At 45.7% G+C, this 57,289-nt stretch carries 53 protein-coding genes and 1 tRNA gene (1 of these 54 cut by a window edge); 36 read left to right on the top strand and 18 right to left on the bottom strand.

Annotation, left to right across the window (positions count from 1 at the left end; all coding sequences use genetic code 11):
- From tig to Q1A18_RS15690, 7 genes are all read left to right on the top strand, one after another.
- On the top strand, positions 1–706 hold the 3' portion of the coding sequence (gene tig, locus Q1A18_RS15720) for a trigger factor (RefSeq protein WP_299582692.1). Its footprint begins 650 nt before the window's first position; 706 of the gene's 1,356 nt are visible here — the last part of the coding sequence; its start codon lies beyond the left edge, outside the window; it ends in the stop codon at positions 704–706.
- Between the two features lie 135 nt (positions 707–841).
- Positions 842–1,516 (top strand): ATP-dependent Clp endopeptidase proteolytic subunit ClpP, encoded by a 675-nt coding sequence (clpP, locus tag Q1A18_RS15715; protein WP_299582689.1) that lies wholly within the window; start codon positions 842–844, stop codon positions 1,514–1,516.
- A 23-nt stretch (positions 1,517–1,539) separates the two neighbouring features.
- Positions 1,540–2,754 carry an ATP-dependent Clp protease ATP-binding subunit ClpX gene (gene clpX / locus Q1A18_RS15710; protein ID WP_299582686.1) on the top strand — a complete coding sequence of 405 codons (1,215 nt, stop codon included), beginning with the start codon at positions 1,540–1,542 and terminating at the stop codon, positions 2,752–2,754.
- Positions 2,755–2,905: 151 nt separating this feature from the next.
- Positions 2,906–3,526, top strand: coding sequence for an ATP-binding cassette domain-containing protein (locus Q1A18_RS15705; protein ID WP_299582683.1), 621 nt, complete (start codon positions 2,906–2,908; stop codon positions 3,524–3,526).
- Positions 3,523–4,314: an ABC transporter permease gene (locus Q1A18_RS15700; RefSeq protein WP_299582680.1), complete on the top strand. Its 792-nt coding sequence runs from the start codon at positions 3,523–3,525 to the stop codon at positions 4,312–4,314. The genes Q1A18_RS15705 and Q1A18_RS15700 overlap by 4 nt, the downstream gene beginning before the upstream one ends.
- 92 nt (positions 4,315–4,406) lie before the next feature.
- Positions 4,407–5,414, top strand: coding sequence for an alpha/beta hydrolase (locus Q1A18_RS15695; RefSeq protein ID WP_299582677.1), 1,008 nt, complete (start codon positions 4,407–4,409; stop codon positions 5,412–5,414).
- A gap of 185 nt (positions 5,415–5,599) precedes the next feature.
- Positions 5,600–5,998 (top strand): HU family DNA-binding protein, encoded by a 399-nt coding sequence (locus tag Q1A18_RS15690; protein ID WP_299582674.1) that lies wholly within the window; start codon positions 5,600–5,602, stop codon positions 5,996–5,998.
- Positions 5,999–6,093: 95 nt separating this feature from the next.
- Here the strand turns inward: Q1A18_RS15690 and Q1A18_RS15685 are convergent, their stop codons facing one another.
- The gene (locus tag Q1A18_RS15685; RefSeq protein ID WP_299582671.1) at positions 6,094–7,923 is read right to left on the bottom strand and encodes a fasciclin domain-containing protein; all 1,830 of its coding nucleotides are present in this window, start codon (positions 7,921–7,923) and stop codon (positions 6,094–6,096) included.
- A 490-nt stretch (positions 7,924–8,413) separates the two neighbouring features.
- Here Q1A18_RS15685 and Q1A18_RS15680 point away from each other — a divergent pair, with 490 nt between their 5' ends.
- The 3 genes from Q1A18_RS15680 (at position 8,414) to Q1A18_RS15670 (ending at position 12,313) form a co-directional block, all read left to right on the top strand.
- Positions 8,414–9,943, top strand: coding sequence for a bifunctional GNAT family N-acetyltransferase/carbon-nitrogen hydrolase family protein (locus tag Q1A18_RS15680; RefSeq protein ID WP_299582666.1), 1,530 nt, complete (start codon positions 8,414–8,416; stop codon positions 9,941–9,943).
- A 314-nt stretch (positions 9,944–10,257) separates the two neighbouring features.
- A complete protein-coding gene (locus Q1A18_RS15675; RefSeq protein ID WP_299582663.1) occupies positions 10,258–11,004 on the top strand; it encodes a hypothetical protein in 747 nt (248 codons plus the stop codon).
- Positions 11,005–11,017: 13 nt separating this feature from the next.
- Positions 11,018–12,313 (top strand): hypothetical protein, encoded by a 1,296-nt coding sequence (locus Q1A18_RS15670; RefSeq protein WP_299582660.1) that lies wholly within the window; start codon positions 11,018–11,020, stop codon positions 12,311–12,313.
- Between the two features lie 95 nt (positions 12,314–12,408).
- Here the strand turns inward: Q1A18_RS15670 and thiL are convergent, their stop codons facing one another.
- Positions 12,409–13,443, bottom strand: a complete 1,035-nt coding sequence (thiL, locus tag Q1A18_RS15665) for a thiamine-phosphate kinase (protein WP_299582657.1) — start codon at positions 13,441–13,443, stop codon at positions 12,409–12,411.
- A 147-nt stretch (positions 13,444–13,590) separates the two neighbouring features.
- Here thiL and sufB point away from each other — a divergent pair, with 147 nt between their 5' ends.
- From sufB to Q1A18_RS15645, 4 genes are all read left to right on the top strand, one after another.
- On the top strand, positions 13,591–15,036 hold the full coding sequence (sufB, locus tag Q1A18_RS15660; protein ID WP_299582654.1) for a Fe-S cluster assembly protein SufB: 1,446 nt from the start codon (positions 13,591–13,593) through the stop codon (positions 15,034–15,036).
- A gap of 165 nt (positions 15,037–15,201) precedes the next feature.
- Complete coding sequence (gene sufC / locus Q1A18_RS15655; protein WP_299582651.1) at positions 15,202–15,951, top strand: Fe-S cluster assembly ATPase SufC; 750 nt, start codon at positions 15,202–15,204, stop codon at positions 15,949–15,951.
- Entirely contained in the window at positions 15,948–17,309 is a 1,362-nt protein-coding gene (gene sufD / locus Q1A18_RS15650; RefSeq protein ID WP_299582648.1) for a Fe-S cluster assembly protein SufD, read from the top strand. Before sufC ends, sufD begins: the two co-directional genes overlap by 4 nt.
- Positions 17,310–17,606: 297 nt before the next feature.
- Positions 17,607–18,827: a cysteine desulfurase gene (locus Q1A18_RS15645; protein WP_299582645.1), complete on the top strand. Its 1,221-nt coding sequence runs from the start codon at positions 17,607–17,609 to the stop codon at positions 18,825–18,827.
- Positions 18,828–18,986: 159 nt separating this feature from the next.
- On the opposite strand, the gene trxA is transcribed toward Q1A18_RS15645, so the two are convergent.
- From trxA to rbr, 4 genes are all read right to left on the bottom strand, one after another.
- Complete coding sequence (gene trxA / locus Q1A18_RS15640; protein WP_299582642.1) at positions 18,987–19,286, bottom strand: thioredoxin; 300 nt, start codon at positions 19,284–19,286, stop codon at positions 18,987–18,989.
- Positions 19,273–19,491 (bottom strand): DUF6132 family protein, encoded by a 219-nt coding sequence (locus Q1A18_RS15635; protein ID WP_299582639.1) that lies wholly within the window; start codon positions 19,489–19,491, stop codon positions 19,273–19,275. The genes trxA and Q1A18_RS15635 overlap by 14 nt, the downstream gene beginning before the upstream one ends.
- A 75-nt stretch (positions 19,492–19,566) precedes the next feature.
- Positions 19,567–20,220, bottom strand: coding sequence for a Crp/Fnr family transcriptional regulator (locus Q1A18_RS15630; RefSeq protein WP_299582636.1), 654 nt, complete (start codon positions 20,218–20,220; stop codon positions 19,567–19,569).
- A gap of 141 nt (positions 20,221–20,361) precedes the next feature.
- Entirely contained in the window at positions 20,362–20,937 is a 576-nt protein-coding gene (gene rbr / locus Q1A18_RS15625; RefSeq protein ID WP_299582633.1) for a rubrerythrin, read from the bottom strand.
- A gap of 218 nt (positions 20,938–21,155) precedes the next feature.
- Here rbr and Q1A18_RS15620 point away from each other — a divergent pair, with 218 nt between their 5' ends.
- The 4 genes from Q1A18_RS15620 (at position 21,156) to Q1A18_RS15605 (ending at position 23,288) form a co-directional block, all read left to right on the top strand.
- Positions 21,156–21,578, top strand: a complete 423-nt coding sequence (locus Q1A18_RS15620) for a SufE family protein (RefSeq protein WP_299582630.1) — start codon at positions 21,156–21,158, stop codon at positions 21,576–21,578.
- 12 nt (positions 21,579–21,590) lie between these two features.
- Positions 21,591–21,896 (top strand): iron-sulfur cluster assembly protein, encoded by a 306-nt coding sequence (locus tag Q1A18_RS15615; RefSeq protein ID WP_299582627.1) that lies wholly within the window; start codon positions 21,591–21,593, stop codon positions 21,894–21,896.
- Between the two features lie 276 nt (positions 21,897–22,172).
- Positions 22,173–23,141, top strand: coding sequence for a tRNA epoxyqueuosine(34) reductase QueG (queG, locus tag Q1A18_RS15610; RefSeq protein ID WP_299582623.1), 969 nt, complete (start codon positions 22,173–22,175; stop codon positions 23,139–23,141).
- 75 nt (positions 23,142–23,216) lie between these two features.
- Positions 23,217–23,288: transfer RNA gene (locus Q1A18_RS15605), tRNA-Gly, on the top strand.
- Between the two features lie 10 nt (positions 23,289–23,298).
- On the opposite strand, the gene Q1A18_RS15600 is transcribed toward Q1A18_RS15605, so the two are convergent.
- Positions 23,299–23,610 (bottom strand): helix-turn-helix domain-containing protein, encoded by a 312-nt coding sequence (locus Q1A18_RS15600; protein ID WP_299582620.1) that lies wholly within the window; start codon positions 23,608–23,610, stop codon positions 23,299–23,301.
- A 135-nt stretch (positions 23,611–23,745) separates the two neighbouring features.
- Between Q1A18_RS15600 and Q1A18_RS15595 the strand changes: the two genes are divergently transcribed.
- Positions 23,746–24,702 carry a DsbA family protein gene (locus Q1A18_RS15595; RefSeq protein ID WP_299582617.1) on the top strand — a complete coding sequence of 319 codons (957 nt, stop codon included), beginning with the start codon at positions 23,746–23,748 and terminating at the stop codon, positions 24,700–24,702.
- A 208-nt stretch (positions 24,703–24,910) separates the two neighbouring features.
- Here the strand turns inward: Q1A18_RS15595 and Q1A18_RS15590 are convergent, their stop codons facing one another.
- Positions 24,911–25,489, bottom strand: coding sequence for an NAD(P)H-dependent oxidoreductase (locus Q1A18_RS15590; protein WP_299582614.1), 579 nt, complete (start codon positions 25,487–25,489; stop codon positions 24,911–24,913).
- A 62-nt stretch (positions 25,490–25,551) separates the two neighbouring features.
- Entirely contained in the window at positions 25,552–26,115 is a 564-nt protein-coding gene (locus Q1A18_RS15585; protein ID WP_299582611.1) for a Crp/Fnr family transcriptional regulator, read from the bottom strand.
- Between the two features lie 263 nt (positions 26,116–26,378).
- Here Q1A18_RS15585 and purT point away from each other — a divergent pair, with 263 nt between their 5' ends.
- Positions 26,379–27,575, top strand: a complete 1,197-nt coding sequence (gene purT / locus Q1A18_RS15580; protein WP_299582608.1) for a formate-dependent phosphoribosylglycinamide formyltransferase — start codon at positions 26,379–26,381, stop codon at positions 27,573–27,575.
- 175 nt (positions 27,576–27,750) lie between these two features.
- Positions 27,751–28,890: a hypothetical protein gene (locus Q1A18_RS15575; protein WP_299582605.1), complete on the top strand. Its 1,140-nt coding sequence runs from the start codon at positions 27,751–27,753 to the stop codon at positions 28,888–28,890.
- A 100-nt stretch (positions 28,891–28,990) separates the two neighbouring features.
- Here Q1A18_RS15575 and Q1A18_RS15570 read toward each other — a convergent pair whose 3' ends face one another.
- Both Q1A18_RS15570 and Q1A18_RS15565 read right to left on the bottom strand, forming a co-directional pair.
- Positions 28,991–29,470 carry a hypothetical protein gene (locus Q1A18_RS15570; protein ID WP_299582602.1) on the bottom strand — a complete coding sequence of 160 codons (480 nt, stop codon included), beginning with the start codon at positions 29,468–29,470 and terminating at the stop codon, positions 28,991–28,993.
- 118 nt (positions 29,471–29,588) lie between these two features.
- Entirely contained in the window at positions 29,589–30,146 is a 558-nt protein-coding gene (locus Q1A18_RS15565; protein ID WP_299582599.1) for a YkgJ family cysteine cluster protein, read from the bottom strand.
- A gap of 436 nt (positions 30,147–30,582) precedes the next feature.
- Between Q1A18_RS15565 and Q1A18_RS15560 the strand changes: the two genes are divergently transcribed.
- Positions 30,583–30,807: a hypothetical protein gene (locus Q1A18_RS15560; RefSeq protein ID WP_299582596.1), complete on the top strand. Its 225-nt coding sequence runs from the start codon at positions 30,583–30,585 to the stop codon at positions 30,805–30,807.
- A 288-nt stretch (positions 30,808–31,095) separates the two neighbouring features.
- Complete coding sequence (locus Q1A18_RS15555; protein ID WP_299582593.1) at positions 31,096–31,467, top strand: endonuclease domain-containing protein; 372 nt, start codon at positions 31,096–31,098, stop codon at positions 31,465–31,467.
- A gap of 200 nt (positions 31,468–31,667) precedes the next feature.
- On the opposite strand, the gene Q1A18_RS15550 is transcribed toward Q1A18_RS15555, so the two are convergent.
- On the bottom strand, positions 31,668–33,614 hold the full coding sequence (locus Q1A18_RS15550) for a glycoside hydrolase family 3 N-terminal domain-containing protein (protein ID WP_299582590.1): 1,947 nt from the start codon (positions 33,612–33,614) through the stop codon (positions 31,668–31,670).
- A 191-nt stretch (positions 33,615–33,805) separates the two neighbouring features.
- On the opposite strand from Q1A18_RS15550, the gene Q1A18_RS15545 reads away from it, so the two are divergent.
- From Q1A18_RS15545 to Q1A18_RS15505, 9 genes are all read left to right on the top strand, one after another.
- On the top strand, positions 33,806–35,818 hold the full coding sequence (locus tag Q1A18_RS15545) for an alpha amylase C-terminal domain-containing protein (RefSeq protein ID WP_299582587.1): 2,013 nt from the start codon (positions 33,806–33,808) through the stop codon (positions 35,816–35,818).
- Between the two features lies 1 nt (position 35,819).
- Entirely contained in the window at positions 35,820–36,836 is a 1,017-nt protein-coding gene (locus Q1A18_RS15540; RefSeq protein ID WP_299582584.1) for a GSCFA domain-containing protein, read from the top strand.
- A 103-nt stretch (positions 36,837–36,939) separates the two neighbouring features.
- A complete protein-coding gene (locus tag Q1A18_RS15535) occupies positions 36,940–38,886 on the top strand; it encodes an amylo-alpha-1,6-glucosidase (RefSeq protein WP_299582581.1) in 1,947 nt (648 codons plus the stop codon).
- 18 nt (positions 38,887–38,904) lie between these two features.
- A complete protein-coding gene (locus Q1A18_RS15530; protein WP_299582578.1) occupies positions 38,905–40,197 on the top strand; it encodes a glycosyltransferase family 4 protein in 1,293 nt (430 codons plus the stop codon).
- Between the two features lie 13 nt (positions 40,198–40,210).
- On the top strand, positions 40,211–41,569 hold the full coding sequence (locus Q1A18_RS15525) for a glycoside hydrolase family 57 protein (protein ID WP_299582575.1): 1,359 nt from the start codon (positions 40,211–40,213) through the stop codon (positions 41,567–41,569).
- Positions 41,570–41,699: 130 nt separating this feature from the next.
- Complete coding sequence (gene glgP, locus Q1A18_RS15520; protein ID WP_299582572.1) at positions 41,700–44,288, top strand: alpha-glucan family phosphorylase; 2,589 nt, start codon at positions 41,700–41,702, stop codon at positions 44,286–44,288.
- A gap of 235 nt (positions 44,289–44,523) precedes the next feature.
- Positions 44,524–46,344, top strand: a complete 1,821-nt coding sequence (locus Q1A18_RS15515) for a patatin-like phospholipase family protein (RefSeq protein ID WP_299582569.1) — start codon at positions 44,524–44,526, stop codon at positions 46,342–46,344.
- Positions 46,345–46,559: 215 nt separating this feature from the next.
- On the top strand, positions 46,560–47,135 hold the full coding sequence (locus tag Q1A18_RS15510) for an XRE family transcriptional regulator (RefSeq protein ID WP_299582566.1): 576 nt from the start codon (positions 46,560–46,562) through the stop codon (positions 47,133–47,135).
- A 30-nt stretch (positions 47,136–47,165) separates the two neighbouring features.
- Entirely contained in the window at positions 47,166–48,818 is a 1,653-nt protein-coding gene (locus tag Q1A18_RS15505; protein ID WP_299582563.1) for an AMP-binding protein, read from the top strand.
- 100 nt (positions 48,819–48,918) lie between these two features.
- On the opposite strand, the gene Q1A18_RS15500 is transcribed toward Q1A18_RS15505, so the two are convergent.
- From Q1A18_RS15500 to nikR, 6 genes are all read right to left on the bottom strand, one after another.
- A complete protein-coding gene (locus Q1A18_RS15500) occupies positions 48,919–50,142 on the bottom strand; it encodes a DEAD/DEAH box helicase (protein WP_299582560.1) in 1,224 nt (407 codons plus the stop codon).
- 229 nt (positions 50,143–50,371) lie between these two features.
- Positions 50,372–51,067, bottom strand: coding sequence for a sulfite exporter TauE/SafE family protein (locus Q1A18_RS15495; RefSeq protein WP_299582557.1), 696 nt, complete (start codon positions 51,065–51,067; stop codon positions 50,372–50,374).
- A gap of 14 nt (positions 51,068–51,081) precedes the next feature.
- Complete coding sequence (gene larB / locus Q1A18_RS15490) at positions 51,082–51,819, bottom strand: nickel pincer cofactor biosynthesis protein LarB (protein WP_299582554.1); 738 nt, start codon at positions 51,817–51,819, stop codon at positions 51,082–51,084.
- Positions 51,816–52,991: a nickel pincer cofactor biosynthesis protein LarC gene (gene larC / locus Q1A18_RS15485; RefSeq protein WP_299582551.1), complete on the bottom strand. Its 1,176-nt coding sequence runs from the start codon at positions 52,989–52,991 to the stop codon at positions 51,816–51,818. The genes larB and larC overlap by 4 nt, the downstream gene beginning before the upstream one ends.
- A 6-nt stretch (positions 52,992–52,997) precedes the next feature.
- On the bottom strand, positions 52,998–53,834 hold the full coding sequence (gene larE, locus Q1A18_RS15480) for an ATP-dependent sacrificial sulfur transferase LarE (protein ID WP_299582548.1): 837 nt from the start codon (positions 53,832–53,834) through the stop codon (positions 52,998–53,000).
- 62 nt (positions 53,835–53,896) lie between these two features.
- Positions 53,897–54,298, bottom strand: coding sequence for a nickel-responsive transcriptional regulator NikR (gene nikR, locus Q1A18_RS15475; protein WP_299582545.1), 402 nt, complete (start codon positions 54,296–54,298; stop codon positions 53,897–53,899).
- A gap of 204 nt (positions 54,299–54,502) precedes the next feature.
- Here nikR and Q1A18_RS15470 point away from each other — a divergent pair, with 204 nt between their 5' ends.
- The 4 genes from Q1A18_RS15470 to Q1A18_RS15455 all read left to right on the top strand — a co-directional run bounded on the left by Q1A18_RS15470 (position 54,503) and on the right by Q1A18_RS15455 (position 57,147).
- Positions 54,503–55,183, top strand: coding sequence for a queuosine precursor transporter (locus Q1A18_RS15470; protein WP_299582542.1), 681 nt, complete (start codon positions 54,503–54,505; stop codon positions 55,181–55,183).
- Entirely contained in the window at positions 55,183–55,830 is a 648-nt protein-coding gene (gene queC / locus Q1A18_RS15465) for a 7-cyano-7-deazaguanine synthase QueC (protein ID WP_299582539.1), read from the top strand. The genes Q1A18_RS15470 and queC overlap by 1 nt, the downstream gene beginning before the upstream one ends.
- Before the next feature lie 86 nt (positions 55,831–55,916).
- Positions 55,917–56,387: a preQ(1) synthase gene (queF, locus tag Q1A18_RS15460; RefSeq protein WP_299582536.1), complete on the top strand. Its 471-nt coding sequence runs from the start codon at positions 55,917–55,919 to the stop codon at positions 56,385–56,387.
- Between the two features lie 328 nt (positions 56,388–56,715).
- A complete protein-coding gene (locus tag Q1A18_RS15455) occupies positions 56,716–57,147 on the top strand; it encodes a hypothetical protein (RefSeq protein ID WP_299582533.1) in 432 nt (143 codons plus the stop codon).
- Positions 57,148–57,289: the final 142 nt, after the last annotated feature.

Raw genomic sequence — 57,289 nt, 5'->3', positions numbered from 1 at the left:
ATTCGATCCAATCAAAGTTTATGAAAATAAACACGAAGTGGGTCATATGCTGAATATCTCGCACGAAGAAGCTGAAAACATCGAAGGAGACTTCAAATTCACCATTTCAGAAATTCTGCGATTCAAAAAAGCCGAAATCAACGAAGACTTGTTCAAAAAAGCCTTTGGTGAAGAAACTGAAATCAAAACGGAAGAAGATTTCCGTAACAAGCTGAAAGCTGATATCGAAGAGCAACTGAAATATTCAAGCGACTACAAATTCAACATCGACAGCCGTGATATTTTGGTTGAAAAAATCGACATTGAATTGCCGGAAGAATTCCTGAAACGTTGGTTGAAAGAAACAAACAACGAGTTGACTGACGAGCAGATCGAAGCTGATTTCGATAATTTCATGAAAGACCTTCGCTGGCAGTTGATTAAAGATCGCATTGCGAAAGATAACGAAGTAGACATTAAGCCTGAGGAAGTGAAAGCAATGGCTAAAGAAGTTGCAGCTATGCAATTCCGTCAGTACGGTATGTTCAGCATGCCAGACGAGCAATTGAGTGCTTATGCCGATCAGATTCTTCAAAACGAAGAAGAAAGACGTCGCATCACAACCAAAGTGCAGGAGGATAAAATCATGGCCATCATCAAGGAAAACGTTAACCTGGATGAGAAACCAATCAGCCATGACAAGTTTAACGAATTACTCGAAAAATAATTCGACTGCTGCTTAGGCAAATAGCATAATTTTATAACTTTGTAAACTCCGTTTTTGGCTTTCAATGGCACTCTGTGTCGAAAGCATTGCGAAACCGGAGTTTACAAAGTTTTTTTTTAACCAGAATTTAAAGAGATGAACGATAAAAAAGAATTTCATAAATATGCCCAGGGGCACATGGGGATTAGTAGCTTGAACATGCATCGTTACGACTCGCTGTTCACCAACAGTCTGACGCCCTACATCATCGAAGAAAGACAATTGAACGTTGCTTCAATGGATGTGTTCTCCCGCTTGATGATGGACCGGATCATCTTTTTAGGAACACCGATTGATGATTACATCGCCAATATCATCCAGGCTCAGTTACTGTTTTTAGAGTCGACTGATCCAAGCAAGGACATTCAGATCTATTTCAACAGTCCTGGAGGTTCTGTTCATGCCGGACTCGGCATTTACGATACCATGCAATATATATCACCGGACATTGCGACGATTTGTACCGGTATGGCTGCTTCGATGGGAGCCGTATTGCTGACTGCCGGAACCAAAGGCAAACGCTCAGCATTGAAACACTCACGGATCATGATTCACCAGCCCATGGGTGGTGCACAAGGACAAGCGTCTGATATCGAGATCACAGCGCGTGAGATTATGAAGTTGAAGAAAGAACTATACGATATCATTGCCAAACATTCAGAAAACCCCTACGAGCAAGTAGAGAAAGACGCTGATCGCGACTACTGGATGACCTCGGAAGAGGCCAAAGAGTATGGCATGATTGACGATATTTTAATCAGGAATAAATAAGCATAGCAACAGAGGAGTAGATCATGGATAAATGTTCTTTTTGCGGAAAAGAGAAGAAAGATACCAACTTGTTGATTGCCGGGATGGATGGTCATATTTGCGACCACTGCATTGAACAAGCTTATGCTATTATTGAGGAAGAGCTGAAACACGACAGTGAATTTGACCTCGCAGGGTTGAAGCTGTTGAAGCCAAAAGAAATTAAGGATTTTCTCGATCAATACGTAATTGGACAGGATCAGGCCAAACGGACCTTAGCTGTTGCGGTGTATAACCACTACAAACGCTTGACCCAAAAGGTGACCAGTGATGAGACTGAGATTGAAAAATCAAACATCATTCTGGTAGGACAAACCGGTACCGGTAAAACCTTGCTGGCCCGCACCATTGCAAAAATGTTGCATGTCCCGTTCACCATCGTTGACGCGACGGTATTAACCGAAGCCGGCTACGTGGGTGAAGATATTGAAAGTTTGTTGACCCGTTTGCTGCAGGCAGCCGACTACAACGTAGAGGCAGCCGAGCGTGGTATTGTCTTTATTGATGAGCTGGATAAAATTGCACGTAAAGGTGATAACCCTTCCATTACCCGCGACGTGTCGGGCGAAGGTGTTCAGCAAGGTTTGCTGAAATTGCTTGAAGGTGCCATTGTAAATGTTCCGCCGCAGGGAGGACGTAAGCATCCGGAGCAGAAAATGATTCCGGTGAACACCAAGAACATCCTGTTTGTATGTGGTGGTGCTTTTGATGGCATTGAAAAGAAAATTGCCAAACGCCTGAATACCTCGGTGGTTGGTTTTGGCGCGCAAAAGCTGGTGGACAACCTGGACCGCGACAACATGTTGCAGTACATTGCTCCTCAGGATTTGAAAAGCTTTGGCTTGATTCCTGAAATCATTGGCCGTCTGCCCGTGCTGGCGTACCTGGAGCCGCTGGATCGTACGGCGCTGCGCAATATTTTGACCGAGCCCCGAAACTCAATTATCAAGCAATACATTAAGCTGTTTAAGCTGGACGATATTGACTTGACGTTTGAAGAGGATGCCTTGGAATTCATTGTTGATAAAGCGGTGGAATTCAGTTTGGGAGCCCGCGGATTGCGCTCAATTTGTGAAAGTATCATGATTGATGCCATGTTCGACAGTCCTTCCGATGGAATAAAAAGCCTTGTGATTACCCGGGAGTATGCGGAGGGAAAACTTGATCCCGCTCATGCCCACCGTTTAAAGGCAAGCTAAAGAGTGATTCATAAAACCTAATCAGGTAAAACCATGAGCATGCGATTACATAAAATGCAATCCAACAATGGTCATGTGTTTGTGCCTTTTCCAAGATATAGCCGGACATGTTCCGGCTTTTTTTGTCTTACTTTTTCCATACTCTTTCCTCATGATACGATTCAAAGATGTGTCTCTCAGGCTTGGAAATAAGCAGTTGCTGAAAAACTTCAACCTTCGTATTGCCAAGGGCGATAAGGTATTGCTGGCAGCTCAGTCCGGAAGTGGAAAAACCAGTTTGCTGCGGCTGATTCTGGGCTTTATTGATTCCGATTCCGGTCAGCTGTTTTATAAAAAGAAAGCGATCAGCCCGGAAAGTATTCAAAAGATTCGCAGCCAGATGGCCTACCTGAGCCAGGATGTTGATTTTCCCAATGGAAAGGTGCGCGACGTTTTTCAGGAAATTTTTCAATTCGACTCGAATAAGCATGTTGCCTATTCCGAAGAAAAGTTGCTGGAGAAGTTACGGGCTTTTGACTTGCCCGAAGCACTGCTGACTAAAAATACCAGCATCATCTCTGGAGGCGAGCGGCAGCGGTTGGGCTGGGCGCTGATCCAACTACTCGACCGTCCTGTTCTGTTACTTGATGAGCCTACTTCGGCCATGGATGAAAAGCAAAAGCAGCGGTTCATCGACTATGTTGCCCAAACCCGGAAGACCGTCATCTGTGTCAGCCATGACCCGGCCTGGCAAATTCCCGAAATGAAAGTAATCACGAATTTAATCACATGAACGCGGCCACCATACCCATTAGCGGATTGGTGTTTGGCTTGCTGCTGATTGCACCAAGCATCCTGCTGATCTGGTGGTTTAGGCTGGGAATAAACAAGCAGCTGTTGGTTTCGGTGGTTCGCATGTTGGTGCAGCTTAGCTTTGTTGCCCTTTACCTGAAATACATTTTTTTACTCGACCATATTCTGGTTAATCTGGCCTACATCCTGCTGATGGTTTTGTTTGCCGCCCACTCGGGTATCCGCAGCTCTTCGTTACGGCTGAAAAAGTTGTTGGTGCCTACTTTTATCGCCATGTTGCTGCCTACTTTGGCTACCTTGCTGTATTTCAACTGGGCCATTGTACAGCTCGAGCATATTTTTCAGGCCGATGTGCTGATTCCTGTGGCGGGCCTGATGCTGGGCAATACGCTCAAGTCAAACATTGTGGCCTTAAAGACCTTTTTCAACAGCATTCGAAAAGAAGAGAAAACCTACTGTTTCTTACTGGGCAACGGTGCGTCGAAACAGGAGGCTGCCCGCCCTTTTATGAAAGAAGCGATTCGCATGGCGATGGCTCCCAATCTGGCGACCATGGCTACGGTGGGGCTGGTGTCGCTTCCCGGCGTTATGACCGGACAGATCCTTGGCGGTTCCGACCCGGTGCTGGCAGTGAAATACCAGATTATGGTGATGGTGATTATCTTTTTCAACAGCTTGCTCAGTAATGTTCTGCAGCTGTTCTTTGCTATCCGGCAGGGATTCAATAAAAGCGATCAGCTGGATAAAAGCCTGCTGGATCAAGGCTAACGCAAACGAGCCGCAATAAAAGCACAATTCGCCACTAAACCATCCGCAGCGCTTCCTGTTTTAAACTACTATACTATAAAAACAGGAACATCATGAAATTCCATAAACCATTATTGCTGATTGTGGCGCTTGTAATCAGCCTCAGTATTTCGGCCCAACAAACTGGGCTGAAAGCCCTTGGTATCAACCTCGAAAATTACGCGTACCCTTTTGATGTGAATTACCTCAGCATCGAAAGCCAAAACGAAAGCTACCAAATGGCCTTTATGGACGTAAGGCCGGCTAACCCTAATGGTCAAGCCATTTTGCTGCTTCATGGCAAGAACTTTAACGGTGCGTACTGGCGCGAAACCGCAACTGTTTTGGCCGGCGAACAGGGTTTTCGTGTGATTATTCCCGACCAGATTGGTTTTGGGAAATCGTCAAAACCGGAACATTACCAGTACACGTTTCAGCAACTGGCTGCCAACACCAAGGCCTTGCTCGACGACCTGGGGATTGAAAAAATTAGTGTACTCGGACACTCCATGGGCGGCATGCTGGCCACCCGTTTCGCACTGATGTACCCGGAACAAACCGACAAGTTGATTTTGGCCAATCCCATCGGGTTGGAAGACTGGAAGCTGAAAGTGCCTTATCAGCCAGTACAATGGTGGTATGCCTACGAGCTGGGAAAAACCTATGAAGGGATCAGGAAATACCAGTTGGAGAGTTACTACGATAACAACTGGCAGCCCGAATACGACGAGTGGGTCAACCTGCTGGCCGGCTGGACGCTGAACATCGATTATCCGCGTATTGCGTGGAATGCAGCCCTGACTTATGACATGATTTTTACGCAGCCGGTTTGCTATGAGTTTAAGCACATTGAATCACCCACCCTGCTAATTATTGGCCAACGCGACCGGACAGCGCTTGGAAAGCCACTGGTAAGTGATGATGTAAGGGCAACCATGGGCAACTACCCCGAACTGGGCCGGCGCACCCGGGAGCAAATCCCCAATGCCCGTTTGATTGAACTGGACAATGTGGGACACTTGCCCCACATCGAAGCCTTTGACCGGTTTATCGGGCCACTGGTGGAGTTTCTAAAGGAATAAGCTGACTTCAGAAATAAACGATAGCGAAATCAAGTTGAAAACATTGGGGGCGCTTGATACTTCTCTCAGGACAGGCGAAATTTTTAATACTTGTGAAATTCTAATTTAACAGGTATCATTTTAAGATTTGATACGTATGAAAATAGAAACTAACAATTGTTAATAACTTTTTAAAGCCTGAAATTATGAGCGTAAAGTATTGTTTGATTCGGCAGGCGAGCCCGGGAGTAAAAGGCGGAGGTGCCTATAAATATTATGCGAGGGCTTGTGAACGGAAGAAAGTGAGTTTGAATCAAGTGGCAGATATGCTGGCCAGCCGGTCAACCCTAAGCCGGGCCGATATCATTGCCAACCTGGTTGGTTTGGTTGATCTGATTCCTCAATTGTTGTTGGATAATCGTACGGTTGAATTGGGTGAGTTGGGAACCTTCAGCTTAAACCTGAAGAGCCAGGCCTCGGATGAGCCGCGAACCGATGGCTTTCGATTAATCAAATCGGCAAACATTAGTTTCAGGCCAAGTCCGTACTTAAAGGACGCTGTAAAATTTCCGGAGTATGCCAAGTCGGCCAGGAGTGCTTATTAGTCGGACTTTTCCGACAAAAAAGAAAGGAATCCCGGGTTAGAGATTCCCTTTTCTTTCTGAAATGTTTATTGTTTTTGGCGTATTTCGATTGTGTTTTATGGAAGAATCACTTTGTTGATGACGTGAATCACTCCGTTGGTGGCTTGTACGTTCAGCAATCCGCTAACCAGCCCCGACTCACGCTCGTTGGCATCGGTAATGGTCAGTGTGGAAAGATCCAGTTCAAATGTTCCGTTTTTAGTCGTTACTGTTCCGGACTCCAGGTCGCTCGAGTACACCCGGCCATCAACCACATGGTATAGCAATACGTTGGTTAAGAGGTCTACCGGAATGTCATCCAGACTGTTGAAATCGGGACCCAGCTCTTCCAATAAGTCGGCAAAGGCCTGGTTGGTTGGCGCAAAGATGGTAAATGGGCCTCCTTCTGCTAAGGTGCTCACCAAGTCGGCTTTTTGAACGGCAGCAACCAGGATGGAGAACTCAGGATCGTAGCTCAGGGCGGTTTCAACCAGGTTCATGCTTGGCGGAAGCAGCACTTTGTCGATGGCGTGAATTACCCCGTTGGTTGCTTTCACATCGGCAATAGCCACATTGGCGTCATTGATCATTACCCCACCGGAAAGGTCAACTTCAACGGCTGATCCGCTCAAGGTAGGCACAAAGCCATTGGCCAAATCAGTGGAATAAACACTTCCGTCAACCACATGATACAGTAAAATCGGTGTTAATTGATCGGCAGTCAGGTCGGCTACACCACTTACGCCAATCTCGGCAAACAAGGCTTCAAATGCGGCATTGGTAGGAGCAAATACGGTGAATGGTCCACCTTCCGCTAGTGTTGTTGCCAAGTCGGCTTTCACCACAGCATCAACCAGAATCGAGAACTCAGGATTGAAGCTGATTGCTGTGCTGACCAAATCAGTTGGAGGCAATAATACTTTGTCGATGGCGTGAATAACACCATTGGTTGCTTGTTGATCAGCAATGATCACATTGGCATCATTGATCATGACACCGCTGGAAAGGTCTACTTCAACAGTTTCGCCATTCAGCGTGGGTACTGATCCGGCTTCCAAATCGAAGGAGAACACACTTCCGTCAACCACGTGGTAAAGTAAAATCGGAGTCAACTGCTCAGCTGTCAGGTCGGCCACGCCACCTACGCCAAGCTCAGCAAACAACGCTTCGAAAGCAGCATTGGTTGGGGCAAATACGGTGAACGGTCCACCTTCGGCCAGTGTTGTAGCCAGGTCGGCTTTCACCACAGCATCCACCAAAATCGAGAACTCAGGATTGAAACTGATCGCCTTCTCCACCAGGTCCATGGAAGGAGGTAGTAATACTTTATCAACAATGTGAATAACTCCGTTTTTGGCTGGTAGGTCATGCAGCTCAACCGATGCCTCGTCAATCATCACTCCATTGGATTTGTCCACGGTGATGTAGGCACCGTTGGCAGTTTCAACCAAACCATTTGACAAGTCGCCGGCTAGTACACGGCCTGCAACAGCATGGTAAAGAAGGATTGGACTCAGTTGCTCGGCTGTCAGTGCATCAATTCCATTGACTCCGAGTGCTGAGAATAACTCTTCGAACGCCTGATCAGTTGGAGCAAAGACGGTTAAATTGCTTTCGGCTATTGTACCTGCCAGACCAGCTTTTCCGATAGCGGCAATCAGGGTGTTAAATTTTGGATTCTGGGCAATAAGCATTTGACGCTTCGAATCGGAAATTTGACCGGAATAGGTCGCCGGGTCATCAGTAATCTGTTGCAGGGATGCGGCAATATCAACAGGAGAAGTGATTTCTGGCATGACAGGATCATCGTCATCGTTACAGCTAACAAAAGCAACAGAGAATAAGACTAACATTACCAGGGATAGGTACCTGGCTGGATTCAATTTTGTGTTTTCAAGTGTTTTCATCGTCGTTAAGTTTTTGAATTCAATCTTATAAACGGATCGTAAGCTAAAAGTGTTTATGTATTTTGTGTAAGTATTAAACAAATGTGGCTGTAAAAATCTTACACTCCTTTGTTTATAGTGTTTGTAGAAGGGATGGCTTGTTTGTTAATAAATGTTAATGAGTTATTGATGTTGAATTGTAGGTAAGCTTTTAATTCCGAATTCACCAGATGGTATTAGTTGTTGTTTGTTGATCTTCAGCATAATGAAGGTTGGTTTTGTCGTTTTTGAAAAAAAATGAGGTGTTTAATGCTTTGTTGAACCGGAAAAGACATTGTAGTGAACAACGGTTGGTGTAAGGCATTCTCTCGGGAGGAATTCTGTGTTTCCCAGTAAGTCGTCTATTTAAAATATTCCCGGAATATTTTTTTTCTAGAGGACTCGTTCTAACTTTAGCTGCCGGTTAGCTGTTGAAAGAACTGAAAATAGTGTTTAAAGAGATTATTGGCATATGACAAGTGCAAATGAAATTGAGAATATTGAGCTGTCGTTTTTAAAGCTCAGTGATTATGAAGAGTTGAAACAAGCCTTGATTGAGTCGTATCCGGAAATGCCCGACTCTTATTGGTTGAAACCGCATCTGAAGACTTTAATCAACCGCTTTCCGGAGGGACAGGTAGTGGTGAAAGTCAATGGCCAAATTGCGGGATGTGCCTTCTCCATCATTGTTGATTCAACGAAGTTCGGCAGTCAGCATACCTACAGGAAAATTACCGGAAACTATACGTTTAATACCCATAATCCGGAAGGCGATTTGCTCTATGGAATTGAGGTTTTCATTCGTCCTGAGTTTCGTGGTTTAAGGCTTGGCCGGCGTTTATACGATTACCGGAAAGAACTTTGTGAGCGATTAAACCTGAAAGGCGTTGCTTTTGGCGGGCGAATTCCCAATTACCATAAATACGCTGACCAAATGTCTCCCAAGGAATACATTGCCAAAGTCAGGCGTAAGGAGATTGAGGATCCCGTGTTCAACTTTCAGATTTCTAATGACTTTTATCCGTCAAAAATCCTAAAGAACTACCTGGAAGGAGATGAGGCTTCCAACGATTATGCTGTTCTGCTCAAATGGGACAATATTTATTACGAAGAAGAAAGCCGGAAGCCGGTAATCAACAAAAAGATTGTGCGATTGGGATTGATTCAGTGGCAAATGCGTCCTTATAAAAACCTGGATGATGTGATGAATCAGGCAGAATATTTTGTAGATGCGGTTTCGGGATATCGCTCTGATTTTGCCTTGTTTCCCGAGTTTTTCATGGCTCCTTTGATGGCTGAAAATAACCATTTAAGCGAGCCGGAAGCCATCCGTGAGCTAGCTAAGCACACCGATGAAATTATTCGACGGTTTTCTGAGTTGGCCATTTCGTACAATATTAACATCATTACGGGTAGCATGCCTGAAATGGTAAATGACCGCTTATACAATGTCGGCTATGTTTGCAAACGCGATGGTTCGGTTGATCGGTTTGAAAAGCTGCATGTAACTCCTGATGAAGCTAAGGTTTGGGGGATGCAGGGCGGATCGGAGCTTAAAGCGATTGAAACGGACTGTGGGAAAATTGGCGTACTGATTTGCTACGATGTAGAGTTCCCCGAATTGGGCCGTTTGCTGGCCGATGAAGGGGTTGATATTTTGTTTGTTCCGTTTTTGACGGATACCCAGAATGGCTATTCACGCGTGCGCAACTGTGCGATGGCCCGTGCAATCGAGAATGAGTGCTACGTGGCGATTGCTGGTGGCGTTGGGAATCTTCCCAAGGTGCACAACATGGATATTCAGTATGCGCAGTCGATGGTTTTTACGCCCTGTGATTTTTCCTTCCCCATGAATGGAATAAAGGCAGAAGCAACACCCAACACCGAGATGATTGTAATAGCCGATGTGGATATTGACCTGCTTCGGGAATTAAATCAGTTTGGAAGTGTGCGAAACCTGAAAGATCGGCGTAGTGATATTTTTCAGGTTAAACGAAGCTAGTTGGCAGGAGCTGTTCTCTTACTTTTAAAAAAGTCACTATTATGATAGTTCCTCAGTAAAACTGATTCGGTATTTTTTTTGAGCGGTTTGACCTTGTGTTAGAATAGGGGTAAATGCCAGGAAGAATATGAGAATTTGCTTGCAATAACACATGCTTGGAGGTGTTGATTTAGTAAAAGAAAGATATAAACAAATTCCTTATTTCGCTTGCTGTATCTGACTTGTTAGCTGTAAGTGCCAGAAAACGAATGTCCTCACGCAACCTTTTTTTGTCAATAGACATCTTAAAGGCAAACAAACACCAAAATAAACTTATGAAACAGCTAGTCTGTTTGCTTGCTTTTTTATTGGCAATGGGGACGGCCCAGGCTCAAAAAAAAGAAGTGATCTACCTCAAAAATGGGACAGTTCTGAAAGGACAGCACATCCCGGTTGATGATGAAAAAGTGGTTGTCCGTTCGGGCAAGGATACCTGGGTTTTTCAGACATCAGAAATCGACTCTGTAAGTTCAAAGTTCTCCACAGCTGTTTTAAGCGGTCAGAAAGCTTACTTCATCAAAACGACCGGTGGTTTGCTTATCGGAAGTTCATCCAACGATAAATCCAAGCCCTTTTCATTCGACGCATCTTTCAATTTAAAAGTGTTACCGAACTGGTATGCAGGCGTGGGGACTGGCGTCGATTTTTTGGAGGAGTCGTACTTGCCTGTTTTTGGGAACCTGGAGTACCATTTTCGTGAGTCGATGTTTACCCCTTTTGTTGGAGTTCAGGCGGGTTATCTTTTCCCGCTCGACGATAATATCATGGTGGGCTCTAATTATTACTACGATATTATGCCTTGGTCAAGCTCTTATTACGCCGCCCAGAAGTTGGATTGTCAAGGTGGATTTATGCTTAGTCCTAGCTTCGGCATGGTGAATCAGCTTAATGAAAACCTGGCCTTGATGATGTCATTTGGCTATCGTTTTCACCAAGTGAGTTTTGAGGGTGGAAAGGACGAGTATAAGTTGGAGCGGGAGTATAATCGCCTGACGATACGGATAGGTATTCTGTTTAACTAGTAAATTGAGAGAAATGAATGCAAAATGGATATACAGTTGCCTGTTGTTTGTTGCGGTAGTGTTTGCAGGCTGCGAAGATAAAATTGTTGAAACTTATTTGGGAAACTCGCCGGTTTACATGAGCTATGCCGATTTGCGCAATGCTGTAAAAATGGAAAGTGCCCGGGATATTGAAAACCCGGGGAAGATCTATTTCAAAGATAACTACATCTTCATTAATGAGGTGATGAAAGGAGTTCATGTGGTCGATGTGTCAGACCCTGCAAGTCCAAATTCTGTTGGATTTATTGCAATTCCCGGGAATGTGGACATTGCAATCAAAGAGAATGTTTTGTATGCCGATAGCTATATTGATTTGGTCGCTGTGGATGTGTCTGATTTAGCTTCGGTGAAGGAAGTGGGACGCGTTGAAGATATTTTTCCCTACATGTTGCCAGAGTACGATTCGGAATACCGTTTGGGAGAGGTGGATGATGAATTGGGAGTTGTTGTAGATTGGGAAATAAAGAAGGTCAAGCGCGAAATTGAGCGCAACTATTACCCCATTTATTATTACGATAGTTTCTCTGATCGTTTGGAAACAGGCGGTAGCTTTTTGACGAACTCCGGTGTTGGCGGAGGCAGTGGAACCACCTTTGGTGTTGGGGGATCAATGGCTCGCTTTGGCCTGTACAAGGATTTTCTTTATACGGTGGATAATAGTACCCTGTACACGTTCCGGATTACCGATCTGGAGAATCCGCAGGAATTAGGCTCGAACAACATTGGGTGGAACATTGAAACGATGTTTATTTATAACGATCATTTGTTTTTTGGAACAACCACAGGCATGTTGATATACAGCCTGGAGATTGAGCAGAGCCCCAAATATATTAGTCGATATCAGCATATTACAAGTTGCGATCCGGTAGTGGTGCAGGATGATTTAGCTTATGTAACACTGCATGATGGCGGTGCTTGCGGACGATCAGTCAACCGGCTTGATGTTATTGAAATGAATGATGACTATTCGCAGTTGACACCCATTGCAAGTTATTCGATGACCAATCCTCACGGCTTGGGGATCGACGATGATGTCCTGTTTATTTGTGATGGAGATGCCGGCTTAAAAGTTTTTGATGCATCGGATCCTTTACAGATTGGTTCTCACTTATTGGCAGAATTTGAGGATATCAACACCTATGATGTAATTCCTTTGAATGACTACCTTTTTATGGTTGGTGACGGCGGATTTTACCTGTACGATTATTCCGATCTTCAAAATATTACCTTGCTTTCGTCAATTCCCATTTCTATGGCAGGTAATTAATTTCAGTTAATTCAGTTTGAAATCCGGCTTTGTCATTGGGCCGGATTTCTTTTTTTAACTGTATTTCTTATTGCCGGAATGTTGGCAGGAGCTGGTTAAATCGGGTTCCAGCCCTGAGCCTGCAGCGCGATGGCTGTCCCGGCACCAGTAATCATGTTGGTTCCGCCACTGGCTTCGGTAATGTGCCCAATGACGGTAATGTCCGGATCATTCTTTATTTTGTCATGATCGGCCAGGGGAATGGTAAACAGCAACTCATAGTCTTCGCCACCATTCAGGGCAGCCACAAGGGGGTTGATGCTTAGCTCTTCAGCAAATTTCTTGGTTTGAAAATCCAGCGGAACTTTCTCTTCGTAAATGCTGCAGCCCACATTGGATTTTTTGCAGATGTGCATAATTTCAGACGACAAGCCATCCGAAATGTCAATCATGGCCGTTGGTTTAACACCCAGTCTTTTCAGGGCGCTAATGACATCGGCGCGGGCTTCGGGCTTAAGCTGGCGCTCCAGGATATAATCATAGCCTTCCAGTTTGGGCTGCTCTTTTGGGTTTACCTTGAACACTTCATTTTCGCGCTCCAGTAGTTGAAGTCCCATGTAGGCTCCTCCCAAATCGCCCGAAACACAAATCAAATCGTTCAGCTGAGCACCACTGCGGTAAACCACATCCTCGGCGTTGGCTTCGCCAATGGCAGTTATGCTGATGGTCAGCCCGGTTAGCGAGCTGGTGGTGTCGCCACCCACCAAATCGACGCCATATTTTTCGCAGGCCAGATGAATACCGGCATACAACTCATCAATCGCTTCCACCGAAAATTTACTGGAAATAGCCAGCGAAACGGTAATTTGACGAGGTTGGGCATTCATGGCAAAAACATCGGATAAATTAACCACCACTGCTTTGTAGCCTAGATGCTTGAGAGGGACATACATCAGGTTGAAGTGAATGCCCTCCGTCAGGAGATCAGTCGTTACAACAATTTGTTTGTCATCAAAGCGAAGTACGGCAGCATCATCTCCAACGCCTTTGATCGTGCTCTTGTGTTGAATTTGGACGGCTTGAGTCAGTCGGTCAATGAGTCCAAATTCGCCGAGAGTAGAGAGTGCTGTTTGATTTTTAGTATTATCCATTTTTTAAATATCAGACCTTAAGGTGTGGATTTAAGTGTTTTCGCCTGCAAAAATAGCTTTACTTCCTTATCTTTGCAATTATTTTTAAACAGTCTATTTTAAAGTTTGTTATTACAAGCGGAAAAAGTAACGTATAAAAGTGGGATAATGGAAGAACAAGACAAGATATTACATGAGGTAACCTCGCAAGAATATAAATTTGGATTTGTCTCTGATTTTGAGTCAGAATCAATTCCCAAAGGCTTAAATGAAGATGTTATTCGGGTGATTTCGGCCAAAAAGAATGAACCTGAGTTTATGCTGCAGTTTCGGTTGGATGCCTATCGTAAGTGGCTGGAAATGCCCATGCCGGATTGGGCTTATCTGAAGATTCCACCCATTGACTTTCAGGATATCATTTACTATTCAGCCCCTAAAACAAAACCGCAGTATGAGAGTCTGGATGAAGTAGATCCGGATTTGATCGAAACCTTCAACAAGCTTGGAATTCCACTGGAGGAGCAGAAGGTGTTGGCTGGCGTGGCTGTTGACGCGGTCATTGACAGTGTGTCGGTTAAAACGACCTTTAAGGAAACCCTGGCAGAGAAAGGCATTATCTTTTGCTCTTTCAGCGAGGCCGTGCAGGAACATCCTGACTTGATCAAAAAATACTTGGGAATGGCTGTTCCCACCTCTGATAACTTTTTTGCCGCTTTAAACTCAGCTGTCTTCTCCGATGGTTCTTTCTGCTATATTCCCAAAGGAGTTCGTTGCCCCATGGAGTTGTCTACCTACTTCCGGATCAATGCAGCCGGAACCGGCCAGTTTGAGCGGACTTTGATTGTGGCTGAAGACGAAAGCTACGTAAGCTACCTGGAAGGATGTACCGCGCCCATGCGGGATGAAAATCAATTGCACGCTGCCGTGGTTGAGATCATTGCGCTGGATCGGGCCGAAGTAAAATACTCAACGGTTCAAAACTGGTATCCGGGAAATAAAGAAGGAAAAGGTGGTGTTTACAACTTTGTAACCAAACGGGGAATTTGCCGCGGTGTTTCTTCAAAAATTAGCTGGACACAGGTGGAAACCGGTTCGGCCATTACCTGGAAATACCCAAGCTGTATTTTGATGGGCGACAATTCGGTTGGAGAGTTTAATTCCGTAGCCGTAACCAACAATCACCAGCAGGCCGACACCGGAACGAAGATGGTTCATATCGGGAAAAACACGAAAAGTACCATCATTTCCAAAGGTATTTCAGCCGGCGTAAGCAATAACGCTTACCGCGGCTTGGTGAAAGTACTGCCTGGAGCCGTTAATTCGCGAAACTTTTCACAGTGTGACAGCCTCTTGCTAGGATCAACTTGTGGCGCACACACGTTCCCCTACATCGAAGTGGGAAACAAATCATCGGTGGTGGAACATGAGGCAACCACTTCCAAAATTGGCGAAGACCAGATTTTCTATTGCAACCAGCGGGGAATTTCAACCGAGGATGCCATTGGAATGATTGTGAACGGTTATGCCAAGGAGGTCTTGAATAAGCTGCCAATGGAATTTGCCGTAGAGGCCCAAAAGCTGCTGGCCATCAGTTTGGAAGGAAGTGTTGGATAATAGAATGTATATATAAATCATAGATTTTGAGTGAGTTTTTTGCCTGGCGGTCACTTGCCTGATCCGGTTTCAATCCCTCAAAAAAAAGGAAGAGGGAGAAGCACACAGATATCACGGACGATTGCAAATGAAACTCATAGCTCGAAACGCGAAACTTAGAATAACATGCTAACAATAAAAAATTTAAGAGTTGCTATTGAAGGAAAGGAAATCCTGAAAGGAATCAACCTTGAAATTAAAGCAGGCGAAGTACATGCCATCATGGGACCCAATGGTTCAGGAAAAAGTACCCTGGGTAATGTTTTGGCAGGAAAAGAAGAATACGAGATACTGGATGGCGAGGTGATCTATGAAGGACAAGACTTGTTGGATCTTTCAGCGGAAGACCGTGCCCGTATGGGTGTCTTTTTGGGCTTTCAGTATCCGGTAGAAATTCCGGGTGTACCGATGGTCAACTTCATCAAAACCTCAGTAAATGAAATGCGCAAATTTAAAGGTCTGGAGCCTTTAACAGCAGGTGAGTTTCTGAAACTGATGCGGGAGAAAAAAGAACTGGTTCATCTGGATTCTCAGTTAACCAACCGTTCGGTGAATGAAGGTTTTTCCGGCGGGGAGAAAAAGAAAAATGAAATTTTCCAGATGGCCATGCTGGAACCCAAATTAGCCATTTTGGATGAAACAGACTCCGGTCTGGATATCGATGCGCTTCGAATTGTTTCTGATGGTGTAAACGCCTTGAAACACCCTGAGCGTTCAACCATTGTGATTACTCACTACCAGCGCCTGTTAGACTATATTGTTCCGGATTTTGTGCATGTTTTGTACCAGGGACAGATTGTAAAATCAGCCGGCAAAGAATTGGCCTTGGAGTTGGAAGAAAAAGGGTACGACTGGTTAAAAAATCATAGTTTATGACATTGACAGCAAATAAAGTCGCGTTAAGCGAAAAATATACCGAGCTTTTTCATGCAAACCGCAGCTTGCTGGATGAAGGTTCATCCGACTTGCTCAACCGGATGCGTGAAATTGCAATTAAACGTTTTGAAAAGGTGGGAATTCCCGGCTTCAAAAACGAAAATTACAAATACACCAACCTTGAGCGGGTTTTCGGAAAGTCATTCCGTCACTTGCTGGAGTACCAACCGGTGGATGTGGATCTGAATGAAGCCTTCCGTTGCGATGTTCCGCAGTTGGATACCGATGTGGTTCTGTTGGTTAATGGTTGGTACTATGCGAAGAATCAACCGTTGAACAACCTTCCTAAAGGGGTGGTTGTAGGAAGTTTGAAGCAGGTTGCCAATGAACAGCCCGAACTGGTAAAGGACTACCTGAACCGTCAGGCTGGCCTGAGCGACGATCCGATTGTGGCCTTAAATACGGCTTTTGCGCAGGACGGTTTTTTCATGTACGTTCCTGATCAGGTGGTGGTCGAAAAGCCTATCCAGGTGATTAACCTGATGCGGGCTGAAGAACCTGTTTTTGCTACGCAGCGCAACCTGATTATTGCCGGCAAAAACAGCCAGGCTAAAGTGATCTTTTGCGATCATACGATGAATCCGGTGGATTTTCTGACCAACAGTGTCACGGAAGTTTTTGTCGGTCAGGATGCCGTTCTGGATATCTATACCATTCAAAACCAAAACAATCAGGCCAATTCGGTGAACTCTTCCTTTTTCAGACAGGAAGCCAATTCGAACTTGCTAAGCAGCGTAGCTACTTTGCATGGCGGACTGATTCGGAACAATTTGAAGGTTGAGATGGCTGGTGAACATGCAGAAGCCAACTTGTATGGCATGTCCTTCACCGACAAAAATCAGCATGTTGATAACTTTACCAACATCGAACATGCGGTACCCAATTGCTTGAGTAACCAGGTGTATAAGAATGTGTTGGACGAGGACTCCGTAGGTGCTTTTACCGGACGGATTCACGTGGTGCGCGATGCTCAAAAAACCAACGCTTTCCAAAGAAACAACAATGTGTTGTTGACCGACTCGGCCAAAATGAATACCAAGCCGCAGCTGATTATTGATGCGGATGATGTAAAATGTAGCCATGGTGCCACCATTGGTCAGATTGATGAAGAGGCCCTGTTTTACCTGCGTGCCCGTTGTATTGGAGAGGCCGATGCCCGCATGATGCTGATGAATGCCTTTGCTCATGAGGTGGTTCAGAACATCCGGGTGGAACCGCTTCGTGACCGGATTGATGAGCTGGTCGAAAAGCGACTTCGCGGAGAACTGGCCCGTTGCCACGCTTGCGATAAAAATTAACAAGATACCATCAAAGCCTCACTAGTGTGAGGCTTTTTTTTGGCTTCTAAACTTTCAGCGGTAAAGCCAATGGAAATGAAAAATTGGAATATGTTGTCCCATAAAGCCTAGAGAAATCGAACTCTCAGCGTTGTTTGGCTTTAGCCACATGCAAATTCCTGGGAAAAGCCGGGGAACGGAGCAGCTGGCTGTAAACTTCAAAAGTTTAATCAAAAACATTAGTTTTGTACTTCTGTTAGTGTATTGAGAACACCGATACAAGGATGGCCTCAATTTCCATTTAATTCAAAAACAATCATGACACTCGATATTGCCCGCATACGGAAAGATTTTCCAATATTAGACCAACAGGTTTATAATAAACCACTCGTTTACCTGGATAGTGCCGCTTCTTCGCAAAAAGCGCTGTCGGTTTTAAAAAAGGAGGAGCAGTTGCATCTGGAGTATTATGGCAATATTCACCGGGGGGCACATTTTATGGCCGACCAGGCCACCAATGATTTTGAGGCTGTTCGCGACCTGACGAAAGACTTGCTTGGAGCCAATTCGCGCGAGGAAATTATTTTTACCAAAGGCACCACGGAGAGCATCAATCTGGTGGCTTTTTCGTTTGGCGAAGCCTTTGTCAATGCGGGTGACGAAATCATTGTTTCGGAAATGGAACACCATGCCAACATTGTCCCCTGGCAGTTGATGGCCGCGCGAAAAGGGGCTAAAATTGTTGTTTTGCCTTTTGATGACCATGGCCGATTGGAGATTGAAAAGCTGGACGAACTGATGACTTCCAAAACCAAGCTGATTGCTGTAGCTCATGTTGCCAATACGCTGGGAACCATCAATCCGGTGAAGCAAATTATTGCGAAGGCGCATCAGGCTGGCGTAAAGGTATTGGTTGATGGTGCGCAGGCCATTTCGCATTTGAAGGTGGATGTGCAAGACCTGGATGCTGATTTTTATGTATTCTCAGCCCACAAAATGTATGGCCCCAACGGGGTGGGCGTTTTATACGGAAAAAAGGAGCTGCTGAACCAAATGCCACCCTACCAGAGCGGGGGGGAAATGATTTCGGAAGTGACTTTTCAGAAAACTTCGTTTAACGAGTTGCCCTATAAGTTTGAAGCCGGAACCCCTAACATTACTGGAGTTATTGCTTTTGGAGAGGCCATTCGCTATTTGCAAAGTTTGGCGATGGACGAAGTAGCTGCTTACGAGCACCAGTTGCTGGAGTATGCCACGCAAAAGATGAACGCAATTCCTGGGATGCTGATTTTCGGCACGCAGAAGGAAAAGTCAGGCGTGATTACTTTTAATATTGAAGGTATCCATCCGTTTGACTTGGGCACCATGCTGGACAAGATGGGCATTGCTGTTCGCACTGGCCGCTTGTGTGCCGATCCGGTGATGGATCATTTTCAGCAGCCGGCAACCATTCGGGTTTCATTTGCCGTGTACAATACGTTGGAGGAAATTGACCAGTTTATCGAGGCACTCAAAAAGCTGGTTGTCATGCTGAGTTAGAAGTTGGCTTGCAGGCAGGAGGTTGACCGTAAAAAAAACAAAAACAGGAATCCTTTCGAATCCCTGTTTTCTTCTTTCCCCTTTTCATCAACTTCTCGATCTCAGCTAAACGCTATATTTTCTTACTATGTGGGGTATTATAGATTGGTTTTTTTTGAATTAAGCGGTGGCTTGCCGGATAACAGAAACTAGCTGATCCGCCTGCATAACGCCGCTTCCGGTCCATTTGCGTTGTCCGTTCTGAAAAATCATCAGTGTAGGAACATTGCGAATTTGAAACTTCATGGCAATTTCCTGATTCTTATCCACATCAATTTTTAAAATACGAACCTGTTCTCCCAGCTGCTCTTTAACCTGTTTCAGTATGGGAGCCATCATTTTACACGGGCCACACCATTCGGCTGAAAAATCGATCAGCACCGGCGTGTTTCCCTGAATAATCTGATTAAACTTTTCCATCGTCTGCTGTTTTTTTCTCTTTCTTTTTTAAATCACTAATCAGAAAGCCCATCAATCCTCCGTACAAAGAGCTGGTGTGCCAGTTGGCCTGGATGGGGCAGGTGCCCGAATTACAGCCAATGTAGTGCCAATATAAAAAGCCGGCAAAAGCGCCGATGAGCGTTCCGGCAATGCGCCATTTATGTTTGAGGAAAAATTGTTTCATGGTACTCTGATTTTTTAGCAAAGAAATAGGATTGCCTGCTTTCAGCAAGTGACTTGGGTCACATAAGCCAGTTCCCTAAGCGTTGAGCTTAATTAACGGGGAGAAGTCCAGTTCATTTCGGCTGATTTTAACCAGCCCTTGTTGTTCCATCTTTTTCAGTAGCCGTGAAATCACTTCGCGCGAGCTATTTAGTTGGTAGGCAATGTCCTGGTGTTTGCCGATGTATCGTTTTTCACCGGTCGCCTCAAAGCGGGTCATAAAAAAGCGTCGCAGTCGTTGGTCCAAATTCTGAAAGGCGATGGCATCAATGGTATCGAGCAGCTCGTCAAAGCGCTTGCGGTAGGCGTACATCACATACGACTTCCACTCGGGAAAGCGTACCATCCATTGGTCTAGCAATTCAACCGGAATGCGAATAATCAGGCTGTCCTGCTCAGCAATGGCGCTGATGTTGCTTTGCTGCTGGCCCATGCAGCAGGTAAGCGCCATGGAGCATACCTCGCCCGGATTCAGAAAGTAAAGGAGTAACTCGCGGCCGTCGGCTTCCTGGCGGATTACCCGCAGGCTTCCTTCCAGGATTAGTGGAAAGGACTTGATGAATTGCCCTTCGCGCAAAATCTCTTCTCCGGCATGTAGTTCCTGAACAACCCCATGTTGTTCAATTTCCTGCAGGAGCTCGCTTTCAAAAAACGGGAAGCGCTTGGATAATATGTGTTGAATGTTGGGCATGAATATGCATAAAAATAGCAAGAATAATGAAAAAATCGCCTGCAAAAGGCGATCGAAAGACCGAGTTATGCTGAGCGTGCTTCAGAAGCCTTCAGCTACTGTCTTCCTGTCTTTTTAGCAGGCGATTTTTTTTAGTTGAGCTTAATAGTTTGTCGCTTCAATTTCGAAATATTCTTGCTCATGCTCGCAGGCAGGACATTTTTTTGGTGGACGTTGTGATTCGTGCAACAAGCCACAAACCCGGCATTTCCAGATTACTTTGTCCTCGCGCTCAAACACCCGACCTTCTTCCAGGTTTTCGTAAAGCTTGCGGTAGCGCTCTTCGTGGTGCTTCTCAATTTTAGCAATGGTTTTGAAAACCATAGCAATTTGCTTGAATCCTTCCTCTTCGGCAATACGGGCAAACTCAGGGTACAAGTCAGTCCACTCCTCGTTTTCACCATCAGCTGCTGCTTTCAGGTTTTCCAGAGTCGATCCGATAACACCGGCCGGATAGCTGGCTGTAATTTCAACCATGCCACCTTCCAAAAAGCGGAAGAAGCGTTTGGCATGTGCTTGTTCGTTAATGGCAGTTTCTTCAAAAATGGCAGCAATTTGCTGCAAGCCTTCTTTGCGCGCTTGCTTGGCAAAAAACTCATAACGGTTTTTGGCTTGCGACTCACCGGCAAAGGCCTTTAGTAAGTTTTTTTCCGTTTGTGTTCCTACAATTGAATTCATTTTCTGATGTATTTAAAGATTTATAGTGATTGATTTTTGGGAGGTTTGAAGATAATCAATTGGTTTGTAAATTGAAGATTCACCGGGATATTTAGAATGATTCAAAAAACTGCAACTGATCCCGGATTTTTTTGGAAGAAACGGTAAGAGTTGAGCGCTAATTTGTTATGTGTTTCTTAAAAAAATTACGACCTTTGCAGCCTTAAAAGCTAAAGCTCATGACCATAGAAAATATACAACAAGAGATTGTGGAGGAATTCTCAATTTATGAAGACTGGATGGATAAATACAGTTACCTCATTGAGTTGGGAAATGATTTAAAGGACCTGGACCCAAAACAAAAAAATGATCAGCATCTGATTAAAGGATGCCAGTCGCGGGTGTGGCTGGTACCCGAGTTTAAGGATGGTAAAATCTATTTTGAAGGGGAAAGTGATGCGGTGATTGTAAAAGGCTTGGTAGCCCTTTTGTTGCGCGTGGTTTCGGGGCGCACACCCCAGGAACTGATGGAGAGCGATTTGCACTTTGTGGATGACATTGGTCTGAAGCAACATTTGTCGCCAACACGCTCCAACGGATTGGTGGCCATGATCAAACAAATTAAGTTATATGCTGTTGCTTATAACAGAATTTCAAGCTAAGGAGGACACGCTATGGATGCCAGAATAGATTTGATAATTGAGAACTTAAAAGAAGTTTATGACCCGGAGATTCCGGTAAACATATACGATTTAGGCCTGATTTATAACATCGATGTGGATGAAAATAACAAGGCCATTGTGATTATGACCCTGACTGCTCCGGGCTGTCCGGTGGCCGATATGCTGGTAGAAGATACCCGGCAGGCTGCTTTGTCGGTTGATGGAGTGGAAGATGCGCATGTGGAGCTCACTTTTGAACCGCCATGGGACAAATCGATGATGAGTGAAGAAGCCCGTTTAGAACTGGGATTCTTTTAAAAAAAGGTTTTCGGTAACAACCAAAATAGGATGCAAGGGTTGAGCTTTAGTTAGCTGAACCCTTTTTTTGTCGCCAAGGCGCTGAATTTGAAGTTATGAACAAATTGTTGATAACCTCTACAAGCAACATGTGGCAAGCGATGCGGAGTGTTTTTGTGGTAGAGCAGGCAGGAGATATTAACCAAGGGTAGGCTACCCAGCTTTGTTCTTGATATCCTTCGATTTAAAGCCAAAGAGTTTCAATTTAGCGTACTTGTTTATAGATTTAAGCCTTGTATGAGCACAGCACAAAAAATATTTTCAGAAAAAATAAAAGCCAAAGCCCGCGAACTGGGGTTTCTGGATTGTGGGATTTCCAGGGCAGAGCAACTGGACGAGGAGAGACCCCGGCTGGAACGCTGGCTGCATGAGGGCATGCATGGCGAAATGGGCTATATGGCCCGTCATGTTGATATGCGCCTGGACCCGCGCCTGATTGTGGAGGGGGCACAGTCGGTGATTTCCGTTTTGCTGAATTACTTTCCCGGCACCCAACAGCAGGAGGCTGATGCACCGGTACTTTCGAAGTACGCTTATGGCAAAGACTATCATTTTGTGCTGAAAGACAAGCTGAATGCCTTGATGAACTTTATTCAGGAAGAACTGGCGCCTTGCAACGGACGTCCGTTTGTGGATTCGGCTCCGGTGCTGGATAAGGCGTGGGCTGCCAAAGCCGGACTGGGCTGGGTAGGCAAGCACACCAACCTGATTTCGGTAGAGCATGGCAGCTTCTTTTTTATTGGAGAGCTGATTGTCGACCTGGAGCTGGAACCCGACACGCGTCAGGTGCGTGACCACTGTGGTACTTGTACCCGTTGTATTGATGCTTGTCCTACGCAGGCAATTGTGGCTCCGCGGGTGGTGGATGCCCGGCGTTGCATTTCTTATCAAACCATTGAGCTGAAAGGAGAACTGGATGAAACGCTAAAAGGACAATTCAAGAACCGGGTGTTTGGCTGCGATATTTGCCAGGATGTGTGTCCCTGGAACCTGAAATCAGAGTCCCATCAGGAGCCCGATTTTGAGCCTCATCCGCAACTGTTGTCACTTACCCGTCAGGATTGGCAGGAGATGGAGCGTCCGATGTTTAACGAGTTGTTTCGAAAATCAGCCGTTAAGCGTACCAAGTTTGAAGGGCTGAAGCGCAACCTACGCTTTATTGAACAGGCTGTCGATCCAAAGGAAAGCCGCGCTTCCGAAGATTAAAACCACAAAAAAACGATGCTCGGTGATCCAACGGATTTGAAAATGAACTACATTTGAACAAGTTCGCGTAAGCAGGCGGGAGTAGCTCAGTGGTAGAGCATCAGCTTCCCAAGCTGAGGGTCGCGGGTTCGATCCCCGTTTCCCGCTCTGTAGTATCCTACAGCAGGGTTTCCAGTGTTTTGAAAACAGGAAGCAGCGATTTTCCTTTCTCCGATAAATGGTATTCAATGTGCAGGGGTTTCTCCCGGACAACCACTTTCTCCAGTATTTCCCCGCTTTCAAGTTCGCGCAGTGCCACCGCAATGGATTGCTTGTTTGCGCCTTCCAACTGGCGTAAAAGGGCATTGAAACGAACCGGCCCTTCAGCGGCCAATCGAAAAATCTGGGGTTTCCACTTGCCCGAAAGCTGTTTCAACAGGCCCTCAGCCGGGCAATTTCCATCGGTATTACAGGCGTTTGTAGTAGTCATATTTTTCTGACTTATTGACTGGTATCTTTAAAAAAAACATTTTTGCAACTGTGAGATTCATCAGCTGATAGAACCTATCCAAACGAACAGAACGCCAAATTGTTCGGGTGTTGGAAATTTGAAATAGTCACTTAAATGAAGCCTTTTACAGGCATTGAAATCAAAAATGATATGGAAGAAAAAAAGAATAACCCCTTGGTTTGTGATCCCGTGCTTGGAGTATGTGGCCTGCCGGAGGAGCCTCTGCAAAGCAAGCAGACCAATCGCTTGGCCGGTAAGAAACCGGTAAAAATCATCTGCTTCTCCGATCCGATTTGCTCTTTTTGCTGGGGCATTGAACCGCATTTGCGAAAGCTGATGCTGCAGTATGGCGATGAGGTGGAACTGGAGTACCGCATGGGAGGCTTGCTTCCCGACTGGAACTACAACCGTGGCGGAATAAGTAAGCCGTCGGATGTGGCTCACCACTGGGACGAACTGAGCAGTTATTTCGACATGCCTATTGATGGAGACATTTGGCTGGAAGATCCGTTGCATTCTTCTTTTCCGCCGTCGGTTGCTTTTAAGGCGGCGCAGTTGCAGGATGAAACCAAGGCCCTTCAGTTTTTAAGACGGTTGCGGGAGATGGTTTTTGTGGAAAAGAAAAACATTGCCCGGTGGGAAACGATGGCTGTTGCCGCTCAGCAAAGCGGGCTGGATGTGGACCAGCTTCAGGCCGATGTGGACGGGCAGGGGGAAGAGCTGTTTGCCCGGGATCGGGAGTTGGCCCGCGAGCTTGGTGTTAAGGGCTTTCCTACGCTGTTGATTTCCGGTGAAGGCAAAGAGCAGCATGTGATTATCGGGTTTAAGCCCTATGAAATGTTTGAAAAGGCCGTTGTCGACAGTCATCCGGAAGCGGTGAAAAAGGACTACGATCAATCGTGGAACGCTTTGTTCGATCAGTTTCCGACCCTGACCACCCGCGAGTTTACTGAACTAAGCGGACAAAGCAGGGAGGCCAGCGAAGCGCTGTTGCAGCAACTGGCCGACCAGCAGGAGTTGGAAAAAACGGTCATTAAAAGTGGTGTGCTGTGGACTCGAAAGCAAGCCTGAAACAGCAAAAGAACAAGAGAAGTTTGAAAAATCATCAAATACTTTTTGCAAAAAGATAAAGAGCTTTTGCCGAAAAGATAAAGAGAAGTTCCTGAAAAGATAAAGTACTTTTTCCGAAGAGATAAAGAGAAGTTTCCCAAAAGAACTTGATCTTTTGGGAAACTCCCTGTGTCCGGTTTTCCGGATTAAGGTTCAGGTGCTTGCTGACTTATTTCAATTGCTCGCCCAGCAGGCCTACTTTAGTCAGCCATTTTTCGCGATAGCTGGCACTGCTGTCTTTAACCGGTCCAATGTAGCTTACCTTAACGGGCTTAATTCCGCAGAACTCCAGGGTGCCTTTTTTGAATTGGTTAATGGCTGGCCTTTTCATAAACAGGTAATCGTACCATTGGGGAGAATCTGCTGTCAGAATGATCCGGGCGCTTTTCCCTTTTAGCAGCCTCTGGGGCAGGGGCTTCCCTTTCACGGGCTGAAAGGTTATTCCCGGAAGAAAAAGCCGGTCGATAAATCCTTTGAGGAGTGCCGGGTAGCCGGACCACCACATCGGGAAAACCCAAACAAGATGATCGGCGGCTTTTATTTTTGCCAGGGCTTCGGTTAAATCTGGCTCCAGTTCGGTTCGTTTGCGGTACCCAAACTTCAGGTTGGGGTTGAAGTCCAAATCCGAAATATGAATCTGCGAGATTACGGCCTTGGTTTTGCGGGCCCCTTCCAGGTAGGCTTCTGCCAGGGCATGGTTGTAGCTTTCTTTGTCGGGATGCCCGTTGATGATTAAAACGTGTTTCATGGCGATGTCTTATTTTTCTGACAAAGAAAGGGGCGAAACCAATGCCGGCGAAGGACATTTGTCTAATTCGACAAGGACTTTCTGATTCGGCTCAAGTGCCGCTGGGTAATGCCCAGGTAGGATGCCAGGTAGTTAAGCGGGATGAGCTGCAGCAGTTCCGGCTTGTTGTTAAGCAAGTCTTCATAGCGCTTTTCGGCCGTTTCTTTTTGCAAAATGAAGATACGCTTTTCCAGTTTGATGTATTGCTCCTCAGCAATAAGCTTGAGTAGCTTCACCCAGTTGGGGCTGGACGCTTCCAGCTTTAATAGGGCTGTCCTGGAGATGGAGTACAGCTCCACATCAGTGAGCGCCTGGATGTTTTCGGCCGTTTCAGCCTGAGACAATAAGGAAGAATAGGCCGTGAGGAACGCGTTGGAAAAGGTAAAACAATAAGTGATCTCTTCGCCGGACGAGGAGTGGTAGTAGGACCGGAATACGCCTTGACGCACGAAAGCCACTTCCTTGCAAATCTTCCCTTCGCGGATAAAATACTCACCTTTTTTCAGGTGCTTGCAGGTAACCTGGCGTTCAAACGAATCAATTTCTTCCTTTGTCAGCAAATTAAACGACTGGAGGTACTCTTTCATGCGGCTGTTGGACTATTTTTCTTCGAATCTACGTATAAGCGGGCAAATAAGAAGACTCGGCGAATGGGATTTTTCAACAAAAGTATAGAAACAGTCAACAGGCAGGGATGGTTTTTGAATGTGGAGAAGGCCATGAAAACGAGCTGAGCAATGGCAACTTAAAGTTTAAATTAAGATCGCTCCCGGTGGGTAAACAGGCTGCCGGAAAGCCCTTCTTTTTCAGAAATAACACTATTTTTGCGCTTTCAAAAAAAATCAAAACAATGGGAACTAAAACCGAAAGAATCATAGGAACTCCGTTTTCTGCAACAGCAACCAAAGCCTTGATGCTTGGCTCGGGTGAATTGGGAAAAGAAGTGGTTATTGAATTTCAGCGTTATGGGCTGGAAGTGATTGCCGTGGACAGCTACGAAAATGCGCCGGCCATGCAGGTCGCCGACCGCTCGTATGTTGCCTCCATGCTGGATGGCGAGAAGCTGGCCGAAATTATTCGCAGCGAAAAACCGGATTACATCATTCCCGAAGTGGAGGCCATTGCTACCGACACGCTGATTGAGCTGGAAAAGGAAGGTTTCAACGTTATTCCCACAGCCAATGCGACCAAGCTGACCATGAACCGCGAAGGAATCCGGACGCTGGCAGCTGAAAAACTGGGCCTTTCAACTTCGCCTTACCGTTTTGCAGGAAGCAAGGAAGAGTTTGATGCGGCTATTGAAGCCATTGGTTTTCCTTGTGTGGTAAAACCCATCATGAGCTCGTCGGGCAAAGGACAGAGCGTGGTTAAAAGTGCCGCCGACATAGATCAAGCGTGGAACTATGCGTTGGAAGGAGGCCGTGGAAAAAGCGACCGCGTGATTGTGGAAGGTTTTGTTGACTTCGATTACGAAATTACCCTGTTGACCATCAGTCATGTGGATGGCGTTTCGTTTTGCGAACCCATTGGACACCGCCAGGAAGGTGGCGACTACCAGGAATCGTGGCAGCCGCAAGTGATGACCGATAAAGCCCTGAGCGAAGCCCAGCGCATTGCCAAGGCTGTTGTGGAAGCACTGGGAGGCTATGGCCTGTTTGGTGTTGAATTCTTCATTAAAAATGACCAGGTCTATTTCAGCGAGCTGTCGCCACGCCCACACGATACCGGCATGGTGACCATGATTTCGCAGGATTTAAGCGAATTTGCCCTGCACGCAAGAGCCGTGCTTGGCTTACCCATTCCAAACATTCATTTTCATGGTCCGTCAGCCAGCAGCGTCATCATGGTTAAAGGCGAGTCGACCCAAGTGGCTTTTGGCAACCTGGGCGAAGTGCTTCAAGAAACCGATACGCAGGTGCGCCTTTTCGGAAAGCCCGGAGTTCAGGGCGAGCGCCGCATGGGAGTTTGTCTGGCCCGTGCCAACTCGGTTGACGAAGCCCGCGAGAAAGCCAACCGCGCCAGCGCTTCTGTCGTTGTGAAATTGTAAATGCATTTTCAAAATACCATCAGCAAGCAGATCCGGTTTCGGGTCTGCTTTTTTTAGCGGTCAGCTGGTTGGATCACTTGGCAGATTCCTGTTTTAGCCCGCACTTCCTGCCATTCCTGGTGCTTGTCCGGGCATTGTTTCAAGCCATGAAATCATATAACTTTGCGAAAAAAGTATGAAGCTACTCCGTATAACTCTTTTCATAGCGATCAGCATCCTGTTTAGCAATTGCTCGCTTTTAAAGTTTAGTATTGAAACTGACGCCGAGCCTTTAACGGCCCGCCAGTTAACCACCCGTATTTTGGTCCGCAATTTTGTGGAGGAAATTGGCGACGACATTGAGAAAACAGCCGACTCCATCATTGCCGAAACGGCTCATGCACCCTTGTACCAAATCAATGCCATTCGGTGGAAAATGAATGCAGGAACAGCTTACACCAAGGCGGGCTATCAAACCATTCCGGAGAGCTCCTTAACCGATGTGTGGGTGTTGAGCCTGCAGTGGAAGCAATTGATGGACACGCAGGCCGATTCTTTGCTCGGAGACTATGGCTACCGGGCCCGTGGAACCACCCAACGGATTGCCCATAAGATGGATGAAATGGCGCGGAAAATTAACGATGGCGCCGAATACCGCAAGCTCAAAGCATTTGCGGAAAGTTACGCGATGGCTCATCCCTTGCCGGGCTTCTCCACCCAAGCCCCCAAAACCTTGAACCCGCTGCTCGACCATTTGGAACTTCCCGATACGGCCTACACCCGAACCATTGGAACCCAGGCCGAAGTTTGGGCCGATTTTGGCGATCGCCTGGGACGCTACCAAAACCAGCTGGGCAATACCCTGGAATGGGAAAAAGACCGCATGTCGATTTGGTGGGAGCAAGGTGATCTTGACGAGAAACTGCTGGCGCGGGCCGACAGTCTGGCGCTTTTGCTCGACAACCTGGCCACCATTGCCGAAGAGTCGCCCGAGATGATGGGAATTATTGCGGTGCGGATGAGTGAGGAATTGTCGCCCCTGGTGTTTTCCATGAACGCCACCCTGACCAATGCCCTTGAAAAACTGGATGTACAACGCGACTCCCTGCAGATTTATTTCGATGAACAGCGGGCCATCCTCACCAAGGAGTTGGAACAAACCGGCAACAGCATGATTGAAACAGCCACCGACGGCCTGGTGAAACTAATCCGCCAGGTGATTGTGTATGTCATTTTGCTGGTGTGTGTCTTGTTTGGCGTTCCCTTTGCCCTGGGGTACAGCCTGGGCCGTATGCGCCTGCGACAGAGAAAAGACAAAGAATCCGGCAGTCAATAGGCTTTACCCTGCTGGTGTTTATAGACGTCTAGCTGAGTTTGAACAGGTAATGGCTTAATCGTTATGGTACTACAACGTCGCCCCGTGTCGAGCAAAGGCATTATTCATTGATTCGGTCTAAGGTGTAATAAATCACACCGTTGCTTTCTTTTTCTGATAGAATCATTTGATTTGAAGTGATTTGTTCAATTTTCAGAGACATGGATTGAAACAGAGGACGATTCAAATCATTTTTTTCAATCAGCGCCCAGTTGCCGTTTTTCTCTACCAGTAAGGAGTCTGTTTTTAAATGAATTTGATTGTTTTTAGGATCAAGGATCATTTCACCTTTATGCTTTCGTCCATGCTCTAACGAGTTTTTAGAAATGGTCATACAATATTGCCCGTCATTTTTAAATTGATAGCTCGTAGCAAGCGATAAGGTCTTCGCATTTGTAAGTAACTGTTCGGGTACATTTTTCATAGTGACCCTCATATCCGAAACTTTCCATTCACCGATCATTTGATGAGAGATATCCTCAGAACAAGAGACGAATAAATAAGAAATCAGAATTAAAATCAATTTTAAGCTTGTTCTCATTTTAATTGATAATGGATTGGTTTGTTGTTTACTAGTCCTGGAGCCCGCCCGTGCATACCACTGTAATCGCTATAAAGTATACTAAATACTTTGAATTGTTTTTATTTTCTGAATTGGCTTAGTTTTCCTCAAAGAATTCAATTACAGTAATAGGCAGTAAGTAAATCTCTGATGTTGTATGGGTTGTCATATATAGAACACTGGCATCTCTTATGTTTGTTGAAATCTTGCACGGATTTCTCAATCCGTCTTTTGCACATAGTTGTGGCGAGTTTTGGACAAAATGAGTTCTACAGGTCATTGGTCGAACAGGATAGATTGAACAAAGATTGTCAACTAAAAAAGGACATGGTATCTTATCTTTTACAATTTGTTCTCGGAATGCAGGATAATCGTTGTTCATTGCCAACTCAGTTTTATTTTGTGTTTGTTTATCAAAGTAATCTAACCAATTATTTAGGTTACTTTTTATTTTAGAGAATAGTGCTCTTGAAATACTGTCTTTAATATATTTACCAATCAATACTCTTTCCATTGAAAATACTTCTATTGATTGATGGCAACAATATGAACATCCCTTTTGGCAACAATTTTCAAAATAATTTACTTTTTCATCGATCTGCGAATAGAAAGAAGAAATGAAACTTATTTTTCGCTGATCATCGTTTGTTGTCATAGGTGTATTTGTCGTTGCTGGTTGTTAAGTAGGCTATAACGTCTGTGTATATTTACCAGGTACATATATCCCGCTATTATTCGGATTGCTTTTTTTGTTTTGTCGAAAAACTTTTTAGGGCTGGCTCACAAATTAGAGGGGAGCGCTTATTCGTGTTCATATTCTTTCGTTTAGGTCATTTTAGGTTCGCTGATCAAGTTACAAAACTTTACTAAATGTATGTGTCGGTAAGCGTACTTTGTTTTCGTTCTAAATAGTTGACAATCTTTGTGAATACCGCCTTCCTGCAATTAAACCAAAGAAAAGAGCACGTGGCGGGTTGAGTTTGCCAGCCGGCTTTGAAAAATTGCCAATGAGGCCCTTACTCCGACCAATTAAATCAAAGCAATAGCCAGTTGGAGCGGAAATTTCCCCGATTAAATTTGAAAAATGGCCAATGGAAGCAATCATTTCCCCGAGGGAGTCAAAAAAAGTGGGCAATGAAGCTGTCAATGCAGCCAATGAATTCAGAAAATTGACCAATGGAAAGAAAAAATTGCCAATTGAATCAAAAAATTGGGCGATGGGAGCATCAATTGAGGCTGTGGAGGGTCCGACCTGGCTGGGGGACAGTAAAATCAAGGGTTTCGGGATCTTCCGATTAAAAGCCTTGAATGGATGAAGCATGAGCTTTACAATAACCACCTCCCTTTCGCGTTGGGCGAAAGTACTCCTCCTTGGCAGGAGGAGAAAGGAGTAGGTGATGTTTACTAAAGCCAATATAATCCGACAGTGTCCCAGACAAACAAACATATGCATCTAGTTTCGAACCCTTGCTGTTCGCCTCAGGCCCATTTCCCCGCCTGCCAAGGAGGGGTGGCCCCGACTTGTCGGGGACGGGGTGGTCAAAACTTGCAGCAAATAAGGAGCTTGACTAATTCCCGTAATTTTCAGAACTTCAATAAAAAAAATGGTCAGGCTTAATAACCATAACTACCTGAAGAATTACCGCAAAGGCTTACGTAGTCATTCAACGGCTGCTGAAGCAAGCTTGTGGAAACTGCTAAAAAACAAACAAGTTGCTAAGCTAAAATTCAGACGGCAGCATTCTATTGGAAACTACATCCTTGATTTTTATTGCCCAGGACTTCAGCTGGCCATTGAACTGGATGGAGAAACGCACGCCGGATACCATGCTGAAGAGAAAGATCGTGAACGAGACGCATTTATGAAACAGAATGGGATTGAAGTTCTTCATTTTGAAAATCGCTGGGTTTATGAATACCCACAGGATATTATTGAGGAAATTGAGAAAGTTAAGGAGCGAAAAGCAAAAAAGTAATTTAACTGACTTATGCACTCCGAACTAAAATTCCCAACAACCACCTCCCTTTCGCGTTGGGCGAAAGGACTCCTCCTTGGCAGGAGGAGAAAGGAGTAGGTGATGTTCACAAAAGTCATTAAAAATCGACAAACGTATGAGTCCAAATCCTCATGTACTCATGCACTCAGGAACTGATAACTATCAACTGTCACTCTTCCTCACTCGTAAGTCAGTCCAAAGCCAAAGGGAAACAAGGGGTCTTTTGAGTCGTAGGGCAGGTCTTCCTTTTGGGCGCTTACTGCTTCCATGGACGATGGCACTTCGAAAGGCAGCTTTCCTGTTGGGGTGTAGTTTCCAAATAAAACATCCAGCACGGCATCATCCTGGGCGCCAAAGTCGGCGAGCAGGCCACTGCACTGGCGGTTGATTTCGGGAATCACCGGCGGGCGGTCCATATACAGGCAAATAATGGTGGGTTTTTGCTGTATGATCTTCAGGATCCGGGACAGCTCGGGTTCGGGGAAATTCAGGTTTCCCTGGTGGAACTTATTCTCCATGAAATCGTCATCCCGCTCTTCGAAAGGCGTTCTCAGGCGCAGGATGGCCACATCAGCTTCATCCAGTTTGGCTGGCTGGGCATAGTTTGAGATTGCTGCGGGAGCAATATTCTCGGTGTACACCTTAATTCCTTTTTGCAGCGGAAGGATCGGCGTGCCTGTAGCGTTTGCTTTGTTTTTCAGCAGCACCAGTGATCGACGCTGGGCTAACTTCCCCTTGGCGGCAAAGGCTTCCTGGTTGACAATCTCAACCGCGCGGTCCGGATCAACAAAAGGATCGTCGAACAAGCCCAGCACAAATTTGGCGCGTAGCAAGCGGCGGGCCGATTCATCAATTCGATTTTCTGAAATTTCGCCTTTCCGGACCAGCCGAAGCAGCTGGCGGGTATGCATGTTGCCGCCAAACTGGTCAACACCGGCACGAATGACCTTGGCAATCCGCTCTTCAACCGGAAGTTTCTCCACGCCCCAGTTTTTGGCTTCCACCAATTCGTACCCCAGAAACGAAAACCCTTCAATGATGCCCCAGTCGGTACATACCACGCCATCGTATCCGTATTCTTCGCGCAGCAGCTTGGTAATGATTTCCTTGTTGAAGCTCATGCCCACATTTTCATTGGTCTGGTCCACCGCAATGCCGTAATAGGGCATGATCATGGCCGTGTTGGCTTTTAAGGCAGCCTGAAACGGAATTAAATGATACTTGAAATTGTTGCCGGGGTAAACCTGGTTTTTGCCATAGTGAAAGTGGGCATCTTCGCCGTTTTCCTGGGGGCCGCCACCTGGCCAGTGCTTGGTCATGCAGGCCACACTGTTGGGGCCCAGCTCATCGCCCTGAAAGCCGTAAATATAAGCGGCGGTCATTTGGGCTGCCAGCTGGGCATCTTCGCCAAAGGTGCCGTTGATGCGGGCCCAGCGCGGGTCGGTAGCCAGGTCGGCCATGGGGTGAAGGGCTGTCCGGATGCCTACGGCACGGTATTCCTGGCTGGCGATGCGTCCAAACTCAACCACCAGCGCCGAGTCGCGGGTAGCTGCCAGCCCAATGGGGGCCGGCCATCTCGACCAGTTTCCCCCCAATAGGTCGGTATCGGGTTGAATGCCGTGTCGCGGGTCGGTGCTGATGCTTACCGGAATGCCCAGCCGTGTTTTCTCGGCCAGTTGCTGGATTTTGTTCGACCAGAGTGCCAGCTCCCGTGTTCCGGGAACCGCAAACAGGTTGAAATGATTAAGCTTTCGGTGGATGATGGCGTCGTAGGTCGAAACCGGGCTGAGGATGCTGGGCTTGGCTTGAAGCTCACCTCCGTCGTCAATGCCAATTGGCGGATGCCACATCAAACCAACTTTTTCTTCCAGTGTCATTTGTTTCAGAATATCGTCCCCCCGAACCTCCACCGGCTGGCGGCGGTCTTCATAAGGATCAAGCTTTCCGTTCTTATTCAGGTCACGAAACTGAAGCCCGTCAACAGTTAATAAGGATACTGCCTGCAGTTCTTTTTCCGCTCGCTTGTTCACCAGCCTGTAATAGCTGTTAAAAATGAGGGTGGCCACCAGGATGATTCCAAGGGCGATCAATACAAAATAGAGTGTGGCTTTAAATAGTGTTTTCATGTTGGCATCCATTCAGCTTTTGTTGTATAAGATAAGCGGAATTAAGTTGTGGATGAAATTTTATCGACTGTTCAATAATAGGTTTTGGTTAATTCTTCAGAAAACATGGATGAATAATTTATTGTTGATTTAAAAGTGACTTTAGGGTAAGCTATCGCGCAATTTTTTATCTTTAGAGAAAGCATTCAACTATGGAATTACCTCAGCTAGTAAAAAACGACCGATACCTGGAGCCGCATGCCGCGGTTATTGTGGAACGCCTGAATCAAGCCCGCGAAAAAGAAGAAGAACTCACGCAGCAAGGCTCCTTGCGCGACTTTGCCAGCGGACATCATTGGTATGGTTTGCATAAAACAACAGACGGATGGGTGATTCGCGATTGGGCCCCCAATGCCTCGCAGATTTTTATGATTGGCGAATTCAACAACTGGGAAGAGCAGGAAGCCTACCGCTTGAACCGGATTGGTGATGGAGGCTGGGAACTGGTGTTGGGGGAAGAGCAGTTGAGTCACGGGCAGTTGTATGCCTTTTCCATGCACTGGAATGGAGGAAGTGGAAAACGAATTCCGGCCTGGAGCAAGCGTGTGGTGCAGGATGAGCACACCAAGATTTTCAATGCACAGGTGTGGATTCAGGAGAAGGATTTTGAATGGAAGCACCCGGATTACAAACGAACCGATGAAGCGCCGCTGATTTATGAAAGCCATATTGGCATGGCCGGCGAAGAAGAACGGGTACACACGTACAATGAATTTCGCGAGCAGGTTTTACCTCGAATCAAAGCTGCCGGATACAACACGGTGCAGTTGATGGCGATACCGGAACATCCGTACTACGGAAGTTTTGGTTACCATGTTTCCAGTTTTTTTGCGCCTTCCTCGCGTTTTGGTACGCCCGAAGAGTTGAAACAACTGATTGATGAAGCGCATGGCATGGGGCTGGCGATTATTATTGACCTGGTCCACTCGCATGCGGTAAAGAATGAAATGGAGGGCCTCGGTAACTACGATGGTACCCGCTATCAGTTTTTTCATTCCGGCGCCAAGGGCGAGCATCCGGCGTGGGATTCTTACTGCTTCAACTACGGCAAAAATGAAGTCTTGCATTTTCTGCTGTCCAACATTCGCTACTGGCTTGAAGACTTTAAGTTTGATGGCTTTCGCTTTGATGGGGTAACCAGCATGTTGTATTTCGATCATGGGCTGGGTAAAGCCTTTACCAAATATGACGATTACTATGATGGAGGCGTGGACCCAGAAGCGGTCAGTTATTTCTACCTGGCCAACAAGCTGATTCACGAAGTGGCTTCCAACGCGCTGTCGATTGCCGAAGAAATGAGTGGCATGCCCGGGCTGGCCACGCCCATTGATGAGGGAGGCTATGGCTTTGACTATCGGATGGCTATGGGCGTGCCCGATTTTTGGATCAAGCTGATTAAGGAAGTGCCGGATGATAACTGGGATATGGGGCAGATTTTTCATGAGCTCACCTCGAAGCGTATGGACGAGAAGGTGGTGAGTTATGCCGAGTCGCATGATCAGGCACTGGTGGGTGACAAGACTCTGATCTTCCGTTTGCTCGACAAGGAAATGTATTACAGCATGCGGAAAGATCAGCCGAACATGATTGTTGACCGGGGAATGGCTTTGCATAAAATGATAAGGCTGGCCACGGTGACCTGTGCCGGCGGCGCTTACCTCAATTTTATGGGCAATGAGTTTGGGCATCCCGAGTGGATTGATTTTCCCCGGCAGGGAAATGACTGGTCGTACAAGCATGCCCGACGAATCTGGAGTTTGACCGATGACACGGAGCTGCGTTACCACTTGTTGGCTGATTTTGACCAGGTGATGATGCAGTGGGTACGGCAGGAGCATTTGCTGGAAACTCCGGAAGTGAATTGGCGTTATGACAATAAGATGGATAAGATTTTGAGTTACCAGCGGGGCGACTTCCTGATGGTTTTCAATTTTCATCCAACCCAGTCTTTTACCGACTATGGAATTCCTTTTGAGCCGTCTAAATTCAAGATTATTTTCACAACCGATGAGGAACGCTTTGGAGGACAGGAACGCATTGACCAACGAATGACTTATTTTACGCGGCCGTCAGCCGGCTTCGCGAGTCAGCACTATTTGCATCTCTACTTACCAGCACGAACAGCCTTGGTTTTAAGAAGAGAGGCGTTTAAACGAATACGATAATATGAATCAGTTTTTTACAGAAGTTAAATTAAAAGATTTTGGATGGGAGATTAATCATCAGTCGAAGCTGATGATGGCTGGATCCTGTTTTGCTGAAAATATTGGGCTAAAAATGCAGCGGCTCAAGTTTCAGGTGGATCTGAATCCCTTTGGAATTTTATACAATCCGCAATCGTTGGCCAAAAGTCTTCGCTTGCTGATGGAGGAAAAACAATATACCGCCGACGACTTATTTGAGCACCAGGGCGTGTGGCACAGTTTTGACCATCACAGCCGCTTTTCTTCTACCGATAAGCAGGAAGCGCTGGATGGTATGAACCGGCAAATTGCTCAGTCGGCAGCGCATTTGAAAACAAGCGATTTTTTGATTCTTTCGATGGGGACTGCCTGGATTTATGAGTTGAAACGAACCGGCGAAATCGTGTCAAACTGCCACAAGTTGCCGGCTGCTGATTTTAAGCGACTTCGCCTGACGCCGGGCGAAATTGTGGAAGAATACCGGGAGCTGATTTTAGCGCTTTGGAAATTTAACCCAAACTTAAAGATCCTCTTCACAGTCAGTCCAATACGCCACTGGAAAGATGGTGCCGTGGAGAATCAGCTTAGCAAAGCCACCTTGTTGCTGGCCATCGACCGGTTGGTAACCGGCTTCGGAGAAGAGCAATGCGCCTACTTCCCATCCTACGAGATTGTGATGGATGAACTACGTGATTATCGGTTTTATGCGCCTGATATGTTGCATATTAGTGAGCAGGCGGTAGAGCACATCTGGCAAAAGTTCTGCTCAAAAATGCTGAGCAAGGAAAGCCTGGAAGTCAATAAAAAGGTAATGAAGATTGTGAAGGCCCGCGAGCATCGTCCGCAAAATGAAGATGCTCAGGCTTACGCGAAATTCCTGTTATATAACTTAAAAGAGATCAGTAAATTATTGGAAATTTTTCCTTTTCTTAATTTAGAAAGTGAAAAAAAACACTTTGAACAGGAATGGATTGGTTATCAGCAGAGAGCCGGTAAATGAACCGGTTTCTTTCTTTACATTTGTGCATAGCCTCGCTGGCTTTCTGATCGCCTGTTCAGACAAATAGAAATTACTCAATTGATAAAGCCCAAAGTCTGGAACTATGAGCTACCTGAAATTTGATAAAAGTCGTTTAGTGAACCTGGAGTATTCCCTGTCAAGAGAAGTACTCCGGTCCAATCGGACAGGTTCGTATGTAAGTACAACTATTTCCGGATGCAACACCCGAAAATACCATGGACTGCTGGTTTGTCCGCTGGATGAACTGGACGGAGACCGGCATGTGCTGCTCTCAGCTTTTGATGAGACCGTTGTTCAGCGTGGTGCTGAATTCAACCTGGGAATTCACAAATATGGCGATGATTATTATGAGCCCAAGGGACATAAATACATCCGCGACTTTGTGATTGACCGCATCCCCAAAACAACGTTTCGGGTTGGCGGGGTCATTCTTCATAAGGAGCGAATTTTGGTTCCGGAGGGGCAGCAGGTACTCACCCGATACACGCTTAAGGAGGCCAGTTCGCCTACCGTGTTGAGGTTTAAGCCTTTTTTGGCGTTTCGAAGTGTGCATCAGTTGAGTAAGGCCAACCTGTATGCCAATACCAAGTATCAGAAGGTGCCCAACGGAATAAAGATGAAATTGTATGAGGGCTATCCGTTTTTACACATGCAATTTTCAAAAACAGCCGAGTTCGTCGCTGTTCCCGACTGGTACAACAATATTGAATACCTGAAAGAGAAAAACAGGGGATATGATTATCAGGAAGATTTATTTGTGCCGGGTTATTTTGAAGTGCCGATAGAAAAAGGAGAAAGCATTGTTTTCTCAGCCTCTACCAGCGAAGTGAATGCCAATGCTTTGAAAACCCGGTTTACGCGTGAGCTCAATAAACGACATCCCCGTGATACCTTTATTGGCAGCCTGGTGAATGCCGGACAGCAGTTCTTTGTATTCAAAGGACAAACGGCGGATCTGGTGGCCGGTTTCCCCTGGTATGGCTACATGCCACGCCAAACCTTTGTTGCGTTGCCCGGCCTGACGCTTGACCTGGAAAAGACAGACTTGTTTGAAGCCGTGGTTGACACCCAGTTGAAGTACCTTAAAGATGGCTTGTTTCCCTGTGTGAATGGAAAGAAACACCCGGCCTACCATTGCATGGATACGCCACTTTGGTTTTTCTGGGCCTTGCAACAATATGCCAATGAGGTGAAAAACAGCAATTATATCTGGGAAAAGTACGGGCAGGCGATGAAACAAATTCTGGATGCTTATCGCAATGGAACCAACTTCAACATTCGGATGAACCACTTGGGCTTGATTGAAGGGGAAGCTGAAAACATGGCCTTGACGTGGATGGATTCTTATGTTGGCGGAAAGCCGGTGGTACAACGTGCCGGCATGCCTGTTGAGGTGAATGCTTTATGGTACAACACAATTTGCTTTGCCCTTGAACTGGCGCAGGCTGTGGGCGACAAGGCCTTTGTGAAAGAGTGGGAGGCTTTGCCCAAGCAGATCGCTGATTCCTTCATTCAGGAATTCTGGTGCGAAGAACATGGCTATTTGGCCGACAGCGTGCGAGGCGATAAGAAAGACTGGTCGGTTCGCCCCAACATGGTCATTGCCGCAGCGCTTGACTACAGCCCTTTGGATCGGGAAAAGCAAAAACAAATCCTCAGTGTTGCCAAGCAACAGCTGTTAACACCCAGAGGCTTGCGGACTTTGTCGCCCGAGAGCAATGACTATGAGGGAATTTGTGCTGGAAGTGTGGCTGAGCGGGAGAAAACATTGCACATGGGAACGGTTTGGCCCTGGTTGTTGCAGTTTTTTGTTGAGGGGTACCTGAAAATTCATAAAAGAGGTGGTTTGCCCTTTGTCAAAAAAATAATTGAGGGGTTTGAAGAAGAAATGACAGAGCATTGTATTGGTACCATTCCTGAGAATTATAATGGTAATCCGCCACACAAAGGGAAGGGAGCGATATCGCAGGCCTGGAGTGTTTCTGCCTTGATTCGTGCCTATAAAATGGCTCTTAAATTTATCGAATAACTGAAAAACGGAATATTTATGAAAGTTTTAATGTTTGGTTGGGAGTTTCCTCCACACATTTCCGGAGGTTTAGGTACAGCTTGTTATGGATTAACCAAAGGGCTGGCAGAATACAAGGATGTGGAAGTCATTTTTGTTGTTCCCAAGGCGCATGGTGACGAGGATCAATCAAGCATGAAACTGATCGGAGCGAACGAAGTCCCCATTACCCGAAAACAGGTTCAGTTTCGGGACCTTCAGCGTAAAATTGACTATTACGAAGTAGAATCCGGCATGGTACCTTACATGGACCCGGAAGAATTCTGGAAATTAAGCAGTAAGAAATATTCAAAAAAGACGCGCTTTGTTGAAACCAATGAAGAAGGACGGTTGGAGTTTACCGGAACCTATGGCAATGATCTCTTGCACGAAATCTACAAGTATTCGCTGGTGGCGGAGGTGATTGCCCGCGACGAGGAGTTTGACCTGATTCATGCGCATGACTGGCTGGCTTATCCGGCAGGTATTGCGGCGAAGGAGGTTAGTGGAAAGCCGCTGGTCATTCATGTGCATGCCACCGACTTTGACCGGAGTGGCGGAAGTGTAAATCCTCAGGTGTTTGAAATCGAGCAACGCGGCATGCAGGCCGCTGATAAAATTATTACGGTGAGCAACATGACCCGCCGGATTGTGATTGAAAAATACGGCATTGATCCGCAGAAGGTAACCACGGTTTACAATGCGGTGGAACCCTTAAGCCGGGAAGACAAAATCCGCCTGAAGAAAGGAGTCGATGAGAAGATCGTCACTTTTCTGGGGCGCATTACCATGCAAAAAGGACCGGAATATTTTGTGGAGGCAGCCAATTTGGTGCTGAAGCAAATGAAAAATGTTCGTTTTGTGATGGCCGGAAGCGGAGATATGATGAACCGAATGGTGAAACGTGCTGCTGAATTGAAAATCGCGGATCACTTTCACTTTACGGGCTTCCTAAAAGGGGATGATGTTTTTGATATGTTCCGAATGAGTGATGTGTTTGTCATGCCATCCGTGTCGGAGCCTTTTGGCATTGTGCCGCTTGAAGCCATGCAGACCAATGTGCCGGTTATTATTTCAAACCAGTCAGGTGTTGCGGAAATTCTGAAATATGCCGTCAAAACAGATTACTGGGATGTGCACGCCATGGCCGATGCCATATACGGCCTGCTTAACTACCCGGGAATGTGGAACATGTTTATGAAACATGGAAAAAAAGAAGTGGACAGTTTGCAGTGGAAAAACTCTGCTAAAAATGTTCGCGATGTGTATAATCAAGCATTACAAAATGATTAAAATGACAAGAGATATGAGAGCCATTTGTTTTTATTTTCAAGTCCATCAGCCTTTTCGTTATCGTCGTTACCGTTTTTTCGATATTGGAAATGATCATTACTACTACGATGATTATGCCAATGAAACCATTCTTCGAAAAGTAGCTGACCACTGCTATTTGCCGACCAATAAACGGATGCTTGAGCTCATTAAAAAGCATAAAGGAAAATTTAAAATTGCTTTTTCCATTACCGGCACTGCACTGGAACAGTTTGAACTGTATGCGCCCGAGGTGCTGCAGTCTTTTCAGGAACTGGCCCAAACCGGGCAGGTTGAGTTTTTGGCTGAAACCTATTCCAACTCACTGGTGGCCTTGAAAAGCAAGGAGCTTTTTGAAGAACAGGTGCAAAAACACAGCGAAACCATTGAGCATTATTTTGGGCAGAAACCGCAGGTTTTTAGGAATACCGAACTGGTCTATTCCGATGAAATAGGTGCCATGGTGGCTGATATGGGCTTTAAAGCCATGTTAACCGAAGGGGCCAAACATATTCTGGGTTGGAAGTCGCCCAACTTTTTGTATTGCAATGCAATTAAGCCCAGACTAAAGGTATTGATGCGCAACCACAAATTGAGCGATGACATTGCTTTTCGCTTTTCCAACCAGGCATGGAATGAATACCCTTTAACGGCTGAGAAATTTGTGCGTTGGATCAATCATGATAAGAAGGATGAAATTATCAACCTGTTTATGAACTATGAAGCCTTTGGCGAACGTCAATCGGAAGAGTCCGGTATTTTTCGCTTTATGGAGCATTTGCCCCAGGCGGTGTTCAGCCAATCCAATTTCCGTTTTGCAACGCCTTCTGAAATCGCTGATGAATTTCAACCAGTTTCGGCGGTTAGTGTGCAACATCCTATTTCGTGGGCGGACGAGGAGCGGGATATTACTGCCTGGCTGGGCAATGAAATGCAGCAGGAGGCCTTCGATAAAGTATACCAGCTGGCAGACCGTATGAGCAAGGTAAGTGATGAAGCCTTGAATAAAGACTGGCATTACCTTCAGGTAAGTGACCACTTTTATTACATGAGTACCAAATTTTTCTCTGACGGAGAAGTGCATAATTACTTCAATCCGTATGAAAGTCCTTATGAAGCGTTTATCAATTTCATGAATGTGTACAGCGACTTTAAACTAAGACTCAATACATTTGTTCCAGAGAGTGAGCTGGAAATCAAATTGGCTGCACTCAATAAAGTTTTGGGAGAGAAGGAAGAAAAGTTAAAAAAATATGAGCTGGAGATTGCTCAGCTTCAAAGCCGGGAAAAACGAAAAAAAGCCGCAGCTAAATCGAAAACGACTTCAATAAAAAAAGCAAAAAGCAAGAAATAAGTATAGCGAAAAGACAGTGAATCTGATCGTTGTGAGAAATTGAAGGAAGCGTTGTATGCTTGGACGCTTTTTCAAATTAACGTGCTTAAGATTCAGTTTGAAATGAGTTTAGTAAAACATTAATTGTTAGATGGAGATGAAGACAGAAGGTGTAAGATATATTAAGCGACCTGTTGTAGATATGCCCAATTGGAAAAAGTTGTTTGTTGAGTCGAACTTGCCGGAGAAGTTAACTCCTTTGAAAGAGTTAAGTAAAAACCTTTGGTGGGCCTGGAATACCGAAACCAGTGAATTATTTGCTAGTATAGATGGAGATGTATGGGAAGACTGTGAGCGTAACCCAATTACGCTTTTGGAACAGGTGAGCTACCAGCGTTTTATCGAATTGGAAAGCGATGAAGCCTTCCTTGAAGCGATGAATCAAATTTATGGCCGTTTTCAAAATTACCAGAAGGAACGGGAGCAACGGGAAGGGCCCAAAGTGGCTTATTTCAGTATGGAATATGGTTTACATGACAGCCTGAAGATATTTTCAGGTGGCCTGGGAATTCTTGCGGGTGATTACCTGAAAGAAGCCAGCGATTCGAAAGCGAACCTGGTGGCTGTAGGGCTGCTTTACCGGTATGGGTATTTTAAACAAACCATTTCGTTGCAAGGCGACCAGATGGCCAACTACGAAGCACAGCAGTTCTCGAAAATACCAGTGCAGCCGGCTTTAGACAAAGACGGAAAGTGGATCCAAGTGGAAGTGGAGTATCCCGGACGGACGCTTTATGCGCAGGTTTGGGAAGCGAAAGTTGGAGCCGTTAGCTTGTATTTGCTTGATGCTGATTTTGATGCCAACAGTGAGAACGACCGTTTTGTAACGCATCACCTGTATGGCGGAGATAATGAAAACCGGCTGAAGCAGGAAATGTTGCTTGGTCTGGGGGGAATTCGCGCCCTGCAGAAACTGGGCCATCGGGATGCTGAAATCTACCACTGTAACGAAGGGCATGCAGCTATGATTGGGCTGGAGCGGATTCGGGGTTTGGTTGAAGAAAGTAAGCTGACCTACGCCGAAGCCAAGGAAATTGTTCGGGCGTCTACCTTATTTACAACGCACACGCCGGTTCCTGCCGGTCACGATTCGTTTCACCAGGATTTGTTTGCCACGTATATGAATAAATTCCCGGCGAAAATTGGTTTGGCCTGGGAAGAATTCATTATGCTAGGGAAAGCGGCTCCGCATGAAGATCATTTCAACATGAGTTTCTTGGCGGCAAACCTGTCCCAAGGCATCAATGGTGTTAGTATGCTGCATGGCGAGGTCTCTAAACATATTTTAAAACCCTTGTATCAGGGCTATTTATCTGAAGAACTGAATATTGGCTATGTGACCAATGGTGTTCATTACGATACCTGGACTGCCAATGAGTGGAAGACCATTCATCAGAAATATTTTGGCGATAACTTTACCCGCAACCAGCTGGATGCTGATTTATGGGATAAGATTTATAAAGTGCCTGATGAGGAAATTTGGGAACTCAAAGAGAGCCTGCGAGCCAAGCTGATTGAGTATATCAAGAAACGTTTTGCCGACAACTGGGTGAAGCGGAATGAAAGCCCCAAGTTGATTACAGAGGTGATTAGCAGTCTTAATCCCAAAGCATTGACGATTGGTTTTGCCCGGCGTTTTGCCACCTACAAGCGGGCGCATTTGCTGTTCCGCAACCTCGATCGTCTGGCGGCAATTGTTAATAATCCCGAGTGTCCCGTTCAGTTTATTTTTGCCGGGAAGGCCCATCCTGCTGACAAAGCCGGACAGGATTTGATTAAATACATTATCGAAATTTCCAAACGTCCTGAATTTCTGGGTAAGATTCTATTCATTCAGAATTACGATATGGATTTGGCCAAACGATTGCTTCAGGGGGTTGATATTTGGTTGAATACTCCAACCCGTCCGCTTGAAGCTTCCGGAACCAGCGGTGAAAAAGGAGTGATGAATGGAACCTTGCACTTTTCGGTATTGGATGGCTGGTGGGTGGAAGGTTACCACGAAGGGGCCGGTTGGGCTTTGCCTTTGGAGCGATCTTACGATGTTCAGGACTTCCAGGATGAATTGGATGCGCAAACAATTTACAACCTGTTTGAGGATGAGATTGTACCGACTTTTTACAAGCGGAACGCAGATAATATTCCTGAAGAGTGGGTTGGCTACATCAAGAATACACAGGCTCAGGTGGCGCCAAACTTTACAACCAGCCGGATGATCCGGGATTACCAGGAGCGCTTTTATGTGCCGCAGGCAGCGCGTGGCAATCGGTTGAAAGCGGATGATTTTAAAGAAGCACGGGAAATTGTGGCCTGGAAGAATAAGGTTGCCTCCACCTGGGAGAGCATTGAGCTCAAGGAACTTGAAATGGCAGATGGTATTACCAACGCCATTCGTATTGGAGAAGAATATCTGGCACAGGTGGTTCTGGATTTGAAAGGTCTGTCGCCCGACGAAGTAGGCGTGGAAATTGTGATGACTGAGACGGCTGGCCTCAATGATGAACCGGAACTGGTAGAGCGAAAGGAATTTGACTTGGTGAAATCGGAAAATGGATTGACAACCTATAAATTGAACCTTCATCTGGTTCATCCAGGGGCTTACAATTATGCCATTCGGATGTTTCCTAAAAACGAAAAATTACCACACCGGCAAGACTTTACCTACCTTCGCTGGTTCTGATAAAAAGGATTGAAAATGAATCTATAAACGGAAGATAAGCCTGGTGCTTGTCTTCCGTTTTTGCGTTTTACAGGGGCGTGGAACCATTCTCTGATTATATTTGACTCGTCTGCTTTTTATGTTGTATCTTTAGTACTAAAACCAGTCAACCCGACTAGCCGTGTAGTTGGCAAAGCCAACACCTTCTCCCTGCAAGGCATGTATGTTTTTGAATGTTAACCCTAAAAAACGTGGTATGACTGAACCTAAAACAATTCGGATTGGTATTTGCATGGCTGGTGCTGTTTCGGCAGGCGCTTACACGGCTGGAGTGATTGATTATTTGCTCGAATCGCTGGAACATTGGCAAAAAGCGAAAGACCTGAACTTGCCGGGAGTTCCCAGGCATAATGTGGTCATTGAAGTGCTTACCGGAGCTTCGGCGGGAGGAATGACCGCAGCGATTAGCTCCTGTGCCTTTGAGCAACAATTTCCGCCGGTAACAACAGCCAACTACCAATCATCGGAAGCCGCTAGCAATCCCTTGTTTGATGCCTGGGTGAACCTGACCGAAACCGAGTATCAAAACATGATGGAGCAAATGTTGGATACGGAAGATATCAGTCGGCATCCGGGCCATGAAGTAAAATCGCTTTTTGATTCTGGCTTTATTGAAAAAGTCGCTTCTCGCTTGATTGATCCGGCAGTTAAAGATCCACAGGTCGACCGGCCTTATGTTGCTTCGGATTTGGAAATTCTAACCACCCAAACCAATTTGCGGGGGTACAATTATGAGTTGCGCTTTAAAACGGCTTTGGGTGAAAGCGTTCATCGCATGACCCGTCACCAGGATTTGGCGCATTTCAAACTTTCCGAAGATGGGCACTACGAAGGGAATGGCATGATTCCTTTGTCGTTTAATAGTATAGAAGGAGTTAATAAGGAATTATTGATTGATGCTGCCATTGCCACCGGAGCATTCCCGGTAGGCTTAAGTCCCCGTAAATTGAGCCGTTCACCACGTTATGTGCTTGATAATTTGTTTCTGAACACGGGGAAAGAGCATCTCAAACTGGAAACGGAACACGATTATACCTGTGTGAATGTGGATGGCGGAGTGATCAACAATGAACCTTTTGGCCTGACAGACCAGATTTTGATACGTCGCGCCAAGGATTGCCTGCTGGCAGAAGGGAAAAAGATGGAAGCCCGCAACTATGAGTTAAAACGGTCTGCATCGTCGTTCGATACCACCCTGATTATGATTGATCCTTTTCCGAGTGATCAGGGGATGGTGGAGGAAAACGAACCCATGGACGCGATTAAGTTTGCCGTTCCGGAGTTGGTGAATGCTATGCGGCAACAATTGATGTTTAAGGAGGAAGAGTTGGTTAAGGCTTACGATGAGGAAAACTACACCCGTTTTATGGTGTTGCCTGTCCGTTATCAGAATCATGAAAAGCAGAGCTTTCCCTTAGCATGTGGTGGTTTAGGCGGCTTTGCCGGGTTCTTTAAAAAGGAATTCCGGGAGCACGACTTCTTATTGGGACGGCGAAATTGTCAGCTTTTTTTGCAAAAGTATTTCAGCGTTCCGTTGGAAAAGAACAATCCCATCCTGATGGCAGGATACCGTGATGTAGAACGCTTCCGGATTCCGGCGCAGGAAGGACCCGGTGTCTTTCTGCCGATTATCCCGGATTTGCGGGTGGTGGAAAACCCGGATGGAACAAGTCGATTGCTGGAGCAGGTGCCTGAAGAAACTGGTATTGCCTATGATTCGGTTAAAATGAGTGTGCGGGAGTTGCTGGAGTTGGAAGATAAACTGCAGGATCGGTTTGAAGCAGTATTGGAAAACATCATGAATGGCGAACGGCATGGACAAGGCGATAAGGCTCCCAGCCAAATCATTGGCCGCTTGCGCCAAAAAAGCCTGCTGAAAAAGATCCTGTTGCGGGTGGCTTCGCGGGTGGGGAGGCGTGTTGGTATTGCCCAAGCCAAAAAGCTAATGGCTACGAAATTCCTCGATGCGGTCATTATTGAACTGGAGAAGCGGCATTTACTTTTGGATGATCTCTGATTTTGTGTGCTTTTTGAGCAAAATACCTGCGATTTTTAATTCACTTCGATATGAATTCTTTAGTAAAAATCTGGATTTTTTCACAAGTCGGATTGAAATTTATATTGTTTCTAAATGTCATGTAAATGGCGATAAATAAGCGGTTTCTTGGAAGTTCAGGTTTGTCTGGCTTAAAAATAAAATTAAATTTGTGACCAGACTTAAAGTGGACCAGCATGGCAAAAAAACATGATCTTGGAAAGAAAGTAAAGCAAATTCGTGAGATGAAAGAAGTAAGCCTGGAAATCATGGCCGAAAAAACGAATATCAGTATTGATCAGCTTCAAAAAATAGAAAAAGGTGAGGTGTTGCCTTCTCTGGCACCCCTCATAAAAATAGCCCGGGCCTTGGGTGTTCGTCTTGGAACTTTCCTGGATGACAGCAGTAACCTGGGGCCGGCAATTGTGCGTGCCAACGAGCATGAAAAAGGCGTTCGGTTTACCTCGCAGCAAAATGGCTCGCGTGAACACCTGAATTTTCTGTCGCTGGCATTTGACAAAGTAGGACGTAACATGGAACCATTTATCGTAGAAATAGAACCCGGAGAGCAATCGGATTACATGCTATCATCGCATGAAGGAGAAGAGTTTATCTATGTTTTGGAAGGACAAATCGAGATAAATTATGGTAAAGAACTGTATCAACTGGGAACCGGTGACAGCATTTACCTGGACTCCATTGTATCGCACAATGTGCATGCAGGAAACAAACAGCCAGCCAAAATATTGGCGGTAGTGTATGCTCCTTACTAAAACACGCTTCGATTTATAAAAGAAAGAAAAATGCAATTACTCGACTACACGCTAGGCGGAATTTTAGAGAAGTATGCTTACGAAACTCCCGATCAGGAATTCATCGTGTATCCTGATCGCGACCTGCGTTTTACTTACCACGAATTTAACGAACGGGTAGATAAACTGGCCAAAGGGTTAATGTTCAACGGGGTTGGCGTTGGCGATAAAGTGGGCATCTGGGCCAATAATGTTCCGGATTGGTTAACTTTTATGTTTGCAACGGCAAAGATCGGAGCAGTTCTGGTGACTATTAACACCAACTACAAGCTGGCCGAGCTGGAGTATTTGCTGAAGAATGCAGATATTCATACCCTGTGCCTGGTGGATGGTTGGCGCGACAGCGACTATGTCAACATGATATTTGAGTTGGTGCCGGAGCTGAAAACGCATCCCCGCTGTCATCTCAAATCAGAGAAGTTTCCGGAACTTCGCAATGTTATTTTCATTGGGCCGGAAAAGCACCGGGGCATGTTTAATACCGCCGAACTGATTTTGCTTGGTGAGCATCTGGATGACCTGGAGTTGGAAGAAGCTAAGCTGAAGGTGAATCCACACGATGTGGTTAACATGCAATATACATCAGGGACAACTGGTTTTCCCAAAGGGGTCATGTTGTCGCATCACAATATTCTGAACAGCGGCTATTCGGCTGGCGAGTGTATGAAATTTACCGCCGACGATCGTTTGTTGGTATGTGTACCTTTCTTCCACTGCTTCGGTTGTGTTTTAGCGGTTTGTGCGATTGTTAGTCATGGTGCAACCATGGTTGTTACTGAAAACTTTGATCCGTTGATGGTGCTTGCCTCGGTGGAGAAAGAGCGTTGTACAGCGCTTCATGGCGTGCCTACCATGTTTATCGCCGAGCTTAATCACCCCATGTTTAACATGTTTGATCTGAGTTCGCTGCGTACCGGAATTATGGCGGGCGCTTTGTGTCCGATTGAGACCATGAAGGAAGTGATGACCAAAATGCACTGTAAAGACATCATCAGTGTGTATGGTTTAACCGAAACTTCACCGGGAATGACGGCAACACGCAGCCACAACTCGGCAGAAGTACGTGCCACAACGGTTGGTTTTGAATTTCCGAATGTGGAGGTGAAGATTGTCAATCCGGAAACAGGAGAAGAGTGCGAAGAAGGCGAGCAGGGAGAGATTTGCTGTCGTGGCTATAACATCATGAAAGGCTACTACAAAAATGAGGAAGCTACCCGCAACGCTATTGATGAAGACGGATGGCTGCATTCGGGGGACCTGGCCGTTAAAACTACCGATGGGTTTTACCGGATCACCGGACGAATTAAAGACATGATTATCCGGGGCGGTGAAAATATCTATCCCCGTGAAATTGAAAACTTTCTGTACCAAATGCCGGAGATTGAATCGGTAGAAGTTGCCGGAATTCCCAGTCCCAAATATGGAGAGCAAGTGGGGGCATTCATCAAACTGAAAGAAGGAATGACCCTAGAACAAGAAGACATTAAGGAGTACTGCCGTGGAAAAATTGCCCGGTTTAAAATTCCAAAGTACATCTTTTTTGTTAAAGAATATCCGATGACTGCCAGCGGAAAAATACAAAAATATAAACTGAAAGAAGTTGGTCTGGAATTACTGAAGAAACAAGGGATTGAGGTGGTATAGCCCCAACCGATTGTTTGGGATTCCGGATCGGAATAAACTAAAAACCCTCTGTGAGCGCTTTGACTCCAGAGGGTTCTTTTATTTTAAATGGGGTTGGAACTTAGTTGCGTTTTCCTGATTTTCCCCGAAAATTTTTCTTTTTGCCGTATTTCCCTTTGCCCTTTCCTTTGGAGCTAACTTTCCAAGCAGGACCATCACCCAGGTGTGGAGGAAGTGGCGCTTTAAAGACTTCGGTTTCAATCAGCGATTCAATCTGTTGAAACTTGTACATGTCGTCCTCATTAATCAGGGTCAGGGCAATTCCGGTGGTGTTGGCACGGGCCGTACGTCCAATGCGGTGGACATAGTCTTCGGCATCACCTGGCACATCGTAGTTAATAACCAGGTTAATGTCCTTGATGTCAATTCCACGGCTTAGTACATCGGTTGCAACCAAAATACGAACCTGTCTGGCTTTGAAGCGCATCAGCACATCTTCCCGCTCTTTTTGCTCCAAATCCGAGGAGATGCCTTCTGCAACAAATCCTTTCTTTTTAAGTGTGCGCGCAATTGTGGACACTTTTTTCTTGGTTGAGCTGAAAATGATGATGCTTTGGCAGTCGTCCTTGCCTTCAATCAGCGATTCAATCAGCGGTGTTTTTTGATTTTCGAAGCACAAATAAGCTGCTTGCAATACGCCTTCTGCCGGTTTGCTGATGGCTGTGCTGAACTCTTTGGGATCGGTTAAAATTTTAGACGCCAGCGTGCGGATTTTGGGTGGCATGGTGGCGCTATACATTAGGGTCTGTCGTTTTTCCGGCAGGTTGCTGAAAATTTTGATGATGTCATCGTAAAAGCCAATGTCCAGCATACGGTCGGCTTCATCCAGCACCACAAACTCAACACTGTCCAGTTGGGCAATTCCGTTATCAAGAAAAGAAATTAATTTCCCCGGAGTAGCGACTATCAGATCAACTCCTTTGTTCAGCGCCTGACGCTGAAGTTCCCACTCGCTGCCATCGCCACCGCCATACATGGCAATGGAGGTGATGCCCAAATAATAGGCAAAGCCTTGCACTTGCTGTTCAATTTGAATGGCTAATTCGCGTGTAGGAGCAATAACCAAAGCGCGGGTTTTTCCTTCCGGGTAGCTGGCTATTTTATCCAGAATAGGAAGAATGAATGCGGCAGTTTTTCCGGTTCCTGTTTGTGCACAGGCAATTAAATCGTGCCCTTCAAGAATAATCGGTATGGTGCTTTCCTGAATGGCAGTGGCTTCTTCGAAGCCCATATCGAAAACGGCATCTAGAATGTCATCATGTAAATCAAAATCGTCAAATCTCATATAAAAAATGGAATGTGTTTCTAACTATCAGGAATAAGAATCTTGCCTTTTGAGAAAGGTGCTTGTCCGGATCTGTTCCACACAAAAGTAGTATTTTTTTTGGAGTTTAAAGGAGTGGGGTTCTGGAGTAAAAAGTTAATCCCCAGAATACAGCATCTTGAGCTCGTACCTCAATCTACTATTCCGGAGATTAAATATGGTTCTTTATCCTTTGGAAGTATGGCTCTTATTACCACCCCATAAAGACAATGCCAACTCCGCTGATCAGGATAACCATGCCGGCCAGCAAATGCAGGTAGCGTTCATGCTTTTTAAAACGAACCATCGCGCTGCCTTTGTGACCGAGGTAAACGGTTAATAGCATGGTGCCAATGGTGGCTATTCCAAAGATCAGGGATACGGTAACCATGCCGACGGTGCTGTGGGCATAGGCAGGGAAAATAAGCACGGGAATTAACACTTCGCAGGGACCAAAAACAAAAATGAGAAACAGGAGCCATGGCGTTAACTTGGTGTTATCTTCTTTTTCTTCAGCAGAAAGATGTTGCCATTCGCTTACTTTTTTAGGAACCAGAAAGGCTGGTAGATGGCTGTGAGGCACACTTTTCAGGTATTTGTAAATTCCGTAGATGGAGTAACCCAGTCCAAAGGCCAGTAACAGCCAACCGACCATTTCGCCGCGGATCGCTTCAATTGATTCGAGCTTGTTGAGGCTGATTCCCAAGGCAATTCCAAGGAACCCAATCAAGACGGAGCTGGCAACGTGCCCTACGCCGGAAACAAAGGTAATCCACATTGTTTTGTTGCTCGACCATTGTCTGGCTTTACTCAATACAATGAAAGGCAGGTAGTGGTCAGGACCTAAAATGGTATGAATAAAACCTAACGAGGCGGCTGAAAGAGATAGTAAATACAGTTCGTTCATTTTATTTGTTTGCTTTAGAGTTTATTGATTAGTGAAGCTTGGCAGCCTGCACCAAAGCCATTGTCGATGTTGACCACGCTAACGCCACTGGCACAGCTGTTGAGCATGGATAGTAAAGCGGACAGCCCTTCAAAATTGGCTCCATAGCCAATGCTGGTTGGCACACCGATCACCGGTTTGTCTACCAGTCCGCCAACCACACTGGCCAAAGCGCCTTCCATGCCGGCCACGACGATAATCACACGCGCATTGCGGATCAATTCCAGGCGATGAAACAGGCGATGGATGCCCGCCACTCCCACGTCGTAGATTTTTTCAACGCGGTTACCCAGAAAAAGGGCTGTTTCAGCGGCTTCTTCGGCCACAGGAATGTCAGAAGTTCCGGCTGCAACAATAGCAATATAGCCTTTTGTTGCAGGTGTTTGGCTTTGCTTGTAAGTAATGGTTTTGGCCAGCTCGTTGTATTGAGCCCCCGGAATTCGCTGTTTCACGCTTTCAAACATTGCTGGAGTGGCGCGTGTGGCAAGTACATCAATTCCTTTTTGGTACATGCGTTCGGCAATCAGGCTGACCTGCTCCACGGTTTTGCCTGAGGCATAAATTACTTCCGGCAGACCGGTTCTGCTCAACCGGTCGGTGTCGATGGTGGCAAAACCCATTTCTTCAATTCCGCGGTCGGGAAAATGTTCCAGAGCTTCTGTCAGGCTGATCTCTCCTTTTTTATATTTCTCCAGCAGTTCTTTGGGACTCATGATTCCAGTTGCTTACGAATTTCTTTTTCAATTTCTGAAAGGCTGACCTTGTGTTTTAAAGCCAGCTTTTTACAGTCTTCAAATTCTGCTTTTGAACGAACCCGTTGTCCGTCAAAATAACTGTTTTTCACCCGAACAGGGCCATAAGAGGTTGCGACCGTTGTTTCTTCGCGACGCAGTTTGTTTTTGCTTACGCGGTATTCGCGTATGCCCAACGAGGTGCTGTGTTTGAAAATCACATTTTTAAGATTGAAGGCCTGTTCCAGCGGGCATAATACGGAAACCTGAACGGCCGGGCGTGACTTTTTCATGATGATGGGCGTGAGCCAGGCATCGTTGGCGCCGGCATCAAAAAGTTGATCCAGCAAAAAATCATAATGCTCAGGATTCATATCGTCAATGTTGCTTTCCAGCACGAGGGCTTCCTCGGTGCTAACATCATGCAGGGCCTGAACATCCTCGAGCAAGTACACGCGCAAAACATTGGGAACTTCGCTGTCGCGATTGCCAATGCCGTAAGCTGTTTTTGTAATGGGCAGATTGATGTGCCCGGTAAACTGATCGACCATGGCAACCAGAATAGCTGCACCGGTGGGCGTGGTGGCTTCGTGGTTTACGAGGCCGGTTTTGACGGGAACGTTTTTTACAATTTCAGCCGTAGCAGGAGCGGGTACGGGCATAATGCCATGGGCACACTTGACGGTTCCGGCACCCAGTTGAATGGGGGCGGCCATAACTTTGTCCACTTTCAGGTAGTCGAGGCAAATGGCAGCCCCGACAATGTCAGCAATGGAGTCGAGCGCACCTACCTCATGAAAATGGACTTTCTCTTTTGAAATGTTGTGAACTTTGGCTTCAGCTTCGGCTACCAGATCAAAAATTTTCAGGGCATTGGTTTTGACTTGTTGTGGCAGCGAACTGTTGTTGACAATTTCTTCTACGTGTCGCAGATGACGGTGCTTTTCATTATCCGGGTTTTCAATAATCACATCGGCTTTGGTGCCGGTTATGCCCCGTCGCTGGTCTTGTTTTATTTCGAGGTGAAAACCTTCAATATTGAGTTTTTCCAATTCTGTTTTCAGGTAGTTGGCGTCAACACCCAGGTCAAGCAGGGCGCCTAAATTCATATCGCCACTTATTCCTGCAAAACAATCGTAATATAGAATTTTCATAGCTGGTTATTTCGTGTAATTAATTCCTTTCAAAGCCCGGTTCAATTTCCCGGACACCAAGCCTTCTTTGTCTATTTGAACTTCCTGAAAGCCAAATGCTGCAATCTTTTCAACCACTTCCTTTTCAAGGATTAACAGCTTTTGTATTTCGGAGGGCTGAACTTCTACTTTGGCATAGTCTCCATAGTGCCGAACGCGCACATCCCGGAATCCCATTTCGTTGAGGTAGTTTTCGGCTGCTTCAACCTGCTGCAGTTTTTCACGGGTAATTTGGTGGTTGTAAGGGATGCGTGAACTCAGGCACGGGCTGGCGGGTTTGTCCCAGTTGGGTAACTCAAAATACCGGGCTATCTGGCGCAGCTCTTCTTTGCTGATCTGGCAGTCAGTCATAGGAGACAATACCTGGTACTTGGCTGCAGCTTGCAAGCCGGGCCGATAGTCGCCCAAATCGTCCTGATTGGTTCCGCTTAAAACGTCAAAAGCGGGGTATTTCTGCTGGATGGTCTGCAAGTCGTGAAACAGGTGCTCTTTACAAAAATAGCAGCGATTTTCCGGGTTTTGATTGTAGCGCAGGTCGCTTAGCTCCTCTGTTTTGATGATCTCCAGGTGGATGTCAAAGTCCTGGCAGAATGATTGAGCCAGCTCAAAGTCCTTTGTTTTCAAACTCTCGGAGTTGGAGATTACACCAATGGCATTGTCCTTCCCCTGAAATTTCCGGGCAAGAAAAAGAACCAGCGTTGAATCGATTCCTCCGGAAAAAGCAACAATGGAGCCTTTTCGCTCGGAATACCATTTTTCCAGCAGGTTGAGTTTATTTTGAAGTTGGGGGTCTGGATTGTTCATGTTTTCTGATTTTCATTGGGTTAACAGAAATTTTAACCGAATGACAAGGCTGGATAAAATGCCTAGTCAGCCCGGCTCATTGAGAGTTTGCCGTGTTGTATGCCTTTTATTGTGATTAATTTGTCGGCCAGTTCGGTCAGCCGTTTGGCAACTCCTTTGATGGCTACAATTTCCATGTGTTTTGCCGGACTTAAGATTAACCGCTGGGTCGACAAAATTTCTTCATGGTATTGAGCCATAACATCGGCAAGTTGTGCGAGAATTTCCCGGCGACTGGGATCATAGACCAAAGTCACTGAGCCTGCTACCAAGTTGTTGCATTGCCATTTTTGTTCAGCAATGTTCCGGCTGATTAACTGGCGGATGGCCTGCGAACGGTTGGAGAAATGATTTTCCTTAACGTATTGGTCCAACGCATCCAGCAGGTCTTTTTCCAGGGAAACTCCAAATCGGGAAACACTCATAGTAACATCTTTTAGTGAAAAGGTAACATTTTATCAAAATTAATAAAAATTGAATAGGGTAGGAGCTGTTAACATTTATTTGCTAGTTGCCTCAGATCTTGATAGATCGATTTTAAAATGGCGGATTGCATCTCAGGAAAAACAATTATCTTTGCGGCAGTATGAACATCGTGTGCTTGGTAACCACGTAAAAAACAAGAAATCATGAAGAACAAAGTATCTGTCTTATTCCTGTTGGCAGGAGTATTGTTTGCTGCCTGCCTGTTAATCTCAAACATTTTAGCGTCAAAAATTATTCTCATTGGGCCATGGTCGGCACCAGCGGGTGTGTTAATTTTCCCATTGGCTTATATCATCAACGATGTGATTGCAGAAGTGTGGGGCTATGCGAAAGCGCGGTTGATTATCTGGGCTGGCTTTGGTGTTAACGTTTTGGCCGCTTTCTTTTTTATGCTGGCCATTAGCATGCCGTCGGCTCCGTTTTATGAGGATCAGGCTGCTTTTCAGTCCATTCTGGGAAGTTCCATTCGTATTGTTTTTGCCAGTTTAATGGCCTATGTCGTTGGTTCTTTTTTGAATGCCTATGTAATGAGTAAGTTCAAACTGATGACTCAGGGAAAGAATTTCTCGTTGCGGGCCATTGTATCAACCTTGGCGGGAGAAGGAGCTGACTCGCTGATTTTTATTACGATTGCTTTTGCCGGTATCTTCCCAATACCCGTTATTCTGGGTATGATTCTGACACAGGCCTTGCTGAAAACAGCCTATGAAATCCTGGTTTTGCCCCTGACTTTTCAAGTGGTGCAAAAGGTAAAATCCATTGAAGGGGTAGATACCTTTGATGAAAACATTTCCTACAATCCATTTCGCTTAAAAGAAATTTGATGAAGAAGGCATTGGTTGTGTTTTCAGGCGGGCAGGATTCAACGACTTGTCTGTACTGGGCCAAATCTCAATTCGACAGAGTCGAAGCCATTTCATTTGATTACGGCCAAAAGCACCGGTTAGAGTTGGAACTGGCCACTTCGATTGCTGAGCGAGCTGGCATTCCTTTGCATGTCTTTCAGCTTGATCTATTGTCGCAATTGACCAGCAATGCGTTAACGGATCCTGCCTTGGCGGTGGAAACTGATAAACCGGCTGACCGTCCTCCCAATACCTTGGTTGAAGGGCGTAATCTCTTGTTTCTGACTTATGCTGCCATATTTGCCAAATCCAAAGAGATTCATCACCTGGTAACTGGAGTTGGGCAGGCTGACTACAGTGGCTATCCGGATTGTCGGGATGAGTTTATCCGGTCTTTGAATCAAACCCTGAACCTGTCTATGGATTACCCGTATGAAATTCATACGCCTTTGATGTGGAAAACCAAAGAAGAAATTTGGCAGTTGGCTGATGACTTGGGGGTATTCGATTTGGTTCGGTACGAAACGCTCACATGCTACAACGGACTGGTTGGAGCGGGTTGTGGACAGTGTCCGGCTTGTCGCTTGCGCCAAAATGGCTTAGAGGCCTACTTAGAAAGACGGTAAAAGAGCTGCGCTACTTGTGGGGCTTTCTCCACAAGACCGCTAGCTGAAGACGATTTCCTTATAGTTTAATTACAAATTACTGGTTTATGAATGAGTTAAAACAATTGGGCAACGAAACCAATTATTCGTTTGATTACAGCCCTGAAGCGTTGGAAGCTTTTGATAACAAGCATCCGGACAATGATTACTGGGTGAAATTTAATGCCCCGGAATTTACAAGCTTATGCCCGATTACCGGTCAGCCTGATTTTGCCACCATTTACATCAGTTATGTGCCGGGTAAAAGAATGGTTGAAAGCAAGTCGCTGAAGTTGTATTTATTTAGTTTTCGCAATCGTGGCGACTTTCATGAAGATTGTATCAATATCATTATGAAAGACCTGATTGGGTTGATGAATCCCAAATACATTGAAGTGTGGGGGAAGTTTTTACCTCGTGGTGGCATCAGCATCGATCCGTATGCCAACTATGGGCAGCCGGGTACCAAGTATGAGGAACTGGCGTGGTTTCGGATGCAGCATCATGATTTAAACCCGGAGCGTGTAGACAATCGCTAGCTTATAATTGGCGTCGGGAAATGAAAGTCAGCTCCTTTTTTATTTCTAAATAGGTTATACTTTATTATGTGTATTGAGTATAGCTACTTTTTTTGTTGGCTTTTTTAAGAAAGATGCACTTTGTTTAAAGGGCTGTGATGCCCTTTGGTTCACTCCTCGAGGATTGTTTTAAATTGACGTTGTTAGTCGTGTTTTTGTGTTGATTCAAAAAAAATAGCGGGGTTGTTTGTTATCATGTGAAATATTATTGCTAAATTTAACAAGAGTTGATTCTGGCAAAAGGACTAAATTTTTGTTTGCTGACTCCTAAAATCTAAACAGCCGAGCTATGAAATATTTCAAGACAGCTGCCCTTGTTTTTTCAATTCTTGTTATGGCCTCGTGTTCTTCGCCTACAAGTACTGACTCCATCAAGCGAGACCATGTGGTAGGTTCCTGGCAACTGGCTGAAAAGGAGAAGGATGATTCAGCGATCCAAAAGCAGGATTCAACAGGAAGGTTAGTAACTAGTTTTAAGCTAAATTCGGATTCGACAGCTACCGTGGTGGTTTATGACAGGGGGACTAAAAGTGATATTTCAGGAAACTGGAAGTGGAAAGCGGAAAAGAAGATGGGGAACAGCACTTTTGGACTGAGTTTAAAAAGTGATGTTGTCATTGAAGTTCAGGGAAAGATAATTCTTGGCTTACTCCTTGAAAAAGTGGATGGAGAAATACGACTGACAGTTGGAAAACATGTTTATTTAGTTTCCAAATCGTAGTTGGAGAATAAAATCAAAACCAGACTAAAAAGAACAGGTATGAAAAAGACAATCAACAGGCTGAGTTCAGGAAACTGGAAGTGGAAAGCGGAAAAGAAGATGGGGAACAGCACTTTTGGACTGAGTTTAAAAAGTGATGTTG

It is taken from the genome of uncultured Sunxiuqinia sp. (genome assembly GCF_947495665.1).
Classification (GTDB): domain Bacteria; phylum Bacteroidota; class Bacteroidia; order Bacteroidales; family Prolixibacteraceae; genus Sunxiuqinia; species Sunxiuqinia rutila.
This window is presented reverse-complemented; position numbering and strand designations above follow the sequence as displayed.

What these genes read in the sequence shown, in the direction of transcription:
- Q1A18_RS15615 (WP_299582627.1), top strand. Translation starts at nt 21,591, where the DNA reads ATGGATGCCAGAATAGATTTGATAATTGAGAACTTAAAAGAAGTTTAT.
- Q1A18_RS15570 (WP_299582602.1), bottom strand. Translation starts at nt 29,470, where the DNA reads ATGAGAACAAGCTTAAAATTGATTTTAATTCTGATTTCTTATTTATTC.
- Q1A18_RS15510 (WP_299582566.1), top strand. Translation starts at nt 46,560, where the DNA reads ATGGCAAAAAAACATGATCTTGGAAAGAAAGTAAAGCAAATTCGTGAG.
- rbr (WP_299582633.1), bottom strand. Translation starts at nt 20,937, where the DNA reads ATGAATTCAATTGTAGGAACACAAACGGAAAAAAACTTACTAAAGGCC.
- Q1A18_RS15645 (WP_299582645.1), top strand. Translation starts at nt 17,607, where the DNA reads ATGACACTCGATATTGCCCGCATACGGAAAGATTTTCCAATATTAGAC.
- nikR (WP_299582545.1), bottom strand. Translation starts at nt 54,298, where the DNA reads ATGAGTGTTTCCCGATTTGGAGTTTCCCTGGAAAAAGACCTGCTGGAT.
- Q1A18_RS15565 (WP_299582599.1), bottom strand. Translation starts at nt 30,146, where the DNA reads ATGACAACAAACGATGATCAGCGAAAAATAAGTTTCATTTCTTCTTTC.
- queF (WP_299582536.1), top strand. Translation starts at nt 55,917, where the DNA reads ATGAATGAGTTAAAACAATTGGGCAACGAAACCAATTATTCGTTTGAT.
- Q1A18_RS15555 (WP_299582593.1), top strand. Translation starts at nt 31,096, where the DNA reads ATGGTCAGGCTTAATAACCATAACTACCTGAAGAATTACCGCAAAGGC.
- Q1A18_RS15690 (WP_299582674.1), top strand. Translation starts at nt 5,600, where the DNA reads ATGAGCGTAAAGTATTGTTTGATTCGGCAGGCGAGCCCGGGAGTAAAA.
- Q1A18_RS15455 (WP_299582533.1), top strand. Translation starts at nt 56,716, where the DNA reads ATGAAATATTTCAAGACAGCTGCCCTTGTTTTTTCAATTCTTGTTATG.
- Q1A18_RS15675 (WP_299582663.1), top strand. Translation starts at nt 10,258, where the DNA reads ATGAAACAGCTAGTCTGTTTGCTTGCTTTTTTATTGGCAATGGGGACG.
- Q1A18_RS15550 (WP_299582590.1), bottom strand. Translation starts at nt 33,614, where the DNA reads ATGAAAACACTATTTAAAGCCACACTCTATTTTGTATTGATCGCCCTT.
- Q1A18_RS15515 (WP_299582569.1), top strand. Translation starts at nt 44,524, where the DNA reads ATGACTGAACCTAAAACAATTCGGATTGGTATTTGCATGGCTGGTGCT.
- sufC (WP_299582651.1), top strand. Translation starts at nt 15,202, where the DNA reads ATGCTAACAATAAAAAATTTAAGAGTTGCTATTGAAGGAAAGGAAATC.
- larE (WP_299582548.1), bottom strand. Translation starts at nt 53,834, where the DNA reads ATGAACAATCCAGACCCCCAACTTCAAAATAAACTCAACCTGCTGGAA.
- Q1A18_RS15535 (WP_299582581.1), top strand. Translation starts at nt 36,940, where the DNA reads ATGAGCTACCTGAAATTTGATAAAAGTCGTTTAGTGAACCTGGAGTAT.
- Q1A18_RS15635 (WP_299582639.1), bottom strand. Translation starts at nt 19,491, where the DNA reads ATGAAACAATTTTTCCTCAAACATAAATGGCGCATTGCCGGAACGCTC.
- clpX (WP_299582686.1), top strand. Translation starts at nt 1,540, where the DNA reads ATGGATAAATGTTCTTTTTGCGGAAAAGAGAAGAAAGATACCAACTTG.
- trxA (WP_299582642.1), bottom strand. Translation starts at nt 19,286, where the DNA reads ATGGAAAAGTTTAATCAGATTATTCAGGGAAACACGCCGGTGCTGATC.
- clpP (WP_299582689.1), top strand. Translation starts at nt 842, where the DNA reads ATGAACGATAAAAAAGAATTTCATAAATATGCCCAGGGGCACATGGGG.
- Q1A18_RS15530 (WP_299582578.1), top strand. Translation starts at nt 38,905, where the DNA reads ATGAAAGTTTTAATGTTTGGTTGGGAGTTTCCTCCACACATTTCCGGA.
- Q1A18_RS15620 (WP_299582630.1), top strand. Translation starts at nt 21,156, where the DNA reads ATGACCATAGAAAATATACAACAAGAGATTGTGGAGGAATTCTCAATT.
- Q1A18_RS15495 (WP_299582557.1), bottom strand. Translation starts at nt 51,067, where the DNA reads ATGAACGAACTGTATTTACTATCTCTTTCAGCCGCCTCGTTAGGTTTT.
- Q1A18_RS15585 (WP_299582611.1), bottom strand. Translation starts at nt 26,115, where the DNA reads ATGAAAGAGTACCTCCAGTCGTTTAATTTGCTGACAAAGGAAGAAATT.
- glgP (WP_299582572.1), top strand. Translation starts at nt 41,700, where the DNA reads ATGGAGATGAAGACAGAAGGTGTAAGATATATTAAGCGACCTGTTGTA.
- sufD (WP_299582648.1), top strand. Translation starts at nt 15,948, where the DNA reads ATGACATTGACAGCAAATAAAGTCGCGTTAAGCGAAAAATATACCGAG.
- Q1A18_RS15590 (WP_299582614.1), bottom strand. Translation starts at nt 25,489, where the DNA reads ATGAAACACGTTTTAATCATCAACGGGCATCCCGACAAAGAAAGCTAC.
- Q1A18_RS15545 (WP_299582587.1), top strand. Translation starts at nt 33,806, where the DNA reads ATGGAATTACCTCAGCTAGTAAAAAACGACCGATACCTGGAGCCGCAT.
- Q1A18_RS15500 (WP_299582560.1), bottom strand. Translation starts at nt 50,142, where the DNA reads ATGAGATTTGACGATTTTGATTTACATGATGACATTCTAGATGCCGTT.
- larB (WP_299582554.1), bottom strand. Translation starts at nt 51,819, where the DNA reads ATGAGTCCCAAAGAACTGCTGGAGAAATATAAAAAAGGAGAGATCAGC.
- Q1A18_RS15505 (WP_299582563.1), top strand. Translation starts at nt 47,166, where the DNA reads ATGCAATTACTCGACTACACGCTAGGCGGAATTTTAGAGAAGTATGCT.
- Q1A18_RS15560 (WP_299582596.1), top strand. Translation starts at nt 30,583, where the DNA reads ATGGAAGCAATCATTTCCCCGAGGGAGTCAAAAAAAGTGGGCAATGAA.
- Q1A18_RS15575 (WP_299582605.1), top strand. Translation starts at nt 27,751, where the DNA reads ATGAAGCTACTCCGTATAACTCTTTTCATAGCGATCAGCATCCTGTTT.
- purT (WP_299582608.1), top strand. Translation starts at nt 26,379, where the DNA reads ATGGGAACTAAAACCGAAAGAATCATAGGAACTCCGTTTTCTGCAACA.
- Q1A18_RS15680 (WP_299582666.1), top strand. Translation starts at nt 8,414, where the DNA reads ATGACAAGTGCAAATGAAATTGAGAATATTGAGCTGTCGTTTTTAAAG.
- queG (WP_299582623.1), top strand. Translation starts at nt 22,173, where the DNA reads ATGAGCACAGCACAAAAAATATTTTCAGAAAAAATAAAAGCCAAAGCC.
- Q1A18_RS15525 (WP_299582575.1), top strand. Translation starts at nt 40,211, where the DNA reads ATGAGAGCCATTTGTTTTTATTTTCAAGTCCATCAGCCTTTTCGTTAT.
- Q1A18_RS15630 (WP_299582636.1), bottom strand. Translation starts at nt 20,220, where the DNA reads ATGCCCAACATTCAACACATATTATCCAAGCGCTTCCCGTTTTTTGAA.
- Q1A18_RS15470 (WP_299582542.1), top strand. Translation starts at nt 54,503, where the DNA reads ATGAAGAACAAAGTATCTGTCTTATTCCTGTTGGCAGGAGTATTGTTT.
- Q1A18_RS15685 (WP_299582671.1), bottom strand. Translation starts at nt 7,923, where the DNA reads ATGAAAACACTTGAAAACACAAAATTGAATCCAGCCAGGTACCTATCC.
- Q1A18_RS15705 (WP_299582683.1), top strand. Translation starts at nt 2,906, where the DNA reads ATGATACGATTCAAAGATGTGTCTCTCAGGCTTGGAAATAAGCAGTTG.
- Q1A18_RS15670 (WP_299582660.1), top strand. Translation starts at nt 11,018, where the DNA reads ATGAATGCAAAATGGATATACAGTTGCCTGTTGTTTGTTGCGGTAGTG.
- Q1A18_RS15595 (WP_299582617.1), top strand. Translation starts at nt 23,746, where the DNA reads ATGAAGCCTTTTACAGGCATTGAAATCAAAAATGATATGGAAGAAAAA.
- Q1A18_RS15695 (WP_299582677.1), top strand. Translation starts at nt 4,407, where the DNA reads ATGAAATTCCATAAACCATTATTGCTGATTGTGGCGCTTGTAATCAGC.
- Q1A18_RS15540 (WP_299582584.1), top strand. Translation starts at nt 35,820, where the DNA reads ATGAATCAGTTTTTTACAGAAGTTAAATTAAAAGATTTTGGATGGGAG.
- sufB (WP_299582654.1), top strand. Translation starts at nt 13,591, where the DNA reads ATGGAAGAACAAGACAAGATATTACATGAGGTAACCTCGCAAGAATAT.
- thiL (WP_299582657.1), bottom strand. Translation starts at nt 13,443, where the DNA reads ATGGATAATACTAAAAATCAAACAGCACTCTCTACTCTCGGCGAATTT.
- queC (WP_299582539.1), top strand. Translation starts at nt 55,183, where the DNA reads ATGAAGAAGGCATTGGTTGTGTTTTCAGGCGGGCAGGATTCAACGACT.
- larC (WP_299582551.1), bottom strand. Translation starts at nt 52,991, where the DNA reads ATGAAAATTCTATATTACGATTGTTTTGCAGGAATAAGTGGCGATATG.
- Q1A18_RS15600 (WP_299582620.1), bottom strand. Translation starts at nt 23,610, where the DNA reads ATGACTACTACAAACGCCTGTAATACCGATGGAAATTGCCCGGCTGAG.
- Q1A18_RS15700 (WP_299582680.1), top strand. Translation starts at nt 3,523, where the DNA reads ATGAACGCGGCCACCATACCCATTAGCGGATTGGTGTTTGGCTTGCTG.